The following is a 57,671-nucleotide window of genomic DNA, read 5'->3' as shown; positions in this document are numbered from 1 at the left end:
CACCCGCTTGACGGAGCTGTTCGAGGCCTCCTCCCCGATGAGCCGCACCGCCTCGACCACCGGCAGGCCGGCGCGGAGGAAGGCACCGAGCTGGCGGGAGAGGTGCATGACCTCCTCGCGCTTCACCCGGGGGGCGGTGAGCTCCATCTGGAGGAAGCTCTTGCTCTCCGCGACGCGGATGTTGCGGAGCTCCTGCTCGTACAGCGCGAGCTCGGCCGCCTCCTGGCTGGCGGCCTTGTACTTCCCGCGGGTCAGCTCGCCGGTGGGCGAGGTCGCCGAGTAGGTGAACGTGGGCACGTCAGCCTCCCACCACGTAGACGGAGCGCATGACCTCGGACGTCGTCGTGACGCCGGCGCGGACGAGCTGGGCGGCCTGCTCGACGAGGGTGTTCATGCCTTCGGCGCGAGCGGTCTTCCGGACGTCGTCGTGCGGTGACCGGTCGACCACCAGCTCCCGGATGCGGGACGTGATCGGCATCATCTCGTAGACGCCGACGCGGTCCAGGTAGCCGGTCTGCGCGCAGAAGGTGCAGCCCGTGCCGCGCACCCAGACCGCGTCCTCGCTGGCCCCCGGGGAGAGGGACTCGAGGAAGACGACCTCCTCCCGCGTCGGGGCGTGGGCCGCCTGGCAGTAGCCGCACACCCGGCGCACGAGCCGCTGGGCGAGCACGGTGGTCACCGAGGAGGCCACGAGGAACGTCTCGATGCCCATGTCGACCAGCCGGAACAGGGCCGAGACCGTGTCGGTGGCGTGCACCGACGAGAGCACGAAGTGACCGGTGAGGGCGGACTGGACGGCGATCCGGGCGGTCTCGGCGTCGCGGATCTCCCCGACGAGGATGACGTCCGGGTCCTGCCGCAGGATGGCCCGCAGGCCGTTGGCGAAGGTGACCCCGGCCTGCTCGTTGATCTGGATCTGGTTGATCGACGGGAAGGTGTACTCGACCGGGTCCTCGATCGTCATGATGTTGCGGTCGGGGCTGTTCAGCTCCCCGAGCGAGCCGTAGAGCGTGGTCGTCTTGCCGCTCCCGGTCGGGCCGGAGCAGACGACCATGCCGTACGGGGAGTGGATCTGGGCGCGGTAGCGCTCGACCATCTCCTCGGGCATGCCGAGCCGGCCGAGGTCGAACAGCGGGCGGCTCTTGTCGAGCACCCGCATGACGACCTTCTCGCCGCCGACCACGGACACCGTGGAGACGCGGATGTCGACGTCGCGGTCCTCGATCGAGGTGGTGATCTGGCCGTCCTGCGGCCGGCGCCGCTCGACGATGTTCATCCCGGCCATGATCTTGATGCGGCTGGTCAGCGCGGGGCCCATCGAGCCGGGCAGCTCGAGGACGTCGTGCAGCGCGCCGTCGATGCGGTAGCGCACGCGCACCCGCTCCTCCTGCGGCTCGACGTGCACGTCGGAGGCGCGGTCGCGCAGCGCCTGGGTGAGGATCTTGTCGACGACCTGGACGACCGGAGCGTCGTCGGCGACGGCCTCGGTCTCGGCCCGGACCGCGTCGCGGCGGACGGCGTCGCGGGCCTCGAACACCTTGACCTGGTCCTCGAGGTGGGCGAGGGCGCGGTAGCTGCTGTCGATCGCGCGGCGCAGCTCGGACTGGGCGGCCAGGCGGAGGGTCACCGGGCGCTGGAGGGCCTCCTCGACCGCGGCCGCGGTGGCCGCCGAGCCGTCCGCCACCGCGACCGTGACGGAGTCGCCGGAGAACCCGATCGGCAGCGCCTGCAGCCGGTGCGCCGTGCTGTCGGACATGAGCGCGAGGGCCTCGGGCGCCGGCGTCAGGTCCCGCAGGTCGACCACCTGCAGCGAGTTCTGCCGGGCGAGGGCGGCGGTGAGGTCCCGCTCGGAGAGCGCGCCGCTGTCGATGAGCAGCCGGCCCAGCCGCTGGGGGGCGCCCTTGCGCTTCTTGTCCAGCGCGGCGAGGACGTCGGCCCGGCTGACCAGCCCGCTCTCCACGAGGACCTCGCCGAGGCGGCGCCCGCCCTGGTGCACCGAGGACTCGACGGGGGCCGGCCGGTCCTCGACGGGGACGACGACCTCGTCCTCAGCGGTGGATGCGTGCCGTCCGAACCGCATCAGGCCACGCTCCCGTGCATCCGGGGCACGTCGATCTCCTTGGGGTAGAGGCTGCGCGGCACCGCGTCCTCGTACCGGACCGCACCGGTCCGGACGAGCTCGGACAGCGACTGCTCGAGCGTCACCATGCCCTCGCGCTGGCCGGTGACCAGGACGTTGCGCAGCTGGTGGGTCTTGCCCTCCTTGATGAGGTTGCGCGCCGCGGAGGTCGCGACGAGCACCTCGTAGGCGGCGACCATGCCGCCCGCGGTCCGCGGGACCAGCCGCTGGTACACGACCGCGGTGAGCGCGGCGGCGAGCTGGACGCGGATCTGCGCCTGCTGGTCGCCGGGGAAGACGTCGATCATCCGGGACAGCGACTGCGCGGTGTCGTTGGTGTGCAGGGTCGCGAGGACGAGGTGGCCGGTCTCGGCGATGGTGAGCGCGAAGCGGATGGAGTCCAGGTCGCGCATCTCGCCGACCAGCACGACGTCGGGGTCCTCGCGGAGCGCCGCGCGCAGCGCGTCGGGGAACGACGGGGTGTCGGTGCCGACCTCGCGCTGGCTGACCAGCGAGCGCTTGTGGTCGTGCACGTACTCGATCGGGTCCTCGATGGTGAGGATGTGACAGGCCCGCTGGCTGTTGATCCGGTCGACGAGGGCGGCCAGCGTCGTCGACTTGCCGGAGCCGGTGGGGCCGGTGACCAGGATGAGGCCCTGGTGCCTCGTCGCGAGGTCGCCCAGGACGGGCGGGAGGCCGAGCGCGTCGAGGCTCGGCACCTCGCGGGGGATCATCCGCAGGGCGAGCGCCACCTGGTCGCGCTGGGTGAAGGCGTTGCCACGGATGCGGGCGGCGTCGCGCCAGCTGAACGAGAAGTCGTGGTCCTGCTGGGCGGCGAAGGCCGCGGACTGGGCCGGGGTCAGGAGCTCCGCGACGAGCGCCTCGGTGTCGTCGGCGGTCAGCGGCCGGGCGCCGTGGACGGGGTGGAGGTCGCCGTGCACGCGGATCCGCGGCGGGCTGCCGGCGGTGAGCAGCAGGTCGGTGCCGCCGGCGTTCCAGAGCTCCTCGAGCAGGCCGTCGACGCGGCTGCCGGTGATGTGCGCGAGCACGGGTTCCCCTTGAGGCAGTGATCGGGTGGGCGATGAGGGCGGGGAGGGCCGTCGGACCGACGGCCCTCCCCGCTGACGAGCGCTCGGCTCAGAAGCTGATGCTGGCGCAGGGAGTGCCGGTGTCACCCGTCACGGCACCGGTGGCGTCCGTGGAGATGTTGGCCGGCGCGGAGCGCAGCAGTTCCGCCGTCACGAGGGCCGTAGTGCTCGCGGCGTAGGCGTCGTTCTGGGCGTAGTACGCCTCCTGGGCGGTGACGACCGTCCGGGCGTCGGCCTGGCAGGCGGCCGTCTCGCTGTCGTCGTTGATGCCCTGCACGGCGAAGACGACGATGCCGGCGAGGACGCCGAGGATGACGATGACCATCAGGAGCTCGATGAGGGTGAAGCCCTCGTCGTTCTTGCGGGCGTTGCGGATGTAGGCGAGCACTGGGTTCTCCTTGAGGAGGCGACGGCCGGTCGGCCGTCGGGTGGGTGACGCCGGCGCCCCCGTTGAGGCCGGCGGTGGTGCGGGTGGTGCTGGTTCCGAGTGCCTGCCGGGCCGCCGGGGAGCGGACCGGCGCGGCTCAGGCGCGCCTCACGTCACGGCGCCCCCGCCGGGAGTCGCGGCACGGCGCCCCGGGGGGCGAGCCGTGTCCGGGCGAGGTGCCGGACGGCCGAGCTGACCGGGTGGTCGGGGCTCGCGGCCGTCAACGGCCGGCAGGAGTTGATCGAGGCCGCGACGTCCCGGCTCGACGGCACGTGGGCCGCGATCGGCGCGCGGAGCATGCGCTCGGCGTCCGCGGCGGTGAGACCGACGCGCGAGTCCGAGCGGTTGAAGACCACCGACCGGACGTCGCGCCGGTGGCCCAGCAGGTCGAGGGTGTCGAGCGTCCGCCGCAGGCCCCGCAGCGCCGGGCGCTCCGGCGTCGTCACCAGGACGTGGTGCTCGGACCGGTCCAGGGCCGACATGACGAGCCGGGTCACGACCGGGGGCGTGTCGACGACGACGACGTCGTAGCGCGGGGTCAGCGCGTCGAGGACCGACTCGACCAGCCCGACGTCGAGGCGCTGGGCGTCCGCGGGCAGGGGCGGCGCGAGCACGCAGTCCAGGCCCGGCTCCAGCGGCGTGACCACGGCGTCCAGCAGGTCGCCCGCGGTCCGGGCCGAGGCCAGCGTCCGGTGCGGCTCGAGGCCCACCGTCACGCCGACGTCCCCGGAGCGGAGGTCGAGGTCGACGAGGCAGACCCGCTGCCCGGCGTCCCGGGCCAGCGCGACGGCGAGGTTGACCGCCACGGTCGTCGTCCCGCACCCGCCCTTGCCGGCGTGCACGGTGACCACGCGGCCGCTCCCCCACGCGGCGCGGGCCGCGAGGAACTCGAGGCAGCTGCGTGCCGCGGCGGCCATGTCGGTGGCGGGGAGGACGGCGTCGACGCCGGCGCTGCCGACGACGTGCCGCTCCAGCCGGTTCAGCGCCGTCCGCAGGAGGACGACGACCGCCCCGGGGCGGGCGGCGCGCACCTCGGCGGCGCAGCGCAGCACGTCCGCGGCGGCGAGCGACGGGCCGAGGACGACCAGGCGCAGGTCGCGGTCGTGGCGGGCTGCGCCCACGACGGCGGCGAGGTCGTCGAGCAGCAGCACCGGCAGGCGGAGGGCGGCGGAGAACGTCGCCACGTCGCGCTCGTCGAGTCCGAACGCCAGGGCCATCGCCGTCACCTCCTCGTCACCAGGACTGCGCTGTGCAGTCGTGCGGTTGCCGAGAGGAGAGTGCGGTGGTCAGCGCGCCGGCGTAACGGACGTTCGGCCCTCCTCCTGGCGACGACCGGAGGACAGCTGTCGGCCGATCGGCGGACACAGGGCCGCGTGACGGTGGTGTTGACTACACTGCGCATTGGAACCGATACCGTGCGAAGGCCCAGGTCGCGGCGCGGTTCCCGGGTCGCCGCCCGGGTCCACCGTCACGCTGCGGAACCGGGTGGTGGAGTTCTGCCCAATTCCACCCCCCCGAGTGGGTGACACGTGGCGTTGACCTGCCCGTCTCCGGCCGTTACACATTGTGCGCAACACGTCTCTCCCCGGAACCGGGGAGGGCGCGGAGCTGGTCAACGGGGGCAGAACGGGGAACGCGCGATGGGCGCACGGGTCGTGGTGGTCGAGAGTCACCCGGTCACGAGGTGGGGCATCCGCCATCTGATCGAGCAGCAGGACGGGCTGGAGGTCGTCGGCGAGACGGCGTCCGCCGAGCAGGCCGTGCGGTTCGCCGCCACCCTGCTGCCCGACGTCGTGGTCGTCGGCCTCGACGCGGGTGAGGACCACGGGATGGCCCTCGCCCGCGAGCTGCGCCAGCGGTTCGACGACCTCGGCATCGTCCTGCTCACCGCCACCACCGACGACGCCGTCCTGCTCGACGCCTTCGAGACCGGCGTCTCCGCCTACGTCCCCAAGACGGCGCCGGTGGTCGAGGTGGTCGCCGCCGTGCGCCACGCCGCGGTCGCCGCGACCTCCTTCACCGCCGCCGGCCTGGCCGCGGCGCTCCGCCGTCAGCGCGAGGCGGCCGTCCCGAGCGGCACCGACCTCAGCGCCCGCGAGCGCGAGGTGCTCGACCTCCTGGTCGCCGGCCGGTCGATCCCGGGGCTGGCCGCCGAGCTGTTCATCAGCCCGTCGACGGCGAAGACCTACGTGTCCCGCGTCTACGAGAAGCTCTGCGTCCGCTCGCGCGCCGAGGCCGTCATGGCCGCCGTCCGGCTCGGGTTGACGCAGCACCCGGCCGGCTCGGCCCGGCCGGTCGTGCCGGCGCCGCGGCGGTCGCCCGAGGTCCCGCAGCGGGTCTGACCCGGGTCACCTGCGCAGCAGCAGGTCCGCCACCGGGTCCGCGATCCACAGCCCGAGCAGCGCGCCCGCGATCATGAACGGCCCGAACGGGACGGCGGTCTGGCGTCCGTGCGGCCCGGCGGCCATGACGACGACGCCGACGACCGCGCCCAGGAAGAAGCCGGCGAACGCCCCGACGACCACCGCGGCCCACGAGAACCAGCCCAGCACCAGGCCGAGCACGCCGGCGAGCTTGACGTCGCCCATCCCCATCCCGCCCGGGTAGGCGAGCGCCATCAGCAGGAACGCGCCGAACAGCGCCACGGCGCCCAGCCCCGCCCGGAGCAGCGCCTCCCGGTCGCCCGAGACGGTGGCGGCGCCCGTGAGCAGGACGCCGAGCACCGGGTAGGCCGGGAGGACCAGCGCGTTGGGCAGCCGCCGGGTGTCCAGGTCGATGATCGCCAGCGCGACGCCGAGGGCGGTGAACACGAGCCAGGCGGGCAGCGCGGCCAGCTCGTCCAGCTCGGCCAGCCGCCAGGTCACCAGCACGAACAGGACGCCGGTGAGCAGCTCGACCAGGGGGTAGCGCGGCGGGATCGGCGTCCCGCAGTCCGCGCACCGCCCCCGCAGGACCAGCCAGCCGAGCACCGGGACGTTGTGCCGGGCCCGGATCGGGTTCTCGCACACCGGGCAGCGGGACGGCGGCGCGACGACGGACAGCCCGGCCGGCACCCGGTGCACGACGACGTTGAGGAACGACCCGATCGCCAGCCCGAACAGGCCGGCGAACACGAGCAGCAGAACCACGCTGGACCCCCGCGACGGCCGCCCGGCGCGATCCGGCGGCCACTGTCGACGAGCCGCGGACCCGGCTCGGACCTCGGACCCTAACCGCGCGGGCGCCAGGACTCGCGGGACCGGGCGGTGGGCACGCCGGACGGGCGGGCGCCCGACGGGGTCAGCCGTGCAGGGTGGGCCGGTAGACGAGCTCCTGGATGCGGCCGTCGAACGTCCGGCTCCCGAGCAGCTCGAGGTCGAAGTCGGCCGCGCCCCCGAAGACCGGCGCCGTCCCGGTCCTCCCGGTGATCACGGGGAAGACCGTCACCTGCACGCGGTCGACCAGGCCGGCGGCCATCAGGGCCCGGTTCATCGCCAGGCTGCCGTGCGAGCGCAGCGGCACGTCGGACTCCTCCTTGAGCCGGGCGACGACGTCGACGGCGTCCCCGTGCTCGAGGGTCGCGTCCGGCCAGTCGAGGGGGGCCTGCAGCGTCGTCGACACGACCGTCGTCGGCATGGTCCGCATCCGGGTGTTGAGCGGGTCGGTGACCCGAGCCGGGTCCAGGAACTGCACGAACTCCCGGAAGGTGGCGGCCCCGAGGACCAGCCGCTGCTCCGCGCGGTACTCCGCGAGGCGGTGGTCGAGGAACTCCGGGCCCTCCTTGCCCCAGTAGCCGCCCCAGTCGCCGTCCTCGCCGTAGGAGCCGAACCCGTCGAGGGTGGAGAAGACGTCGAAGGTGTAGGTGGCGGTCACGGTGCCCTCCTGGGGTGCGGTTGGCCGGCTGCCAGGGGAGACCGGCGACCACCCTGGGAGTCATCGCCCCCGGTCGCGCTCCCCCGCTCCCGGGCCGGCCGCCAGCCCGTGCGCCTGCGCCCTGACGGCGGCCAGGAAGGCACCGAGCGCCGGGGTCGGGGGCTGGTCCCGGGTGAGCACCGTCAGCCGGCGGCCGACGGTGGTCTCGGCGACGTCGCGCACGGCCAGGGCCGGGTCCGCCGGCGGGAGCGTGAGGGCCGGCATGAGCGTGACCGCTCCCGCGGTGCGCACGAGCTCGAGCAGGAGGTCGGCGTCGTTGGACCGGTGGCGCAGGTCGGGGTCGTAGCCGCCGAGGGAGCGGCAGGTGCCGACGACCAGGGCGTGGTGACCCGTGCCGGCCGCGGCTGCCACCCAGACGTCGTCCCGCAGCGCGGCCACCGCGACGGGCCCGCCGTGCGCGGCGGCCGGGTGCGCAGCCGGCAGCACCAGATGCAGCGGCTCCCGGTGCAGCAGCTCGTACCGGAGCCCGGCCGGCCGGGGCCGGGGATGGCCGTCGTACTCGTCGCTGACGACCATGTCGAGGGTGCCCAGCCGCAGCTCGGGCAGCGCCTGCTCCAGCTCGAGCTCGGAGAGCTCGACCCGCACCTGCGGGCGCTCGGCCAGCATCCGCGTCATCGAGGGGACGAGCAGGCGGCGGGTCGCCGACTGCAGCCCGCCGGCCCGCACCGTGCCCCGGACCTCGCCGGTCAGCGACGCCAGGTCCGCCCGGGCGGCCTCGGCCGCCGAGAGCAGGACGCCGGCGTGCCGGGCGAGCAGGCGCCCGGCGTCGGTCAGGCGCACCCCGCGCCCGACCCGCTCCAGCAGGCGGACCCCGGACTCCCTCTCCAGCACCGCGAGCTGCTGGGACACCGCGGACGGGGTGTAGCCCAGCGCCGTCGCGACCGCGGCGAGGGTGCCGCGCTCCTCCAGCTCGCGCAGCATCCGCAGGCGGTGGAGGTCGAGCTCGACCATGCAGGGACGCTAACCGGTCTTCTCCACGAATCGTCACTGGACCTGACCGGATCCGCCGTCGACGCTGCGGTGGTGGGTCTCGCTCTGTGCCTGGTGTCCGCGGCGTGCTTCGGGGCGATGGGCGTGTTCGGGAAGCTCGCCTACGAGGCGGGCGTCTCCCCCGACGCGCTGCTGCTGCTCCGGTTCACCCTGGCCGCGGTGCTGCTGGGCGTGGTCCTGGCGCTGCGGCCCGAGCTGCGGTCCGGCGGCCCCGACGCGGTGCCGCGACCGGGGGCCGGCGGACCCACCCGGCGGGTGGTGCTGACCGGTCTCGGGCTGGGCGCGGTCGGGTACGCCACCCAGGCGGGCCTCTACTTCTCCGCGCTCGAGCGGATCGACGCGTCCCTGGTGGCGCTGGTCCTCTACACCTACCCGGCCCTGGTCACCCTCGCCGCCGCCGCGCTCGGGCGGGAACGGCTGACACCGGCACGGGCGGCTGCGGTGCTCGTCGCGTCGGCCGGGACGCTGCTGGTCCTCCTCGGCGCCGGTGCGCTCCGGTTCGACCCGCTGGGCGCGGCCGCCGCCTTCGGCGCCGCGGTGACCTACACGGTCTACATCCTCGTCGCGGACACCGTGGTGCACCGCCTGCCCCCGGTGGTGCTCTCCGTGCTGGTGATGACCGGGGCCGCCGGCACGCTCGCCGTCCGCGCCGCGGTGACCGGCGGCGTCGACCTCGGCCTCGGGCCGGCCGGGTGGCTGTGGGTCGGGTGCATCGCGGTGGTCTCCACCGTCGTGGCGATGCTCGCCTTCTTCGCCGGCCTGCGGAGGACCGGACCGTCCACCGCGTCGATCCTCTCGACGTTCGAGCCCGTGGTCACCACCGCGCTGGCCGCGCTCGCCCTGGGCGAGTTCCTCACCCCCGTCCAGCTCGCCGGCGGCCTGCTGGTGCTGGTCTCCGTGGCCGTCGTCCAGCTCCGGCCCCGGTCGGGGCGGCGCGCACCGGCGGCACCCCGGACCGCCCCGGTCCCGGCCGACGACGACCGGGTCGACGTGGCGCCGGTACTGGTCGACCAGGTCCAGCCGGCGGACGCGGACCATCTCACCGGTCCCGCCGGATCCCGGGGATCCGGCGGCGTTCGCTAGGCAGGCACCTCCTGGAAGGCGCGCACCTCGATCCGTGCGCCGAGCGCCTTCGACGCCTTCGCGGCCCAGGAGACGGCCGCCTCCCGGTCCGGCGCCTCGACGACCCAGAAGCCGCCGAGGTACTCCGGTGCCTGCGTGAACGGCCCGTCGGCGAGGGCGAGATCGCTGCCGGTGTGGTCGACGGTGACCGCGGTCGACGGCGGGTGCAGCCCACCGGCGAAGACCAGTGCGCCGGACGCCGCGAGCTCCTCCAGGAAGGCGCCGGCCGCCGTCAGGGCGGCCTCCAGCTCGGCGGGGTCCATCGACGCCATCGTCGGCTCCTCGGCCGAGTCGTGCGGCATGGACAGCAGGTACTGCGTCACGGGTCCTCCCGGGTCGTCGCCGCGGCCCGTCCGGCCGCTTCCCACGGGAGGGGGACCCCGGCCGGCGCGACGACTCATCGGTCGCGTCCCGCCGGGAAGCGGCCCCGCCGCGCCCCGGAGGGCACCCCGGCTCGGAGGGGGACGACGGACGAGTCGGCCTGTACGCCGGGTTCTGTCCTCGGGCGCCTCGCGGCCTCCCGATGGGCGGTCATCCATCTAGGCCCGCCGTTGCCGGCGGGCTCGAGCGGTCCACCCGCAGGCTCGGGCGGGCAGCCCTCGAACGCCTGCGCAGGACGGCGTCCGGTCTCCCGTCCGCCGTCCCTTCTCGACCTTGCTCCGGGTGGGGTTTACCGAGCCGCACCGGTCACCCGGTGCGCTGGTGGTCTCTTACACCACCGTTTCACCCTCACCAGCCCTGTCTCCGGAGAGGCACTGCTGGCGGTCTGTTCTCTGTGGCACTGTCCCGCGGGTCACCCCGGGTCGCCGTTAGCGACCACCCTGCCCTGTGGAGCCCGGACGTTCCTCGGCGGCGGGGTCTCCCCCGCCGACGCGACCGCCCGGCCGACTCGTCCGTCGTGCCGACCAGTCTACGGATGCCCTCAGCGGAACTCCGGAGTCCGCGCTGCGGGCTCGGGCGGACGCTCCTACGGTGACTCCGTCCGGCCGTCCACCCTCCAGTCCCGGGGGGCCACACCGGACGCCGCCGAGTCGCGGTCACCACGGGTGGCCGCGAGCCGGGGACCCACCGCACCACCGGGGTGAGTCCCGCCTCCCGAGACCCGGGAGGGGGTAGGGCGCAGATCCCCGCCCGAACCCGTCAGCTGACCCGGTAGGCGGCCACGGGAGAACGGAGAACCACCGCGGGGTGCGCCGACGGCGCCTGCCCCGGCCTGCCCCCGCACACCCTGCGACGCGCGCCGCGACCCGTCCAGACCCACCGGTCGCCGCGCACGACGGACCCGGCCCCGGCCACCTCCGCGACGGCCTGCGCTCCAGCAGCCGCCCGTCGCCCGGCCGCGCGCCGGCCCGTCCCGCAGGTCCCCTCACGCGACGGGTGACCGTCCAGCCACGGACGGCGCCACGCGGAAACCGACGTCAGGAGCTCTCCTCGTCATGCCCTCGAACAGCAAGCGCACGATCCGCCGCACCCTCACGGCCGGCGCCCTCGCCGTCGCCTTCGGGCTCTCCGGGCAGTCGGCGGCCCAGGCCGACTGGGACGGTCCCCGCCGCGACTGGTCGGGCGGCTGGTCCCAGGACCGGGCCCCGGCCGCGGCCCCCGCGGCCGCACCGGCCGCCGCCCCCGCCGCCGCGGCGGCGGTGTCCACGAACCTCAGCGGGAAGCCGACCGCCACCTCGACCTCCTACAGCGCCTGGGCGGCGCACGTCCGTCCGGTCGTCGCCGAGGTCGCGCAGCGGTTCGGGGTGTCCACGGTGCTCACCCGGCCCGGGCACTCCCCCACCCAGCAGCTCGCCGCGGACTTCATGGTCTACGCCGACTCCGGCAAGGGGAACGCCGTCGCCCAGTACGTCATCGACAACGCCGCGCGCCTCCACGTCGACTACGTCATCTGGAAGCAGCGGATCTTCGTGATCGGGAGCTCCGGCTGGCGGGGCATGGCCGACCGCGGGTCGCCCACCGCCAACCACATGGACCACGTCCACGTGAGCTTCAACCCCTGACCGGCCCGGACGCGGCCCCGGGCATCCCCCGGGGCCGCGTCCCCGTCAGCCGGCGTACAGGACGAAGCCGCTCACCCGCCGGCCGTCGACGTCGGGGGTCACCACGTCGACCTGTCGCCGTGCCTGTTCCTCGACCGGCTCGGCCGACAGCGCCTCCAGGTAGCGGCGGTGCTCGGCCAGCGAGGCCACCGCCCGGTCGACGACGTCGGTCACGTCGACGGTGTGCGTGACCCCCACCGGCGTCGAGACGGCGGTCCAGCGCACGCCGCGCCAGGGCTCGGGGTCGGCGAGCTCGGCGAAGACCCACTCGTTGGCCGCGTCGCCGACGGCGTCCACCACCGCCCGGCCCAGCACCCGGTGGTCGGCGCTGTTCCAGGAGCCGAGCGCGGCGCCCGGCGGCGTCCACGTGTCGCCGAAGTGCAGCGTCACCACGAGGTCGGGACGGTGCCGCCGGATCGCCGCCGCGATCGCCCGCCGCAGGTCCAGCCCCTCGGTCAGCCGCCCGTCGGGGTGACCGAGGAACTCGACCACCGACACGCCGACCACCGCCGCCGCGGCCCGCTGCTCGCGCTCGCGCAGCGGCCCCGCGGCCTCCGGCGGCAGCCCGGCGATGCCGGCCTCGCCGCTGGTGGCCATCACGTACCGGACGTCGCGCCCGGCCGCGGTCCACGCCGCGACGGCGGCCGCGCAGCCGTACTCCACGTCGTCGGGGTGCGCGACGACGACCAGGGCGCGCTGCCAGTCCTCGGGGAACGCCTCCGCCATGCGGGCAGTCTGCCCGGGAGCCCGACGGCGTCCCCGCGCGCGGCCGCTGACGCCTCAGCGCCCCCGGGCCACCCGCAGCGCCGCGGCGATCATCGGCGCCTGCAGCGGCAGCCGGACCACCGCCGCGGCCAGCAGCGCCGGCCGCCCGCGCGCCACCCCGACGTGGTGGAGATGGGCCGGCACGAACGACGCCAGCAGCACGGCCGCGGCCCACCCGCCGGCCCGGCGGCTCGCGGGTGCGGCCAGCAGCGCCGCGGTGCCGACCTCGGCGACCCCGCTGCCGAGCACCCACCCCCGGGCGTCGCCGAGCTCGGGCGGCACCAGCCACTCGTAGGTCCGCGGCCGCACCAGGTGCAGCACGCCGGAGCCGCCGAGGGCGGCGGCCAGCCAGGTCGCCGGGGCGGGGAGTCGCATGCACCGACCGTAGGCTGGCGCCCCGTGACGGCCGCCGACCTCCTGATCGCGGCCGCGGTGGCGCTCGGCGCGGGGGCGGTCAACTCGATCGCCGGCGGCGGGTCGCTGATCCTCTTCCCCACCCTGGTCGGGCTGGGCCTGGGCACCGTGGCGGCCAACGTCACCAACTCGGTGGCGCAGTGGCCCGGCTACCTCGGCGGCATGGTCGGGTTCCGCCGCGAGTACGCCGGCCAGCGCAGCCGGCTGGTGCGCCTGGGTGCGGTCTCGGCGCTCGGCGGGGTCGCCGGCAGCGTGCTGCTGCTGACCACGCCGAGCGAGGCCTTCGACGTCGTCGTGCCGGTGCTCGTCCTGCTGGCCAGCCTGCTGCTCGCGGTGCAGCCGCTGCTCACCCGCCGGCTGCGCGACCGCGACGACGGCGCCGTCCGCGACCCGTGGTGGCTCTACCTCGCGCTGTTCCTCGCCACCGTCTACGGCGGCTACTTCGGCGGCGCGCTCGGCGTCATCCTCGTCGGGGTGCTCGGGACGGCGCTGCACCGGCTGCCGCTGGCCAACGCGCTGAAGTCGGCGCTCTCCGCGGTGACGGCGACGGTCACCCTGGTCGTGTTCGGCGTCTTCGGGCCGGTGGCCTGGCAGGTGGTCGCCGTCGCGGCGCCGGCCAGCCTGGTCGGCGGGTTCCTCGGCGCCCGGGTGGCCAGCCGCATCCCCGCGACGCCGCTGCGGGTGCTGATCGTCGTCTTCGGCGTCGCGGTGTCGGTCTACCTGTTCACCAGGTGACGTGATGGAACGGCCCCGCTGCAGGGTCCCGCCGCGAGCCCGCGAGCGGCGGGGGCAGCGGGATCCTTCTACTCCCCGCCGCGGCCGGGCTCGCCGATGGCGATCATCGCCTCGACGGCGCGGCGGGCGCGGGCGGCGGTCTCCGGGTCGACATCGACGACACCCTCGCCGGTCCGCAGCGTGTGCAGCAGCTTGGCCGGGGTGATCATCTTCATGTAGCGGCAGGCCGCGCGGCTGTTCATCGGGATGAACGCGGTCCCGCTGTTGAGCGCCCGCAGCTGGTGCAGGATGCCGACCTCGGTCGCGACGAGCACCTGGCCCGACGAGGTCCGCGCCGCGGCCTCGACCATGCCGCCGGTGGACAGCACGCGGGTGCGGTCGGCGGGCAGGTCGCCGTGGCTGACCAGGTCGAGCACCGAGGTGGTGCAGCCGCACTCGGGGTGCACGAGGATCTCGGCGTCCGGGTGCGCGGCCACCTGCGCGCGGACGTCGGCCGGGCTGATGCCGGCGTGCACGTGGCACTCCCCCGCCCACACGTGGATGTCCTGGCGCCCGGTCACGCGCTTGACGTGCGCGCCGAGGAACTGGTCGGGGCAGAACAGGATCTCGCGGTCCTCGGGGATGGACCGGATGACGTCGGCGGCGTTCGACGACGTGCAGCAGATGTCGGTCTCCGCCTTCACCGCCGCGGTGGTGTTCACGTAGCTGACGACGACGGCGCCGGGGTGCTGGGCCTTCCACTCGCGCAGTTGCTCGGCGGTGATCGAGTCGGCCAGCGAGCAGCCGGCGGCGTGGTCGGGCAGCAGCACCGTCTTGTCCGGCGAGAGGATCTTCGCCGTCTCGGCCATGAAGTGGACGCCGCAGAAGACGATCTCGCGGGCGTCGGTCTGCGCCGCGACCCGCGACAGGTAGAGGGAGTCGCCGGTGAAGTGGGCGACGTCCTGGATCTCGGGCACCTGGTAGTTGTGCGCGAGCACCACCGCCCCGCGCTCGTCGGCGAGCCGGCGGACCTCCGCCGCCCAGCTCTCGTACTCGGCGGGCGAGAGGGTGCGCTCGTCGCCGGCGACGGTGGGGGTGGCGGGCGCGATGGTCGCGGTCACGGGGCTCCTCGGAGTGCGGGGGGCTCATCGTCCCCGGAGCGCCGCGGCGGGCGGCGGCGGGGTGTCCGGTACAACACCGGGCCGCCCGGCCCGCTTCCCGTCCCGGCGCCGTCCCGACGACGTCAGCGGCGGACGTCGTAGACCAGGTGGGTCACCCGCCTGCCCTGCACGACCACCGGGTCCTCGAACTGGATCTCCGGTGGGCCGCCGGCGCCGAAGTACGGCCGGCCCGAGCCCAGGACCACCGGGACCAGCGCCAGCACCACCCGGTCGACCAGGCCCGCGCGCAGCGCCTGCCCGCCGACGTCCCCAGCGCTCACCGTGACGTCCCGGTCGCCGGCGAGCTCCCTCGCCCGCCCGATGGCGGTCGGCACGTCCGGCGCGAAGGTGAACGGCGCGGTGTCCCGGTGCGGCCAGTCGTCGGCCGGCCGGTGGGTGACCACGACGACGTGCTCGCCGTTCGGGGGCACGCCGCCCCAGCCGTCGGTGATGTCGAACAGCCGGCGCCCGCACACCATGACGCCCACCCGGGTGGCCATGCCGGTCAGGAACTCCGCCGTCTCCGCCGTCACGCGGAAGGGCCGGTCCGGGTCGCTGAAGGTCATCTCGACGTCGCCGTTGCCATACCAGTCGAACAGCGGCCCGGGCATGTCGTCGTCCCGCCCGACGTACCCGTCCAGCGACACCGCCGCGAACAGCACCACCTGCCCCACGGGGCACCTCCTCGCTCCGGCTCCGGGGTGGAGCCGCCTGCAGGAGGGACCGGCGGGCGCTCGTCAACTCATCGGTTGACGACCGCTTCAGCGGCCCGCCGGCGCTGCCTCCCCTGCCGAGATCCCGTGATCTCGGCGTCCAGAGGCCCCTGCGACGTCGAGATCACGGGATCTCGACGGGACGGCGCCTCAGCGCAGGTGGGCGGTGTCGTTCACCAGCCGGACCGAGGTGCGGCCGTCGGAGCTCCACGCGACCGTCGACAGCGACGCCGCCTCGAGGAACACCCGGTGCACCACCTCGTCGCCGGCGCCGAGACCCGCGGCCAGCAGCAGCTTGATCGGCGTCACGTGGCTGACCACGAGCACGGTCCTCCCGGCGTGCCGCTCGAGCAGCCGCTTCCGGGCGCGGGCCACGCGGCGGCTCACGTCGGCCACCGACTCGCCACCCGGCGCGGCCACCGTCACGTCGGCCGTGAACCGGCGGGCGGCCAGCGGGTGCCGCTGCTGCGCCTCGGTGGCGGTGAGCCCCTCGAGGTCGCCGAAGTCGAGCTCGACCAGGTCGTCGTCGAGCTCCACCGGCAGGCCGAGCACGCCGGCGACGGCCTCCGCGGTCTCCCGGGTGCGGCGCAGCGGCGAGGCGACCACGACCTCGATGCCCAGCTCCTTCGCCCGGACGGCGGCCGCCTCGGCCTCCGCCCGCCCGGTGGCCGACAGCGGCAGGTCGTTGCGGCCGCTGTACCGGCGCTCGGGGGTGTGCTCGGTGCGGCCGTGGCGCAGCAGGTGCGTGACCGTGGTGACGACGGGCGCGGGCTCGGCGGCCGGCTGGACGTCGTCCTCCACCACGGTGGGCTCGGCGGCGGCGTCGCGGTGCACCGGCCGGCCGTCCATCGCGCTGTTGGCGAGCGCGTCGGCGGCGCCGTTCTGCGCGCGCGGCACCCAGGTGTAGCGGACGCTGCCCAGCTGCCGGGCGATGTCCCGGGCCTGGACGGCGAGCTTCTGCATGTCCGGGTGCTTGATCTTCCAGCGCCCGGACATCTGCTCGACGACGAGCTTGGAGTCCATCCGCACCTCGACGTCGGCACCGGCGTCCAGGTCGAGCGCGGCCTGCAGCCCCGCGACCAGCCCGCCGTACTCGGCGACGTTGTTCGTCGCCCGTCCGACCGACGCCGCGCGCTCGGCGAGCACCCGCCCGGTGGCGGCGTCGCGGACCAGCGCGCCGTAGCCGGCGGGGCCCGGGTTGCCCCGCGAGCCGCCGTCGGCCTCGACGATGAACCGGGTCACAGGCCCGACTCGGCGGTGCGCACGAGGATCCGGCCGCAGTTCTCGCAGCGGACCACCTCGTGGGGGTCGGCGTTGCGGACGGCGGCGAGCTCCTTGCCGAACAGCTCGATCCGGCAGCCCTGGCACTGCCGGGCCTTGAGCATCGCCGCGCCGGTGGTGCCGGTCTGGGTGCGGATCCGGTCGTAGAGCGTCAGCAGCGGGGCGGAGATGCCGGCGGCGATCTCCGCGCGCTTCGCCTCGTGCCGGGCGGTGGAGTCGGCGATGTCGGCGAGGGCGTCGTCGCGCAGCTGCTCGGCCCGCTCCCGGTCGGCGACGGCGGAGGCGCGGCCGGACTGGGCGTCGGCGAGGGCGGCGTCGGCGGTCTCCCGGCGCTCCATGAGCTCGAGCACCTGGTCCTCGAGGTCGGACTGCCGCCGAGCGAGCGACTGCAGCTCCGACTGCAGCGAGGTGATCTCCTTCGGCGTCGCCGCCCCGGAGTCGATCCGCGACCGGTCCCGGTCGGCCCGCTGCCGGACGGTGTCGACGTCGGCCTCGAGCCGCTTCTGCTCGCGGTCGAGGTCGCGCACCTCGGTCTCCGCGCGGACCTCGGCCTCGGCGAAGGTGCGTTCGGACTCCGCGGCGGCCTCGACGGCGCCGACCTCCGGCAGCGTGCGCTTCCGGTGGGCGAGCTGGGTGAGCGCGACGTCCTCGTCGGCCAGGGCCAGCAGCTTCTGCTGCTCGAAGTGGTCGGCCTTCACCCGCTCAACCTACCGGGGCACCTCGCCTCACCCCGGCCCCGTCCGGAGGCTCGTCCCGAGCCTGCGAGGGAGGAGAGGGACGGGGTCCTTCACCTGCGGCGCGTCGCCTGCCCCGTCGCGCCGCGGGCCGTGCCGGGCGGCGCGGACTCCAGCGGGTCGGGCAGGTCGCGGAAGGTGGGGTCCTCCCGCTCGGCGGTGTAGTCGCTCTCCGCCGTCCCGTCGACGCCGTCGTCCACCTTGGCCGCGCGCAGCGCCATCGTCACCAGCACCGTGACGACGAGGTTGACCAGCAGCGCGAGGAAGCCCGCGTAGACGCTGGACTGCGTGTCCAGGCCGAGCTTGGACAGCGCGAACGACGACCCGCCGAAGTGCTCGCGCAGGACCGTCCCGTCCGGCGCGAGCCGCGGGACGTTGTAGAGCATGAGCAGGCCCGCGGCCATGCCGGCGACCCAGCCCGCGACGAGCGCGCCGCGGTGCAGCCACCGGGTGTAGAGGCCGAGCGCGACCGCCGGCAGCGTCTGCAGGATGATCACCCCGCCGATGAGCTGCAGGTCGATGGAGAACTGCGGGTCGATGAACAGGATCGCCGCGACCGCGCCGACCTTGACCACCAGCGAGGTCACCTTGGCGACCTGCGCCTCCTGCCGCGGCGTGGCGTCCTTCCGGAGGAACTCCTTGTAGATGTTGCGGGTGAACAGGTTCGCCGCGGCGATGGACATGATCGCCGCCGGCACCAGCGCGCCGATCCCGATCGCGGCGAAGGCGATCCCGGCGAACCAGCTCGGGAACATCTCCTGGAACAGCACCGGGACGATCGTGTTGCCGTCCTCGCCGATCGGCGTCACGCCGGCCGCGATGGCCATGAAGCCGAGCAGCGCGATGAGGCCGAGCGCCAGGCTGTAGACCGGCAGCGCGCTCATGTTGCGCTTGAGCACGTCGCGGTTGCTGGCCGCGAGGACGCCGGTGATCGAGTGCGGGTAGAGGAACAGTGCGAGCGCGGACCCCAGGGCCAGAGTGGCGTAGCCGAGCTGCCCGGAGGCCGGCAGCAGCACTCCGGCGCCGGTGCCGGCGGAGAACTTCTCCTCCGCGGCGCCGAAGATCACGTCCCAGCCGCCGAGCTTCGTCGGGATGACGATCACCGCGACGATGATCGTCAGGTAGATGAGGGTGTCCTTGACGAACGCGATGAGCGCCGGTGCCCGCAGCCCCGAGTTGTAGGTGTAGAGCGCGAGGATCACGAACGCGACGATCAGCGGGAGCTCGCCCTCCACGCCCATCGCCTTGAGGATCGCCTCGATGCCGACCAGCTGGAGGGCGATGTAGGGCATCGTCGCGACGATCCCGGTCAGGGCCACCAGCAGCGCCATCGTCGGGGAGTCGAACCGGGCGCGCACGAAGTCCGCCGGCGTCACGAACCCGCGCACGTGGCTGACCGACCACAGCCGGATGACGACCAGGAACACCAGCGGGTAGATCACGACCGTGTACGGGACGGCGAAGAACCCGGCCGCGCCCGCGCCGAACATCAGCGCGGGGACGGCGACGAACGTGTAGGCGGTGTAGAGGTCACCGCCGAGCAGGAACCAGGTGATCCAGGTGCCGAAGCTGCGCCCGCCCAGCCCCCACTCGTCCAGGTGCATGAGGCTCTCCGCCCGCCGCCAGCGCGACGCGACGAACCCCATGACCGTGACGACCAGGAACAGGACGATCACGATGGTCAGCTCGACGACGTTGACCCCGTCCACGGCTCAGCGCTCCCGGTCCCGCTCGATGGCGGCGCGGGCGGCGGCCTGCTCTGCGGGGCTGCGCCGGGTGGCCCGGTAGACGACCACGGTGGTCAGCACGCCCAGCCCCACGAACAGCAGCTGCACCCAGTAGAAGAACGGCCAGCCGAACAGGGTCGGCTCGACGCGGTTGTAGAACGGCACGATCAGCGGCACCACGATCGGCACCAGCAGCAGCCAGTTCCAGGGGCTGCGGTCGCTCCTCCGGGGGGCCGCACCTCCCGTCGGCGGTCGTTCGGCGGTGGCCACGGCGCCCTCCCGGTCTCAGCCGGCCGCGCGGGCCGGGTCCCCTCCAGCCGACAGGCCCCGGTGCACCGTCCACGGGTCGGTGCGGCGCCGGGAGGCGACCGCCTCGACCCTGCCGGACAGGTCCGTGGCCAGCACGTCGGCGACCACGGGGACCCAGGGCCACTCGGACGCGAAGTGTGCCACGTCACACACGGCGGGGCCCGGCCGCTCCCCGGACTCGGACACCGGGTGGTGCCGGAGGTCGCTGGTGAGCAGGACGTCGGCGCCGGCCGCGGTCGCCTCGGGCAGCAGCGAGCCGCCGCTGCCCCCGCAGACGGCGACGGTGCGCACCGGCCGGTCCGGGTCCCCGGCCGCACGCACCCCGCCGGCGGTCTCCGGCAGGACCGCCGCCGCGTGCGCGGCGAAGCCGGCCAGCGTCGTGGGCCGCGGCAGCTCCCCCACCCGGCCGAGCCCGGCGCGGGAGCCGGGCGCCACCGGCTGCAGCGGGCGGGTACCGGTCAGCCCGAGGGCGGCGGCCAGCGCGTCGTTGACGCCGGCGTCGGGGGCGCGGTCGGCGTTGGTGTGCGCGACGAACAGCCCGCAGCCGGCGCGGACCAGCCGGTGCACCAGCCGCCCTTTCGGGTCGTCGGCGGGGACGCCGTGCACGGGGGTGAGGAACAGCGGGTGGTGGGTGACCAGCAGCCCGGCCCGGAGCTCGAGCGCCTCGTCGACGACGGCGGCCACCGGGTCGACGGCGACCAGCACGCGCCCCACCGGCTCGGCGGGGTCCCCGCACACCAGGCCGACGGCGTCCCAGTCCTCCGCGAGCGCCGGGTCGTAGCGGGCCTCCAGCGCGGCGACGACCTCGCCCAGGGTGGCGGTCACGGGCGCCGACGCTAGCCGAGCGCCGTCCCGCCCGCGGCGACCGCGGGTGGCAGGCTCCCGACCGTGGCGGACAGGTCGCTGCGCGCACCCGCGTGGCTCGAGGAACTGCTCCGCACCACTCCCCCACCGGTGCCGTGGCGCGACGTCGTCCGGTTCGCCGTCGTCGTGCCCGCGCCGCTGGCCGTGGCGCTCGCCGTCGGCGGGGGGACGGCGCTCGGCGCCGGCGTCTTCGCCACCACCGGCGCGCTCGCGGCCACCCTCGCCCCGCAGGGCGGCCCGCTGCGCGACCGGCTGCGCCGCACCGCCGCCGCGGTGGGCCTCGGCGCGGTCGGCCTGGTCGCCGGGCAGTTCGCCGGCGGCGGCGGCGTGCTGCCGGTGGTGGTCGTGGCGGTGCTGTCGGTGGCCGCGGCGGTGATCAGCGCCGTCAACTCGGCGATGTCGCTGGGCGCGCTGCAGCTGCTGGTCTACACCGCGCTGGCGTCGGGGCTGGTGACGCCGCTGCCCGCGGCGGCCGAGGTGGCGTTCTTCGCCGCCGGCGCGGCCTGGGCGACGCTGGCCACCCTGGTGCAGGCCGCCACCGAGCCGAGCGACCCCGACCGCAGCGCCGTCGCCGCGGTGTTCACCCGGATCGCCGGGCTGCTCACCGCCGTGGGCACCGAGGGCACCGACGACGCCCGCCGCGAGCTGACCACCGCGCTCAACGCCGCCTACGACCGGGTGATCCGCACCCGCAGCCTCGCCGCCGGGCGCAACCGGCAGCTGTCGGAGCTGGCCGGGGTCCTCAACGCCGCCGCCCCGCTGGTGGAGGCCGCGGTCGCCGCCGCCCGCACCGGGGTGCACGCCGACCCGCACGACGTGACCGCGGTGCACGCCCTCGCCGCCGCCGTCTCCGGCAGCCGCGAGCTGCCCGCCGAGCGCCCGCCCGCCCTCGTCGACGGGCCCGCCGTCCGCCGGGCGGTGCGCCACGGGGTGCGGCTGGCCTGGGCCGTCGTCGGCGACCCCGAGGAGCGCGCCGGAGCCGCCGTCACCCCGCCCCGGCCGTCCTGGCGGGAGCGGCTGCGCGACCTCGCCGACCGCACCCTCGGCAGCACCGACACCCGCGAGTTCGCCCTCCGGCTCACGCTGTGCATGACCATCGCGGAGGTCGCCCGCCAGCTGCTGCCCATCGAGCGGCCCTACTGGGTGCTGCTGACCGTCGCGATCGTGCTCAAGCCCGACTACGGGTCGGTGTTCACCCGGGCGGTGCAGCGCGGCGCGGGCACGCTGCTCGGCGTCCTCATCGGCTCGCTGCTGCTGTCGGTGCTGCCCCGCGACGGCTGGGTGGTGGTCGCGATGGCCGTCGCCGCCGGGCTGCTGCCGTGGGCGCGCGGCGCCAACTTCGGCCTGTTCTCGGTGTTCCAGACGCCGGTGATCATCCTGCTGCTCGACCTCGCCGTCCCCGGCGGGCCGGAGCTGGTCGGCGCCCGGCTGGTGGACACCCTCATCGGCTGCGCGATCGTGCTGGTCGCGGGCTACCTGCTGTGGCCGCAGACCTGGCGGGCGCCGCTGGAGGACGCCCTGCGCGCGGCGACGCTGGCGCTGGACGCCTTCGTCGGCGCCGCGTTCGGCGCGGACCCGGTCGCGCGCCGCCGCGCCCGCCGCGCGACCTACCGGGCCCTCACCGAGCTGCACACGCAGCTGCAGCGCCGGCTGGCCGAGCCGCCGCCGATCAGCACCCGCGCCGCGGCCTGGTGGCCGGTCATCGTGCAGCTGGAGCGGACCGCCGACGCGGTCACCGAGGCGGTCATCGCCGTCAGCGGCGGGGAGCCGGACCCCGACCCGGCGCAGGTGGCGGTGCTGCGGCGGGCGCTGCGCGAGCTCGAGGACGACGTCCGCGCGCACCGGGTGCCCGACGACGCCGAGATCCACGCCGACGGCGTGCTCGCCCCGGTCGCCCGCGAGGTCGACGCCGCCCGCCGGCTGGTCCGCGACGCCGCTCCCGGCCGCCGCCCCGAGACCGCGGCGCCCGGGAGCTGAGTCCCCGTCGACCCCACGGGACCGCGGCGTCCGGCGGCTGAGTCGCCGGTCCGCGGCGGCTGCGCTGTCATGGACGGGTGCCGTTCCGCCGCTCCCGCCCCGCCCCCGTCCCGCCGCGCGTCCCCGTCGTCCCGGGGATCGACGGACCCCCGCCGCCGGGCTCCCGCACCGTCCGCACCGACGACGGCGTGGACCTGCACGTGGAGTTCGACGGACCCGAGGACGCGCCGGTCACCGTCGTCTTCTGCCACGGGTTCACCGCTCGCCTCGGCGAGTTCCAGCTGCAGGTCGAGGCGATCCGCGACCGCGCCCGCGTCGTGCTGTGGGACCAGCGCGGCCACGGCCGGTCCCGCTGGGTCGACCCGCGGACGGCGACCATCGACCGCACCGCCCGCGACCTCGGCCACGTGCTCGACGCCGTCGTCCCCGCGGGCCGGCCGGTGGTGCTCGCCGGGCACTCGATGGGCGGCATGACGGTCATGGCGCTGGCCCGGCAGCGGCCCGAGCTGTTCGGCACCCGCGTCGTCGGCGCGTTCCTGCTCGCCACCTCGGCCGGCGGCCTGGTCGCCCGCGGGGTCGTCGGCCTGGCGGTCAAGGCCATGCGGAAGCTGCACCTGCTGGGCCTGTACCTGTGGTGGCTGCGGCTGCTGGCCCCCGGGCTCGAGCGGCTGCGGCGCCGCGGCACGCGGCTGGGCCACCGGTTCACCCGCCGCTACCTGTTCGGCCGCGACGACGCCACGCGCGAGGCCGTCCGCGTCGTGCAGGCGATGCTCGAGGAGACGCCGCTGACGGTGACCATGGCCTTCTACGGCACGTTCCTCGACCACGACGAGACGGCGTCGCTGCCGGTGCTCGGGCGGGTCCCGTGCACCGTCGTCGCGGCCGAGTACGACCGGCTGACCCCCGCCGGCCACGGCCGCGAACTGGCCGCGGGGATCGGCGAGCAGGCCGAGCTGGTCGTCGTCCCGGGCGCCGGGCACAGCGTCAACCTCACCCGCACCGCCGTCGTCGACCGGGCGCTCACCGACCTGCTCGACAGGGTGGCAGCGGCTGGTCCCGGGACGGTCCGGCAGGCAGGCTGATCGAGGACCTGCCTACTGTGTCCGGCACCACACGACCGTGTTCCGACGGCCGGGTCGCCGGATACGGGACCGGCCGACACCGTCTCGACGAGTTGGGGAGCGACCGTGGACCGCCTGAGCGCGACCGATGCCGGCTTCTACTACGCGGAGACCGAGAACGCACCGCTGCACGTGGGCTCGGTCGCGGTCTTCGAGGGACCGGCGCCGTCCTACGGCGACCTGGTGCGCCTGCTGCTGAGCAAGCTGCCGCTGGTGCCGCGCTACCGGCAGCGGGTGCGCGAGGTGCCCTTCAACCTGGGCCGCCCGCTGTGGGTCGACGACCCGCACTTCCAGATCCTCTACCACGTGCGGCACACCGCGGTGCCCAGGCCCGGCGGTGAGGAGCAGCTGCGCAACCTCGCCGGCCGGGTCCTCGGCCAGCGCCTGGACATGGCCAAGCCGCTGTGGGAGGTGTGGCTGGTCGAGGGCCTGGAGGACGACCGCTGGGCGATCATCTCCAAGGTCCACCACTGCATGGTCGACGGCATCGCCGGCACCGACCTGATGCAGGTCATGTTCGACCTCGACCCGAACGCCGAGCACAAGGCGCCGCGCGACTGGTCGCCGCAGCGCAGCCCCTCGGGCGTCGAGATGGTCGCCGGCGCGATCACCGAGACCGTCACCGCGCCGCTGCGCTCGCTCGTGCACGGCCCGGAGGCCGTCAGCACCGGCGCGCGGGGCCTGTTCACCAGCGCCAAGGCGGCGGTGTCGTCGGTCCCGCAGCTGGCCCGCCAGGCGCTGACCCCGATGGCCCGCACGCTCACCGGCCCGATCGGCCCGCACCGGCGCTGGGCGTGGGCCGACGCCGAGTTCGAGGACCTCCGCACCGCCCGCACCGCGCTGGGCGGCACGGTCAACGACGTCGTCCTCACCGCCATCACCCGCGGCTTCCGCGACCTGCTCAAGGGCCGCGGGGCGCTCGGCGGCGACACCGTCGTCCGCACGATGGTGCCGATCTCGGTCCGCAAGGAGGGCGAGCGCGGCTCGCTGGACAACCGGGTGACCGCCGTCTTCGTCGACCTGCCGGTCGGCGAGGCCGACCCGCGGGCCCGGCTGGCCGCGATCAAGCAGCAGATGGACGAGTACAAGCGGACGATGCAGGCGGTCGACGCCCGCTCGATCATCGGCATGGGCGACTACGTCGCGCCGACGCTGCTGGCCCTCGGGGTCCGGTCGGCCATGCAGACCGGCCAGATGTGGTGCCAGGCGGTGACCACGAACGTGCCCGGCCCGCGGGTGCCGCTGTACGTGCTCGGCAAGCGCATGGTGTCCGCGCACCCCTACGTGCCGATCGCCGGCGGCACCCGGATCTCCATCGGGATCTTCAGCTACCTCAACTCGATGACCTTCGGCATCAACGCCGACTTCGACGCCTTCCCCGACGTCGACGTGCTCTCCGAGGGCATCTGCCGCGGCATCGCCGAGCTGGTCGGGCTCGCCGCCGAGCAGCAGCCGGCCGCGGCCGCGCCGTGACCCGGCGGCCGCCGGGCGTGACCCGGTTCACGCCCGGCAACGCCGGGTAGCGCGCCGTCGTGACCGTTTCCGAGACCGATCTGACCGTCGCCGTCACGGGCCCCACCGGCACCTTCGGGGAGGGCCTGGTCCCGCTGCTGCAGGCCGACGACCGGGTCCGCCGGGTGGTCGGCATCGCCCGCCGGCCCTTCGACCCGGCCGCCCGCGGCTGGACGAAGATGGAGTACCGGCGGGGCGACGTGCGCGACCCCGACGCGCTGCGGGAGGCCTTCGCCGGCGCCGACGTCGTCGTGCACCTGGCGTTCCTCATCACCGGCAACGCCTCGCGGCAGACCACCCGGGCGATCAACGTCGACGGCACGCTCAACGCGTTCCGGGCCGCGGCCGCCGCCGGTGCGCGCCGGTTCGTCTACGCCTCATCGCTCGCCGCGTACGGCTTCCACCGGGACAACCCGGTGGGCATGACCGAGGACTGGCCGGTGCGCCCGGCGTCCCGGCTGTTCTACGCGCAGGAGAAGGCCGAGCTCGAGCAGCTGCTGCAGCAGGAGGCGCAGGGCCACCCCGAGCTCGGCCTGTACCTGCTGCGCCCGCCGGTGGTGCTCGGCCCGCACACCGTCGGCGCGAAGGACCTGCTGCCCGGCCCGCTGGCGCCGCTGGGGCGGTGGCTGGCCGAGCAGAGCACCCGGCGGCTGCCGGTCCCGGTCCCGGTGGCGGTGCCGGCCCTGCCGCTGCAGTTCGTCCACGAGGACGACGTCGGCTCCGCGCTGCTGCAGTGCGTCGTCGCCGCCGGCCCGCCCGGGGCCTACAACATCGCCGGCGACGGCGTCCTGACCGCCGCCGACGTCGCCCGCGAGTACGGCGCGCTCCCGGTGCCGCTGCCCGCGGCGCCGGCGCAGTTCGCGGCCCGCGCGGTGTCCCGGCTGCCGTTCCTGCCGCCGGCCGCCGAGTGGGTGGAGGCGGTCAGCCACCCGGCGATCATGGACACCACCAAGGCGAAGCAGGAGCTGGGCTGGCAGCCGCGGTACACGGGCCTGGAGGCGCTGCGCGCCACCCTCGACCAGGGCTGAGACCGGCCCGCGCCGCGGCGGACGGGAGCAGGATCGGCCCGCCGGCGCCGGCCCCGTGACCGGCGGGGCGTCCCGCCCGTTGTACCCGGCGCCGGCGCGCCGCGACGAGCCCCGAGGAAGGAGTGCGCATGAGCCCCGGAGCGGACGACGACGTCCCCCGCATCGTGCTGGTCGACGCCGCGAGCGAGGTCGAGCGGCGGATGGTGACCGAGGCGCTGCCCCCGGGCGGGACGGTCCTGCCGCTGAGCGGCTCGGCGCTGGCCGGCCCGCTGGCCGACGCCGACCCCGGCACCGTGGTCTCCGCGACCCGGGTGGCGTGGGCGCCGCGCGGCGGTGCCGAGGTGACCCGCCGCGGCCCCGGCCGGCGCGGGCGGTGGTCGGCGGCCCGGCCCTCGCTGCTGCGCCGCCCGCCCGCCCCGCTGCAGGCGGCCGCGGTGCGCCGCGACCCGGACCGGGCGCGGGTCGTCGTCGCCGAGCCCGCCACCGTGGGCGAGCTGACCGGCCGGTGGGACGGCACCGGCAGCCTCGCCGCGTTCGTCGCCCACCAGGCGGCGCTGGCGCTGGACCGGGCCGAGCGGCAGGTGGTCGGCGACCGGGCCAAGGTGCCCCGGCACGTCGCCGAGGCGATCCGGCACAGCCCCGAGTGGCGCGCGGAGGTCGCCGCGCTGGCCGGGCGGCTGGAGCAGCCCGAGGAGGAGGTGGCCGCCGAGGCCGCCGCCGACCTCGACGAGCTCGTCGCGGCGATGGACCCGGCCGCCGTCGAGGTGTTCACCGGGCTGCTGCGGCCGGTGCACGCCCGCGCCTGGGACGTGCAGGCCGACACCGCGCGGCTCACCGACCTGCGCGAGCTGAACCGGACCCACCCGCTGGTGTTCCTGCCCAGCCACCGCTCCTACGTCGACCCGCTGGTCCTCGCCGACGTGCTGGCGCAGCACGACTTCCCGCGCAACCACGTGCTCGGCGGGGAGAACCTGCGGTTCTGGCCGGTCGGGTCGATCGCCAAGCGGGCCGGGCTCATCTTCATCCGGCGCAGCTTCGGCGACGACCAGGTCTACAAGACCGCCGTCCGCGAGTACCTGGCGTTCCTGCTGGCCAAGCGGTTCAACCTCGAGTGGTACATGGAGGGCGGCCGCTCCCGCACCGGCAAGCTGCGCCCGCCGCGGCACGGGCTGCTCGGCTTCGTCGCCGACGCCGTGGAGCGCAAGCGGGTGGAGGACGTCTACCTCGTCCCGGTGTCGATCACCTACGACCAGCTCCGCGAGGTGTCGGGGATGGCCGCCGAGCAGGGCGGCGCCGCCAAGCGCGGCGAGGGCCTGTCGTGGATGGCGTCCTACATCCGGGAGCAGGTGCGCACCCCGCTGGGCACGGTGCACGTGGGCTTCGCCGAGCCGCTGTCGCTGGCCGCGGCCCTGCGCGGCGCCGACCCGGCCGACCCCGGCTCGCGCCGGCTCAGCCTGCAGAAGGTGGCCTTCCAGGTCGCCGTCGGCATCAACTCGGTCACCCCGGCGACGGCGACGGCGCTGGTGACCCTCGCCCTGCTCGGCGTGCGGGACCGGGCGCTGACGCTGGCGCAGGTGCAGCGGGTGCTCGAGCCGCTGCTGCGCTACCTCACCGAGCGGGGCCTGCCGCACTCCGGCGCCGCGCTGCAGACCCCGCTGGGGGTGCGGCGGGTGCTCGGCGCGCTGGCCGGGCAGGGCGTGGTGACCGCCTACGAGGGCGGCGAGGAGCCGGTCTACGCGATCGGGCGCGGCCAGCACCTGGTGGCCGCCTTCTACCGCAACAACGCGATCCACCACTTCGTGGACCGGGCGATCGCCGAGCTGGTCATGCTGCACGACCCGGCCGACCGCTGGGACGAGGCCTACCGGCTGCGCGACCAGCTGAAGTTCGAGTTCTTCTTCGAGGAGCGCGACGCCTACCGCGACCGGCTGGCCACCGAGCTCGAGCGGCTGGACCCGCAGTGGGAGACCGCCGACGGCCGCGACGTCCTGTGCCGCGCCGACCTGCTGGTGGCCCACCGGGTGCTGCGGTCCTTCGTCGACGCGCAGCTCGTCGTCGCCGAGCGGCTGGCCGCCCGCGACCCGCGGACGCCGGTCGTCGAGCCGGAGTTCCTCGCCGAGTGCTCCGGCGTCGGCCAGCAGATGCTGCTGCAGGGCCGGCTGCACGGGCCCGAGTCGCTGTCCCGCGAGCTGTTCGCCGGGGCGCTGCGGCTGGCCGCCAACCTCGACCTGGTCGACCCCGGCCGGGACGACGTGGCCCGCCGGCGGCAGGAGTGGGCCGCTCAAGTCCGGGACGTCGTCGGCCGAGTAGTGGTGATCGACGAGTTGGACGCCGCGGCGCGGCGGGAGAACGTGGGGGTGGAACCGTGACGGCCGAGACGTCGACGGGGGGCGGGCTGCGCGAGCAGGCGGCCGCCATGGCCCGGACCAACGTCTGGACCGAGGAACAGCTGGTGGCCGACGTCGAGGCGGCGCCGCCCGGCCCGCGGGTCGGGGCGTTCTTCGACTTCGACGGGACGGTGATCGACGGCTACTCGCTGGCCGCCTTCGCCCGCCACCACCTGCGCTCGCTGCACGTCACCCCGACCGACCTCGGCCAGCTGCTGCTCACCGGCCTGCGCGGGGTCACCACCGAGGAGGACTTCGAGCGGTTCACCGTCGCCGGCATGCGCGCCTGGGCCGGCCGCAGGGAGGACGAGCTGGCCGAGCTCGGCGAGCGGCTGTTCGTCCAGGGCATCGCCGGCTCGCTGTACCCCGAGGCCTGGCGCCTGGTCACCGCCCACCTGCAGGCCGGGCACACCGTGGTCCTGGCCTCGTCGGCGACCCGGTTCCAGGTGGAGCCGGCCGCCCGCGCGCTGGGCGTGGAGCACGTGCTGGTCTCCCCCGTCGAGATCGTCGACGGCGTCTGCACCGGCCGCCCCGGCGGCCCGCTGCTGTGGCGGGCGGGCAAGGCCGCGGCCGTGCGCGCGTTCGCCGAGGAGCACGGCATCGACCTGCTGCAGAGCTACGCCTACTCCAACGGCGACGAGGACGTCCCCTTCCTGCGCACCGTCGGCCGCGCCCGCGCGCTCAACCCGGGCAAGGGGCTGACCGCCGCGGCCCGCCACTACTCGTGGCCGGTCGCCCGCTTCAAGCGCCGCGGGAGCACCTCCCCGGCCGACGTCGCCCGCACCCTGGCCGGCGTCGGCGGCTTGTTCGGCGGCTTCGCCACGGGCCTGGCGGTCGGCGCGCTCGGCGGCTCGCGGCGGGAGGCGGTCGACCTCGGCCTCACCCTCGCGGGTGAACTCGGCAGCGCGCTGGCCGGCGTCCGGCTCGACGTCCAGGGCGTCGAGCACCTGGCCGCCCGGCCCGCGGTCTTCCTGTTCAACCACCAGAGCCAGCTCGACGTCCTCATCCTCGCCAAGCTGCTGCGCGGCGGGTTCACCGGCGTGGCCAAGAAGGAGCTGGCGCGGACGCCGGGCTTCGGGCTGGCGTTCCGGCTGGCCGACGTCGCGTTCGTCGACCGCGGCGACCCCGCCCAGGCCCGCAGGGCGCTGGAGCCGGCCGTGCAGCGGCTCAAGGAGGGCATCTCGCTGGTCGTCGCCCCCGAGGGCACCCGCTCGGCCACCCCGACCCTCGGCCCCTTCAAGAAGGGCGCCTTCCACGTCGCCATGCAGGCCGGGGTGCCGATCGTCCCGGTGGTCATCCGCAACGCCGGCGAGCTCATGTGGCGCGGCGCGACGACGGTCTCCCCCGGCACCGTGCAGGTGCGGGTGCTGCCGCCGGTGGACACGAGCGACTGGTCGGTCGAGGACCTCGACCGGCACGTGACCGAGGTGCGCGACTCCTTCCTCGCCACGCTGGCCAACTGGTCCGGGCGCACGCGGCGCCCGGTGGTCGCCGAGTCGCCCACCGCCGAGGAGGCCGAGCCCGCCCCGGCGGTCCCGGCCGCGCCGCTGGACTGGGGCACCTCGCCGGAGATGAACCCCATCGAGACGGCGATGTGGCGCGCCGAGGCGGCCGACCCGCGGCTGCGCGCCAACGTCACGCTGCTCGAGGTGCTCGAGACCGCGCCGGACTGGGACCGCTTCCTCGGCGCCCACGAGTGGGCCTCGCGCATGGTGCCGCGGATGCGCCAGAAGGTGGTCGAGCCGGCCCTCGGCGTCGGCGCGCCCCGCTGGGCGACCGTGGACGACCTCGACCTGGACCGGCACGTGCGCCGGGTGCGGCTGGAGGAGCCGGGCTCGACGCGGCAGCTGCTCGACGTCGTCGGGGAGTTCGCCTCCGCGCCGCTGGACCGCGACCGGCCGCTGTGGGAGGTGCTGCTGGTCGAGGGCCTGGCCGAGGGCCGCGCGGGCTACGTCGTCAAGACCCACCACAGCACCACCGACGGGCTGGGCGCCGTCCAGCTCATGGGCCTGCTGCACCGCCGCAGCCCCGACCGCGACCCGGCCCGCCCGGAGCCGCCGGCCCCGGTGCCCGGCGAGGTCTCCCGGGTGGGCGCGCTGACCGAGCAGCTGGTCGGGACGGCGCGGTCCGTGCCGCTGGCCGCGCTGCGCCGCGGCGTGGAGGCGCTGGGCACCCTGCGCCACCCGCGGGAGGTGGCGACCCAGGCCCTCGACGCCGCCCGCGCCGCGACCAAGACCCTCGCGCCGCCGCGCGGCAGCTCCCCCGCGCTCGCCGCCCGCGGCGGCGACTGGCGGTTCGAGGTGCTCGAGGTGCCGCTCGCCGACCTCAAGCGGGGCGCGAAGGCGGCCGGCGGGAGCCTCAACGACGGCTTCCTCGCCGCGGTGGTCGGCGGCTTCCGCCGCTACCACGAGCGCACCGGCGCCCCCCTGGCCACGATGACCGTCGGGATCCCGATCAGCCTGCGCGCCCGCGACGACGCCCAGGGCGGCAACCGGTTCACCGGCGCCCGGTTCACCGCGTCGCTGGCCGAGGCCGACCCGGCCGCGCGGATCGCCACCATCCGCCAGTTCGTCCTCTCGGCGCGGGAGACCAGCGCCGGCGGCGTCACCGACGACCTGCTCGGCCCGGCGCTGCACTGGCTCCCCGCACCGGTCGTCGGCGCGGTCTCCGGGCGGCTGACCAGCGCGAACGACGTCCAGGTGAGCAACATGCCCGGCGTCGCGCACCCGGTGTACATCGCCGGCTCGCGGATCCTGCGGATGTACCCGTTCGGGCCGCTGCCGGGCTGCGCGGCGATGGTCACGCTGCTCTCGCACGAGGACCAGTGCTGCATCGGCGTCAACCTCGACTCCGCCGCGGTGACCGACCCGGCTGGCCTGGCGGCCGACCTGCAGGCGGGGCTGGACGAGGTGGTGGCGCTCGGTCAGGTGTGAGCCAGGTCTCCTGCGGTACAGCACCGGGCGGAAGCCGGTGTCCCAGCCCAGGAGAGGCCATGACCTTCAACCTCGCCACCATCCTGCGTGAGTCCGCCGACGCGCAGCCGGACAAGCCGTTGCTGCGGCTCGGCCCGCTCACCCTGACCTACGGCCAGGTCGACCAGCTCTCGGCCCAGGTCGCGGCCGGGCTGCGCGAGGCCGGGCTGCGGCGGGGCGACAGCGTGGCCCTGCAGCTGCCCAACGTGCCGCAGTTCCTGCTCGCCTACTTCGGCGCGCTCAAGGCCGGGATGACGGTGGTGCCGCTCAACCCGCTGCTCAAGGCCCCCGAGGTCAGCTACCACCTGTCCGACAGCGGCGCGAAGGTGCTGATCACCTTCGGCACCTTCGCCGAGGAGGCCGTCAAGGGCGCCGCCGGTGCCGGCCACGACGTCCGGGTGTACGTCGTGCCCGCGCCCGGCGGGCCGGACGCCCCGCCGGACACCACGCCGTTCGACGCGCTGGTCGCCGCCGGCGAGGGCGCGGACCTCTCCGACGTCGAGCAGATGTCCCCCGACGACACCGCGGTGGTCATCTACACCAGCGGCACCACCGGCAAGCCCAAGGGCGCCGAGCTCACCCACTTCGGGACCTACATGGCGGCCAGCGTCGCCGCCGAGACCTTCGCCTACCGCGACGACGACGTCGCCATGGCCGTGCTGCCGCTGTTCCACGTCTTCGGCCTGTCCAGCGTCATGAACTGCGCGATCCGCTCCGGCGCGACGCTGTCGCTGGTGCCGCGGTTCGACGTCGGCGCCGTGCTCGACGCGATGGAGCAGCACCGGGTCACGGTGTTCTGCGGCGTCCCGACGATGTACGTGGCGCTCATGCACGCCGACCTCACCGGCCGCGACGTCTCCGCGCTGCGGATCTGCGTCTCCGGCGGCGCGGCCATCCCCGGCGAGGTGATCAAGGGCTTCGAGGCGGCCTACGGCGGGGCGCCGATCCTCGAGGGCTACGGGCTGTCGGAGACCTGCGCGCTCGCGACGTTCAACCGCAGCGCCGAGGAGCGGCGGGTCCTGTCGATCGGCAAGCGCATGTGGGGCTGCGAGGTGCGGATCGTCGACAACGAGGACCGGCCGCTGCCTCCCGGCGCGGACAACGTCGGCGAGATCGTGCTGCGCGGGCACAACGTCATGAAGGGCTACCTCGGGCGCCCCGAGGCCACCGCCGAGGCGATGCGCGGCGGCTGGTTCCACACCGGTGACCTCGGCTACGTGGACGAGGACGGGTTCGTCTTCATCGTCGACCGCAAGAAGGACCTCGTCATCCGCGGCGGCTTCAACGTGTACCCGCGCGAGATCGAGGAGGTCCTGCACTCCCACCCGGCCGTCATGGAGGCCGCCGTCATCGGGCGGCCCGACGAGCGGCTCGGCGAGGAGGTCGTGGCCTACGTCAGCCTGCGCTCGGGCGCCTCGGCCGAGCCGGACGAGGTGATCGCGTTCTGCAAGGAGCGGCTGGCCGCCTACAAGTACCCGCGCGAGGTCGTCGTCATCGACGAGCTGCCCAAGGGCCCGAGCGGCAAGGTCCTCAAGACCGAACTGCGGGCCCGGTGAGGGTCTCGCCGACCCAGGAGAGCACCAGGCCGGCCAGGCGGTCGGGCACCTGCAGCTGCGGCACGTGCCCGACCCCGGCCAGCTCCTCGTACCGCCAGCCGGGGTGCGCCCGCGCCACCTCGCGGGCGGCGTCGACGGGCACCAGCCGGTCGCGGTCGCCGTGCACCAGCAGCACCGGCGCGGCCACCCGCGCCATGAGCGACCGGTAGCGGCGCGGGTCGGCCAGGATCCACAGCAGCGAGCGGGCCGCGGTGAGGAAGGCGCGGTCCATCCCGGCGACGTCCTCGCGCTGCTCGAGCTGCCTGACCGCGCGGTCCACGACCGGGGTGGGCAGCGCGTCGGGGTCGACGCCGACCAGCTGCAGCATCGACCGCACCCGGGTCAGCGGCGTCGAGCGGGCCCGCCGCAGCGCGAGGAACCGCTCGCCGACCCGGGGCAGGGCGTAGAGGGCGAAGGTGGCGGCCACGAGCGGGTCCGGCCGACGCCGGCCGCCGGGCAGCGCGGGGTCGAGCAGCACCAGGCCCCGCACCAGGTCCGGGGCGGCCGCGGCGGTGAACAGCGAGACCATCCCGCCCATCGAGTTGCCGACCAGCACCGCCGGCTCGCCCACGACCTCGCGCAGGAAGCGCTGCAGGACCGCGACGTTGGCCGGCACGGTCGCGCGGCGCTCCCCCGGCTCGCTGCGGCCGAAGCCGGGCAGGTCCAGCGCCCACACCCGGGCCGACGGCGTCAGCAGCGGCGCGAGCAGGTCCCAGTTGCCGTGCGACCCGCCCAGCCCGTGCACCAGCACCACCGCCGGTCCGTCGTCGGCCCCGCCGTAGTCCACGACGTGCACCGGGCCGCCCAGGTCGACGGTCCTGCTGGTCCCCGGTGCCTCGTCCACCCCGACGGTCCCCCTCTGGTGCGTGCCGGCGGCGCCCCCGCGGGTCGTCGTCCGGCAGTCATTCCGGCACGGGAAAGTGCCCTGGTCGAGCGCCTGAGACCCCTGCGACGGGTGTGATCAGGGCCACACTGGACACCGCGAGTCGTCGCAGTCAGGTGTGACCGGTGCTCCAGGGTGGGTACCGGCCCGGGCGAGGCGGTGAGGGCCGCCGGCGAGGAGGACGACGTGTCGCGACAGCCCAACGACGGGCCCGGCCTGCCGCTGTACCTGACCGAGGTCAGCCGTGCGATGGCCGATTACGGTCTCTACCTGGCGGCCCGCCCGCTGATGCCGCGACTACCCACCGGCGACGGTCATCCCGTCCTCGTGCTGCCCGGCCTCATGGCCGACGACATGTCGACGGCGACGCTGCGCCGCACCCTGCGGCGGCTGGGCTACCGCGTCCACGGCTGGCGGCTCGGGCGCAACATCGGCCCGACGCAGGAGTGCGTGGAGGGCATGAGCCGCCGCATCGAGGACCTCAGCGACCGCTACGGCCGCCCGGTCAGCCTCATCGGCCAGAGCCTGGGCGGCATCTTCGCCCGCGACCTCGCCCGCAAGACCCCGGACGCGGTACGCCAGGTGATCACCCTGGGCAGCCCGTTCGGTCTGCAGCGCGACAGCCAGACCCGCGCGCACAAGGTGTTCGAGCGCTACTCGCACCTGCACGTGGAGAAGCGGACACTGCCGCTGGAGAGCGAGTCGACGCCGCTGGCGGTGCCGTCGACGTCGATCTACTCGCACCAGGACGGCATCGTCGCCTGGAAGGCGTGCCTGGACCGGCTCTCGCCGCACGCGGAGAACGTCGCCGTGTACGCGAGCCACCTGGGCATGGGCCACAACCCGGCGGTCCTCTACGCCGTCGCCGACCGGCTCGCGCAGCGGGAGGGCACGTGGCGGCCGTTCCGCCCGCCGCTCACCCTGCGCCCGGCCTTCCCGCGGCCCGACGTCCCCGAGGTGCCCCACCGTCCGGCCGCCGCGGCCTGACGCCGTCGCGCCGTACCCCCGCACCCCGACACCGCCGCTCGTCGACCTGCGGCTGTCTCCGCACGCCCGGGACAGCCGCAGGTCGACGACGGGCGTCGGAGAGCGCCGGCGTGGGTGGTGCGGAGGTGGGCGCGGCCGGGATCGAACCGGCGACCGCTCGCTTGTAAGGCGAGAGCTCTCCCGCTGAGCTACGCGCCCCGCCCGCCCAGAGTAGGTGCCCCCGGGCGGCCGGTCGGGTGGCCCCGCTGCAGGGTCCCGCCGCGAGCGTGCGAGTGGCGGGGGCAGCGGGGTCCTTCGTCAGGCCGCGATCTTCTCGACGGCGTCCTTCCAGCCGGTCTGCTCGCGCGCGTCGCCGGGCTGGTTGACCTCGGCGAAGGCGATGGTGCCCTCGGCGTCGACGAGGAAGGTGCCGCGCAGGGCCATGCCGGCCTTCTCGTTGAAGACCCCGTAGGCCTGCGCGGTGGCGCCGTGCGGCCAGAAGTCCGACAGCAGGGGGAAGTCCAGGCCCTCCCGCGCCTTGAACGCCTTGAGGCTGAACACCGGGTCGGTGCTGATCGCCACGACGTGCACACCGGCGTCGGTGTAGGTGGTCAGCTCGTCGCGGAGCTGGCACAGCTCGCCGGTGCAGATCCCGGAGAAGGCGAAGGGGTAGAAGACGACGAGGACCGGTGTCCCGCGCAGCTCGGCGAGCGAGACGACCTGGCGGTCCTGGTCGGGGAGGCTGAACTCGGGCGCGACGTCACCGACGGAGAGGCTCATGCGCCCGATCGTGCCGCAACCCCGGTGACCCACTGGAACGGCCCCCTCGCAGGGGCCCGCGCCGAGCGGAGCGAGGCGTGGGGGGCGAGGGGGTCCTTCGTCTAGCGCCTGCTGCGCGCGGCCTTCGGGGTGACCAGCCGGATCCCCGACCAGTCCTTGGCGGCCGAGATGCTGCTGGTCTGCGCGAGCCCGGCGGTGGGCGCCACCTCGGTGACGTCGCCCGGCTCGACGTGGCCCGGCCGCCCGGACTTGGGCACCAGCAGCCACACGACGCCCTCGTCGGCGAGCGAGGTGAGCGCGTCGGTGAGGGCGTCGAACAGGTCGCCGTCGTCCTCCCGCCACCACAGGACCACGACGTCGGCGACCTCGTCGGTGTCCTCGTCGACCATCTCGCTGCCGGAGACCTCGACGATGGAGTCGCGCAGGTCCTCGTCGGCGTCCTCGTCCCAGCCGAGCTCCTGCACGACCATGCCCGGCTTGATGCCCAGCCGGGCCGCCATGCCGGCGCTGCCCGAGTCGACGCTCATCCCTGCTGTTCCTCCGAGAGATCACGAACCGCCGGTGTGGCACCGGCGGGCACGAGGCGCCGGCTGACGGGCGCGTGGGGTGGACGGGGGCCGACGGCGGACACGACCGGCGGGGAGGGCACCCGCTGCCTGGTCATGTCACCCCTCTCGTGCCCGGACGCGCGGCTGCCGACGGCGTCGGTCCGCGTGGGCAGGAGCGTAGGGCATGCCTGGTCACGCGCAAGCGGTCGACGACGACGCGCCCGGGACGCCGCGCGCACCGCTGGCCGGGAGGTCCTGCGTGACGCGGACCATCCCGGCGCGCGACGATGGGGGCATGAGCGCACCGCAGCAGGGTGGAGACCCCACCCGCGACGCCGGACAGCCCCGCGCGGTCATCACCGACGGGCTCCCGAGCCAGCTGGTCGACACCGACCCCGACGAGACCCAGGAGTGGGTGGAGTCGCTCGACAGCGTCGTCGAGCACGCAGGCCGCGGGCGCGCCCGCTACCTCATGCTCAAGTTGTTGCAGCGCAGCCGTGAGCAGCAGGTGGGCGTCCCGTCCCTCCGCAGCACCGACTACATCAACACGATCCCGCCCGAGCGGGAGCCCTACTTCCCCGGCGACGAGCACGTCGAGCGGCGGATCCGCGCCTACATCCGGTGGAACGCGGCGATCATGGTGCACCGCGCGCAGCGGCCGGGCATCGGCGTCGGCGGGCACATCTCCTCCTACGCGTCGTCGGCGTCGCTGTACGAGGTGGGCTTCAACCACTTCTTCCGCGGCAAGGACCACCCCGGCGGCGGCGACCAGATCTGGTTCCAGGGCCACGCCTCCCCCGGCATCTACGCCCGCGCCTTCCTCGAGGGCCGGCTCTCCGAGCAGCAGCTCGACGGGTTCCGGCAGGAGGTCAGCCATCCCGGCGGCGGCCTGTCCAGCTACCCGCACCCGCGGCTGATGCCGGACTTCTGGGAGTTCCCCAGCGTCTCCATGGGCCTGGGCCCGATGAACGCGATCTACCAGGCCCGGTTCAACCGGTACCTGCACGCCCGCGGCGTCAAGGACACCTCCGACCAGCACGTGTGGGCCTTCCTCGGCGACGGCGAGATGGACGAGCCGGAGTCGCTGGGCCTCATCGGCCTGGCCGCCCGCGAGGAGCTGGACAACCTCACCTTCGTCGTCAACTGCAACCTGCAGCGGCTCGACGGCCCGGTGCGCGGCAACGGCAAGGTCATCCAGGAGCTGGAGTCCTTCTTCCGCGGCGCCGGCTGGAACGTGATCAAGGTGATCTGGGGCCGGGAGTGGGACCCGCTGCTGGCCGCCGACCGCGACGGCGCGCTGGTCAACCTGATGAACCAGACGCCCGACGGGGACTACCAGACCTACAAGGCCGAGGACGGCGCGTTCGTCCGCGAGCACTTCTTCGGGCGGGACCCGCGCACCCGCAAGCTCGTCGAGGACATGAGCGACAAGGAGGTCTGGGACCTCTCCCGCGGCGGGCACGACTACCGCAAGGTCTACGCGGCGTTCAAGGCGGCGGTGGAGCACAAGGGCCAGCCGACGGTCATCCTCGCCAAGACCATCAAGGGCTGGACGCTGGGCAGCCACTTCGAGGGCCGCAACTCCACGCACCAGATGAAGAAGCTGACCGCCGAGGACCTCGCCGCCTTCCGCGACCGGCTCTACCTGCCCATCCCCGACGAGGCGCTCGACAAGACGCTGCCGCCCTACTACAAGCCGGCCCCGGACTCCGACGAGATGCAGTACATGCTCGAGCGGCGCCGGGCCCTGGGCGGGGCGGTCCCGCGGCGGCGCTCGGAGTTCAAGCCGCTCAAGGCGCCCGACGACAAGGCGCTCGACGTCCTGCGCCGCGGCTCGGGCAAGCAGGAGGTGGCGACGACGATGGCGTTCGTCCGCCTGCTCAAGGAGCTGCTCAAGGACAAGGAGCTCGGCCCGCGGTTCGTGCCGATCATCCCGGACGAGGCCCGCACCTTCGGGATGGACAGCCTCTTCCCGTCGCAGAAGATCTACAACCCGGGCGGCCAGCGCTACACCTCGGTCGACCGCGAGCTGATGCTGGCCTACAAGGAGTCCGAGCAGGGCCAGATCCTGCACGAGGGCATCAACGAGGCCGGCTCCACGGCGTCGTTCACCGCCGTCGGCACCTCGTACGCCACGCACGGCGAGCCGATGATCCCGATCTACATCTTCTACTCGATGTTCGGGTTCCAGCGGACCGGCGACTCGTTCTGGGCCGCCGCCGACCAGATGACCCGCGGCTTCGTCCTCGGCGCCACCGCCGGCCGGACGACGCTCAACGGCGAGGGCCTGCAGCACGAGGACGGCCACTCGCTGCTGCTGGCGCACACCAACCCGGCGGTCGTGTCCTACGACCCGGCGTTCTCCTACGAGGTCGGGCACATCACCCGGGACGCGCTGCTGCGCATGTACGGCGAGGACCCGGGCGCGCCGCTGGGCGGGCACCGCAGCCCCGACGTCATGTACTACCTGACCGTCTACAACGAGCCCTACAACCAGCCGGCCGAGCCCGAGGGCCTCGACGTGCAGGGCCTGCTCGCGGGCATGTACCTGTACGCGCCGGGCTCCGGTGAGGGGCCGCGGGCCCAGGTGCTGGCGTCGGGCGTCGCGGTGCCGTGGGCGCTGCGGGCGCAGGAGCTGCTGCGCGAGGACTGGGGCGTGGCGGCCGACGTGTGGTCGGTGACCTCGTGGACCGAGCTGCGCCGGCAGGCCGACGCGTGCAGCGAGCACAACCTGCTGCACCCCGAGGACGAGCCGCAGGTGCCCTACGTGACCCAGCGGCTGCAGGACACCACCGGCCCGGTCGTGGCGGTGTCGGACTGGATGCGGGCGGTCCCCGACCTGATCGCGCCCTTCGTCCCGGGCGGGATGGCGACGCTGGGCACCGACGGGTTCGGCCTGTCCGACACCCGCCCGGCGCTGCGCCGGCACTTCCACGTCGACGCCGAGTCGGTCGTCGTGCGGACGCTGGCGTCGCTGGCCGACCGGGGCCAGGTGGACCGGTCGACGGTCCGCGAGGCGGTGGAGAGGTACCGGATCCGCGACGTGCAGGCCGCGCCCGCCGAGGAGCGGACCGACCCGAGCCCGGCGACCTGAGGTAGCGCGCCCGTGCCCCCTGCTGCCGACGGCGGCCCGCGCGACGTGGCCGTCGTCGGCGGCGGGGTGGTCGGGCTGACCTGCGCGCTCGAGCTCGCGCGCGCCGGGCACCGGGTCCGGCTGCTCACCGCCGACCCGTGGGAGGCGACCACCTCCGCGGTGGCCGCCGCCATCTGGTCCCCCTACCGGGTGGCGCCCGCCGGCGCCGTCCTGCGGTGGGGCGCCACCTCGCTCGGGGTCCTCACCCGGCTCGCCGCCGATCCGGCGACCGGGGTGGCGCTCCGCCCGGGCACGTACGTGCACCGCACGCCCGAGCCCGACCCGTGGTGGGCGCCGGGGGTGCCCGGGGTCCGCCCGGCGGCTCCGGAGGAGCTCCCGCCCGGCGCCCCCGCCGGCACCCGCTGCACGCTGCCGGTGGTCGACACCGGCCGGTACCTGCCCTGGCTGGCCGCCGCGTGCGCCGCGGCCGGGGTGGTGACCGTGCCGGGCCGGGTCGGGTCCCTCGACGAGGTGGCCGGGGACGTCGTCGTGGTGGCCGCGGGGCTGGGGTCGGGGCCCCTGCTCGACGACGACACCTGCGTGCCCGTGCAGGGTCAGGTGGTCCGCCTCGCCGACCCGGGCCTGTCCGGGTGGGTGCTCGACGAGGACGGCCCGGCCGGGCTGACCTACGTCGTCCCCCGCGGGCGGGACGTCGTCGTCGGCGGGACGGCGGTGGAGGGCGCCACGGGCCGCGACCCCGACCCGGAGGTGGAGGCCGCGATCCTGCAGCGGGCGTGCGCGCTGGTGCCCGCGCTGCGGGGGCAGCCGGTGCTGTCGCGGGCGGTCGGGCTGCGGCCGGGCCGGCCCGGCGTCCGGCTGGAGCGGCTGGAGGTCGGCGGGCGGCCGGTCGTCGCCTGCTACGGGCACGGCGGCGCCGGGGTCACCCTCTCCTGGGGCTGCGCCGCCGACGTCGCCGCCCTGGTCTGAGCGTCGGCCAGCAGCAGCCAGGCCTGCGCCTCGGGTGAGTGCCCGGGGCGGTCGAACCGGGGCGCGGCCGCGGCGCCGGTGACCCGCCCCAGCCCGTCCACGCGCGCGACGGCCGTGACGAGCAGCGACCGCCCGGCCGCGGCGTAGGACGCGGGCAGCCAGCCCGCGGCGGTGCCGGTCGACGCGGCCCAGGACAGCATCGCGGCCACCGCGGTGTCCGCGGGCGAGCCGTCGTCGTCGAGGACGGAGCCGAGCGTCCCGTCGGGCCGGCGGTGCGCCAGGCAGGCGTCGAGGTGCGCGCGGGCCTCGCCGGCGAGTCCCGCCCCCGGCAGCCGGCCCACGGTGCGGGCGAGGGCGGCGGCCACCCAGCCGTTGCCGGTGCCCCAGGCGCGGTCGTCGGAGGGCCGCCCGGCGTCCTCGTCCCACCGCGCCCGCCACAGCCCGTCGGGCCGGCGCAGCCGCGCCCGGTGCCCGTCCAGCTGGGCCAGCGCGACGTCGGCGAACCCGGCCGCGGCCAGCGGCGGCACCACCGTGAACACCGTGTCCGCCCAGACCTCGCGGGTGCCGACCAGGTGGAACAGGGTGCCGTCGGCGGCGCGCGGCGCCCGGCGCAGCAGCCAGTCCCGCTGGCGGGCGGCCGCGGCGGCCAGCGCCCGGTCGCCCAGGCGCTGCGCCAGCAGGTCCGCGTACTCCCCGACGACGCCGCCGTTGACGCTGCACGCCGGGTCGAGCTCGGCCAGCCGGCCGTCGGGCAGCTGCCGGGCCACGGCGTCGTCGACCAGGGCACGCAGCGCCGCCGCCTCGCCGGCGCCGTCGAGCACCGCCGCCGTCAGGCCCTGGTCCCAGGAGTGCCGCTGGCAGACCAGCAGGGCGGCCAGCACCCGCCGGCGGTCGTCGTCGCTCAGCACGGGACGCCGCGGGGGGCCCGTGCGCATCCCCCTCGCACGGGCCCCCGCTCTCAGACCCCGTCGCGGTGCCGGCGCAGCAGCTCGGCGTAGGCCCGGCCGCTGTCCTTCACCGTGCGCCGCTGGGTGGCGTAGTCGACGTGCACCAGCCCGAACCGCTGGGCGTAGCCGCGGGCCCACTCGAAGTTGTCCAGCAGCGACCAGGCGAAGTAGCCGCGGACGTCGGCGCCGCGCTCCATCGCCGCCGCCATCGCGGTGAGGTGGCGGGCGAGGAAGTCGACCCGCTCGGGGTCGTGCACCGCGCCCTCGGCGTCCACCTCGTCGTCCCAGGCCGAGCCGTTCTCGGTGACCACCAGCGGCAGGCCCGGCGCGCGCTCGGTGAGCCACAGCAGCAGGTCGGTGAACGCCTGCGGGCTGATCCCCCACCCCATCGTCGTCGTCGGGCCCTCGGGGTCGAGCTCGACGACGTCCCCGCCGCCGATGAACGACGTCGGCGGCTCGTCCGCGGGACGGATGCCGGCCCGCACCGTCTGCTCGAAGTAGTAGTTGACGCCCAGCCAGTCCAGCGGCGCCGCGATCGTCTCCAGGTCGCCGTCGCGGACCGGCAGCGGGGCACCGGCGGCCTCGAGGTCGGCGACGACGTCGGCCGGGTAGGCGCCGTGCACGACCGGCTCGAGGAACATCCGGTTCTGCTGGCCGTCGAGCCGGCGGGCGGCGTCGACGTCGGCGGGGTCCTGGCTCGCCGGGTGCATCGGCGTGAAGTTCAGCGTGACGCCGAGGGAGCTCACGCCGGCCGCGCGCAGCCGGGCCGCGGCCAGGCCGTGCCCGAGCAGCAGGTGGTGGGTGGCGCGGGCGCCGGCGACCGGGTCCTGCAGGCCGGGGGCGTGCGCGCCGGACACGTGGCCGAGCAGCGCGCTGCACATCGGCTCGTTGAGCGTCGACCAGTGCCGCACCCGGTCGCCGAGGGCGTCGACGACGACCGCGGCGTAATCGGCGAACCGCTCGGCGGTGTCCCGGTCGGCCCAGCCGCCGCGGTCCTGCAGCGCCTGCGGCAGGTCCCAGTGGTAGAGGGTCAGCCAGGGCTGCACCCCGACGGCGAGCAGCTCGTCGACCAGCCGCCGGTAGAAGTCCAGCCCGCGCTGCTCGACCCGGCCCCCGCCCTCGGGCAGCACCCGCGGCCAGGCCACCGAGAACCGGTACGCCGACAGCCCCAGGCCCGCCATCAGCGCGACGTCGTCGCGGTACCGGTGGTAGTGGTCGACGGCGACGTCGCCGGTGTGGCCCTGGAACGTGCGGCCGGGCGTGTGGCTGTAGGTGTCCCAGATCGACGGTCCCCGCCCGTCCTCGGTCACGGCGCCCTCGATCTGGTACGAGGCGGTCGCGGCGCCGAAGACGAAGCCGGGCGGGAAGGTCAGGCCGGCGAGGGCGTCCTCGCGGGTGTCGGTGGTGGTCACGGCAGGGGTGCTCCTCAGGGCAGGGGTGAGCAGGCAGAGGTCAGGGGGCAGCCCGGCGGCTGCGGGGCCGCCGACGGGGAGGACGGTAGGGGTCAGCCGACGCGCTGCTGCGTCACGGGGTCGAAGACGTGCAGGCCGCCCTCGCGGACCCGCAGGTGCACCGTCTCCCCCACCGCCGGGGCCGAGCGCGGCTCGGTGCGGACGACGACGTCGGCGGTGTGCAGGACGTCGCCGTCGTCGGAGGCGCCGAGGGTGGCGTAGAGGTAGGCGTCCGAGCCCAGCTGCTCGACGACGTTGACCACCACGGGCACGCCCTCGCCGGGCCCTCCGTTCCCGGGCGCAGCGGTCTCCAGCGCCTCGGGGCGGAAGCCGACGGTGACCTTCCCGGTGCCGCCGGCGGCCCGGTCGAGCAGGTCCCGCGGCACCGGCAGCACCGCGCCGGCGAGCCGGACGCCGCCGTCGACCGCGGGCCCGGTGACGACGTTCATCGCCGGCGACCCGATGAACCCGGCGACGAAGGTGTTGGCCGGGCGGTCGTACAGGGCGCCGGGGGTGTCGCACTGCTGCAGGACGCCGTCGCGCAGCACCGCCACGCGGTCGCCCATCGTCATCGCCTCGACCTGGTCGTGGGTGACGTAGACGGTGGTGACGGCCAGCCGCCGCTGGAGGGCGGCGATCTGGGTGCGGGTCTGCACGCGCAGCTTGGCGTCGAGGTTGGACAGCGGCTCGTCCATGAGGAACACCTGCGGGTTGCGCACGATCGCCCGGCCCATGGCCACCCGCTGCCGCTGGCCGCCGGACAGCGCCTTCGGCCGCCGGCGCAGGTAGTCCTCCAGGTCGAGGATCCTCGCCGCCTCGGCCACCCGCCGGCCGATCTCGTCCCTCGGGACGCCGGCGATCTTCAGCGCGAAGCCCATGTTCTGCTCGACGGTCATGTGCGGGTAGAGCGCGTAGTTCTGGAAGACCATCGCGATGTCGCGGTCCTTGGGCGGGGCGTCGGTGACGTCGCGCTGGCCGATGCGGATGCTGCCGGCGTCGATCTCCTCCAGGCCGGCGAGCATGCGCAGCGAGGTGGACTTGCCGCAGCCCGAGGGGCCGACGAGGACGAGGAACTCGCCGTCGCCGATCTCCAGGTCCAGGCCGTCCACGGCGGGGCGGTCGGCCTTCGGGTAGATGCGGGTGGCGGAGTCGAAGGTGACGGTGGCCATGGCTCAGGCGCCTCTCGGGGAGGAGGGAACGGGGGTGGACGGGCGCCTCATCCCTTCACCGCGCCCTGCATGATGCCGCCGACGATCTGCTTGCCGAGGACGACGAAGACGACGAGCACCGGCAGGGTCCCGACGAGGGTGCCGGCCATGATCACCGCGGTGTCGGGGACGTAGCCGCCGCCGAGACCGGCCAGCGCGACCTGCACCGTCGGGTTCTCCGTGGTGAGGGCGATGATCGGCCAGAAGAAGTCGTTCCAGGCGGTGAGGAAGGTCAGCATCGCCAGCACCGCCATGGCGGGGCGGGCGACCGGGACGACGACGGACCAGAAGGTCCGCAGCGTCGAGGCGCCGTCGACGCGGGCGGCCTCGAGCAGCTCGTCGGGCAGCGCCTGGGACAGGAACTGCCGCATGAAGAAGACGCCGAACGCGCTGACCAGCGTGGGCAGCACGACCGCCTGCAGGTGGTCGACCCATTGCAACTGGGCGACGAGGATGAACAGCGGGATGATCGCCAGCTGGGTCGGCACCATCATCGTGCCGACGACCAGCGCCAGCAGCGTCTTGTTGCCGCGGAAGCGCAGCTTGGCGAAGGCGAAGCCGGCCAGCGTGCTGCACAGGACGGTGCCCACGGTGATGCAGCCGGCGACGATCACGGAGTTGACGATCGCCAGGCCGATCGGCGCCTCGTCCATGGCCCGGCCGATGTTGGTGAACAGGTCGGCGTCCGGGAGGAACGGCGGCGGGGTGCCGGCGAGCTCGGCGTTGGTCTTCGACGCCGCGACCGCCGTCCAGTACAGCGGGAAGACCGACAGCAGCGCGGTGAGCCCGAGCAGCACGTAGGTCACCGGCCCGGCGGAGGTCACCTTCCGGGCCCGGCGGCGGTGCCCGGTGGGGGCGGGAGCCGGGGCGGACACCGCCTGCTCCGGTGCGGAGGCGAGGGTGGTCATGACGGCTCCTACTGCTCGGCCCGGGCGCGCCGGCGGGCGAGGAGCCCGGAGAGGCCGACGACGACGAGGATGATCAGGAACATGGTCCAGGCGGTGGCCGCGGCCTGGCCGAGGCGGAAGTTGGTCCAGCCCTGGTCGTACATCAGCAGGCCGAGGGTCTGGTACTGGTTGGAGACCCCGCCGCTGGTCATGCCGTTGCCGCTGAACAGCAGCGGCTCGCCGAACAGCTGCACCGCGCCGATCGTCGAGACCACGATCGTGAACAGGATCGTCGGCCGCAGCGACGGGACGGTCACGTGGAGGAACTGCTTCCAGCGGCCGGCGCCGTCGATGGTGGCGGCCTCGTACAGGTCGTTCGGGATGGCCTGCATGGCGGCCAGGTAGATCAGCGCGTTGTAGCCGGTCCAGCGCCAGGTGACGATCACCGAGATGGCGATCTGGCTGGTCCAGGTCCCGCTCTCCCAGTCGACCCGGTCGAACCCGACCGCCTCGAGGCCGGCGTTGATCAGCCCGTAGTCGTGGCCGAACAGCTGGGCGAACACCAGCGTGGCCGCGGCGATGCTGGTGGCGTAGGGCATGAGCATCGCGACCCGGAAGAAGGTCCGGCCGCGCAGCCTGTAGTTCAGCAGGTGCGCCAGGCCCAGGGCCATGGCCAGCTGGGGCACCGTCGAGAGGATGCCGATGGTGAGGGTGTTCCGCGCGGCGTTCCAGAAGAACTCGTTCTGCAGCAGGTCGGTGTAGTTCCCCAGGCCGACGAACTCGGCGCCGTCGATGTCGGACAGCCGCACCTCGTGCAGCGAGATCCAGGCGGTGTAGAGGAACGGGTAGAGGCTGAAGGCGGCGAAGAGGACGAAGAACGGGGCGACGTAGGAGTAGCCCCAGCGGTTGCGGGTGAGCCGGGACCGGCGCCGGCCGGCCGCGGGGCGGACGGGCGGGCTCGGTGGGGCCGGTGCGGCGGCCGCCCCGACCCGGGGGTCGTCGCTGGCGATGGTCATGCCGGGCCTTCCGGGGGGTCACGAGCAGGGTCCCCACGAGGGGGTGGAGCCGGCCGGCGCCGGGGCGGGTGGACTCGCCCCGGCGCCGGCCGGGGTCTGTCAGCCGCCGACGACCTGTTCGATCTCGTCGAGGGCCGCCTGGAAGGCGTCGTCGGGGGAGGTCCCCTCGGCGACCGTGCTCAGGGCGTTGGTGAACGCCTCCTGGATCTGGGTGTCGTAGGGGCCGATCGGCGTGAACCGCAGTGCCGCGGCCGACTCCCCGAAGATCTGCCCGACCGGCGCCCCGCTGAAGTAGTCGTTGGTCGCGTCGGACACCTGCGGGTCCTCCGCCGCCTCCTGGCTGGACGGGAAGTGCGCCTCGCGGGTGAACATCTTGATCTGCTGCTCGGGCGCGGTCAGCCACTCGACGAGGGCGATCGCCTCCTCCTTGTGCTCGCTGGACTCGGTGACGCCGAGCCACGAGCCGCCCCAGTTGCCGGCACCGCCGGGCAGCGGCGCCACGTCCCAGGTGCCCGCGGCCTCCTCGCCGGCCTGCCCGCTGATGTAGCCGAGCATCCAGGCCGGGCAGGAGATGGTGGCGAACGCGCCGTTGGCGAAGGCGGAGTTCCACTCGTCCCCGAACTGGATGAGGTTGGCCGTCATCTGCTCGGCGGCCGCCACGCTGGCGTTCTGCCAGGCCGTGGTGACGCCGTCGCTGGAGTCGGGGATCGGGTTGCCGTCCGCGTCGTTGTACGCGGTCTCGCCCTGGTAGACGGCCGCGGAGAAGACGCTCGCCGGGCTGTCGACGAACGAGCTGCCCTCCGGCTTGGTCGGCGAGGCCTCGTACTGCCGGCCGAGCTCGAGGTAGCCCTCCCAGGTCGACCACAGCGCGGCGAGCTCGGCGCGGTCGGTGGGCAGGCCGGCCTGCTCGAACAGGTCGCGGCGGAAGCACATGGCCTCGGGGCCGGCGTCGGTGCCCAGGCCGATCACCCGGCCGTCGGAGGTGGTGGCCTCCTCGACCTTCCAGTCGTAGAAGTGGCCGAGGACCTCGTCGGCGTCGCCCTCCGCGGCGAAGTCGACGAACGCGTCCGCGTGGTTCTCCACGACGTCGGCGACGAAGCCGATCTCGATGCCCTGGATGTCGGCGAGACCGGAGCCCGCCGCGAGCCGGGTCTGCAGCGCCCGGTAGTAGTCGGCCGACCGCTCGACCGACTCCTCCTCGATCCGGATCTCCGGGTGCAGCTCCATGTACTCGTCGTAGAGCCCGGCCTCCTGGAACCCGAAGGTCCCGAACAGGCCCAGGTCGAGGGTGATCGTGCCGTCGTCGTCGGAGCCGGAGCCCCCACAGCCGGCGGCGAGCAGCGACGCGACCAGCGCGGCACCCAGCGCCGCCCTGCGTCTCGGGGGAACGGTCATCGGTCCTCCTGGATCGGTTCCCGAACGGCTGCGTCCGGGCTGCGGTGACGTCCGTGAAAGCGCTCTCACAAGCGGTGGGAGCAGAGTGGTGGGTGTCACACTCGTGTGTCAAGAGAGCGCTCTCACGAACTGTCGGGATCTCCGGGCGTGCACCATGGAGCCCTACGACGACGACGGAGGAGGTCACGTGACGACGGTCGCCGGCCGCGGGGCCTCACCCACCCTCGACGAGGTCGCGCAGCTCGCGGGGGTGTCCCGCGCGACGGTGTCGCGCGTGGTCAACGGCTCGCCGAAGGTGCGCCCGGAGGCCCGGCGCGCGGTCGAGGAGGCCGTCGCGCAGCTGCAGTACGTGCCCAACCCGGCGGCCCGCAGCCTGGTCACCCGGCGCACCGACACGATCGCGCTGGTGCTCTCGGAGTCCAACGTCCAGGTCTTCAGCGACCCGTTCTTCGCCCGGATCGTGCGGGAGCTGTCCGGGGCGCTGGCCGACACCGAGATGAACCTCGTCCTGCTGGCCGCCCGGGGCGGGCGCGAGCAGGAGAAGGTCGGCCGGTACGTGCGCCAGGGGCACGTCGACGGCGTCATCCTCGTGTCCCCGCACCGCGACGACACGCTGCCCGGCGTGCTCGCCGAGGCCGGGGTGCCGCTGGTGCTCTCCGGCCGCCCGCCGGACGGCCGCGAGGTCTGCTACGTCGACGCCGACAACGCCGGGGGCGCGCGCAGCGCCACCGAGCACCTGCTCGCCTCGGGGCGGCGGCGGGTGGCCACCGTGGCCGGTCCGCAGGACATGATCGCCGGCCTCGACCGCTACGCCGGCTACCGCGCCGCACTGGACGCCGCGGGCGTCGCCTTCGACCCCGCGCTGGTCGCCGAGGGGGACTTCACCGAGCCCGGCGGCCACCGCGCGATGGCCGCGCTGCTCGAGCGGGTCCCCGACCTCGACGGCGTGTTCGTCGCCTCCGACCCGATGGCGGTGGGGGCGCTGCGGGCGCTGCGGGAGGCCGGCCGCTCGGTGCCCGGCGACGTCGCCGTCGTCGGCTTCGACGACGCCCCGGCGGCCGCCACCACCGACCCGCCGCTGACCACGGTCGCCCAGCCGCTGGGCGAGATGACCCGGCACATGACCGACCTGCTGCTGCGCCAGGTCGAGGGACACGCCGAGGTGGAGGCGCGGGTCTGCGCCACCCGGCTCGTGGTGCGCGACTCCGCCTGAGGTCGCCCCCGGTCCGCGACGGAGGTCGGAGCCGGGAGCACGACCGGGGTATGAGGTCACGGCCGCCTCAGTCGTGTCGCCGGACTCTTCCGTCACATCGTCCCCATGGTCGTGGCACGCGCCGGGTCCCCGAGCGCGAGTCGCGACCAGGAGGACACATGCAGCACTCCAGACCAGCGGGGCGTCCCCGACCGTCGGGCCCGGCCCGCGGGCTCACGGTCACCGCGTCCGCCGTCCTCGTCCTCGCCGCCCTCCCGGCCGGCGCGGCGGCGGCCGACGGCGGCGGCTCGTCGGGAGGGGCCGACACCTGGGTGGTGCACCCGGGCGAGTCCATCCAGGCCGCCGTCGACCGGGCCGCGTCGGGCGACACGATCCGCATCGAGGCGGGCACCTGGGAGGAGGCCGTCTGCGTCGACGGCAAGGGCCTGACGATCGTCGGGGCCGGCCGCGGCGACGACGGCACGCGGATCGTCTGGCCGGAGTGGACCACCCCGGACCAGCTGCCCGAAGTCGCGTCCACGCCGTGCTGGGAGGCGCAGAACGCGGCCGACCCCGAGAGCGACCCCGCCACGCTGCGGGACGACGTCTCGGGGCTGTTCTTCCTCGACCCCGACGGCCCGGTCCGGGTCGGCCACCTGTCCACCCACGACCACCCGGCCAACGGCATCGCCGCGTGGGGCGCCGACGGCTTCCGGGTCGCCAAGACCCGGGCGCACGGGCACGAGCGCTACGGCATCCTCGCCGCGGACTCGACCCACACCCGGATCACCCGGAACATCCTGGAGGGCGTCGACCGCGGGACACCCGCGGCGCCGAACAGCGGCACCGCCGGGATCGGGGTGACCGACTCCGACGAGTCCTACGCCGACGTCGTCGCCAACGACGTGCAGGGCTACAACATCGGCGTCTTCGCCCGGGAGTCGCGCGGCGGTGCCATCCGGCACAACTACGTGTCCGGCAACTGCGTCGGCGTGCTGGTCTTCGACGACGCGGCCACGGAGATCCCCGAGGCCGGCCGCCAGGTCGAGGGCGGGGACTGGCAGCTGCGGTGGAACGAGGTGTCCGGCAACGACCGGTTCTGCCTCGCCGGCGTGGGCGAGGTGCAGGCGTCGCTGCGGGTGTCCGGCACCGGGATCGGGATCGTGAACGCCGACTCGGTGGGCGTGCGGAACAACGAGGTGCACGGCAACGCGCCCTCGGTCGACGCCGCCTCGCTGCAGTTCCCCGCCGGCGGGCTCGTGCTGGTGACGCTGCCGCCGTTCAACAACGCGGCGGGCACCGACCCGGGCCCCGCGGAGGGGATCGTCGTCGAGGAGAACGGGATCACCGGGAACGCCCCGGTCGACGTGCTGCTGAGCTCCCCGGAGGTCAGCCCGTTCCTGCTCGACGTCGGGGCGGTGGACTTCGCGGGCAACACCTGCGGGTCCAGCGTCCCGCCGGGGATCTGCTGACCTGACCGGCGGCCGGGGGCCCTCCTCCGCGCGGGGAGGGTCCCCGGGTCAGGTCGCCCAGGCGGGGCGGGCGGGGTCGACCCGCCACACGACGGCGACCCCGCCGCCGGGGCGCAGCACGACACCGTCGGGGACGTCCGGGCCGTCGGGCCCCAGCCACAGCCGGGCGTCGGTCCGGCCGAGGTCGACCCAGCCCGCGGGGGCGCGCACGACCTCGTGGGCCGGGGCCGCGCCCGGGTCGGCCGCGCGCAGGTGGGCCTGCAGCACCCGGGCGCCGTCGGGTCCGGCGACCTCGTCGTGGTCCAGCCCGGTGCCCGCCCGCAGCACGCCGACGTCGCCGGCGGCCAGCGGGGCGTCCCCGCCCCACCGGTGGGTGAGCGAGCCGGCCAGCACCACCGCGACGACGTCGAGGGCGCGGTGCGCGTGCACGCCGTAGCCGGCGCCGGGCGGCAGCCGGTCGTCGGTGACCCGCAGCAGCGGGCCGAGCGAGCCGTCGCCCGGCTCGAGCAGCACCGCGCCCTCGACGCCGGTCACCGCGCCGCGTCCCGCCCGCGCAGCGCCGCCGGACCGCCGGGCAGCCCGCCGGCGACCAGGGCGACCAGCAGCGACCACGCCGTCCCCAGGCACAGCCCACCGACGACGTCGGACGGGTAGTGGACGCCCAGCCACACGCGGGTCAGCCCGACCAGCCCCGCGAGCGCGACCCCCGCGGCGACGGCGGCGCGGCGGCCGGGCGCGGTCAACCGCGGCCAGGCCAGCACCAGCGCGACGGTGACCAGCGTGGCGACGCCCGAGGAGTGCCCGCTCGGGTAGCTCAGCCCCTCGTACACCAGGCCGCCGTTCTCGAACGCCGGGCGGGCGCGCCCGACCAGGTCCTTGAGGCCGGTGGTGAGCGGCCCGACCGCGGTGACCGCGACGACGACCCACAGCACGGTGCGCCACGCGCCGCGCCGGACCAGCCAGACCAGCACCGGCAGGAACACCACCACGCGGAACCAGGTGACGCCCGGGGTGGTGAGGGTCTCCAGCAGCGCGCTCACCGGCGCCGAGCGGTCGTCGCCGGCGTACAGCCCGCGGCTCACCGCGTCGTCGAGGCGCACCTGCGGGCCGAAGCGGGCCGCCACCCCGGTCCCGAGCACGGCGAGGACGGCGAGACCGCCCCCGATCGTCCGGAGCACCCGGCGGCGGGCCCGCGCGGGCGCGGTGGTCGGGGCGGTCACTCCCCCACTCTCCCCGACGCGACGGACCGTGACACGCTGGCCGCGTGGCCCACCGGGTGATCGACCGCCCGCCGACGGCGGCGACGCTGCGGCGGCTGGAGCGCGCCTCCGGGGCCATCGCCACCCGCGCCGTCGCACGCATGGACGAGGACCTGCCCTGGTTCCGCACCATGCCGGCGGACCAGCGCTCGTGGGTCATGCTCGTCGCGCAGGCCGGCATCGCCTCCCTGGTCGAGTGGTGCCGCTCCCCCGACCGGCCGCCCCGGCTCACCGGCGAGGTGTTCGGCGCCGCGCCGCGCGACCTGGTCCGCGCCGTGCCGCTCAAGCAGACCGTCGACCTGGTGGAGCTCACCGTCCAGGTGATGGACGACCACGTCGAGTCGGTGGCCGAGCCCGGCGACGCCGACGCGCTGCGCATGGCCGTGCTGCTGTTCAGCCGCGAGGTCGCCTTCGCCACCGCGCACGTCTACGCGAGCTTCGCCGAGAACCGCGGCGCCTGGGACGCCCGGCTGGAGGCGCTGGTCGTCGACGCGCTGGTCCGCGGCGAGCGCTCCGAGGAGCTGCCCGGCCGCGCCTCCGCGCTGGGCTGGGACGGCACCGGCCCGGTGGCCGTGCTGGTCGGGGTCGCCCCCGCCGAGGGCGACACGCACGCCGACGTCCGCCGCGCCGCCCGCTCGCACCGCTGCGAGGTGCTCGTCGGCGTGCACGCCGAGCATCTGGTGGTGGTGCTGGGCGGCGCCGAGGACCTGCGGTCGGCGGCCGAGCGGGTCGCCGAGGAGTTCGGGCCGGGCCCGGTGGTCCTCGGCCCGGTCGTCGACCGGCTCAGCGCGGCCGGCGGGTCGGCCGCGGCGGCGCTGGCCGGGCTCCGGGCCGCACGGGCCTGGCCCGGGGCGCCGCGGCCGGTGACCGCCGACGCGCTGCTGCCCGAGCGGGCCCTCGACGGCGACCCGCTGGCCCGCGCGGCGCTCACCGAGCGGGTGGTGCTGCCGCTGCGCACCGCCGGCGGCGACCTGCTGGAGACGGTGCGCGCGGTGCTGGCCGGCGGTGGCAACCTGGAGGCCACCGCCCGGGCGCTGTTCGTGCACCCGAACACCGTCCGGTACCGGCTCAAGCGGGCCGCCGAGGTGACCGGGCAGGTGGCCACCGACCCGCGCGGCGCCTGGACGCTGCAGGTCGCGCTCGCGCTGGCCGACCTGGGCGGCGAGCGCTCCCTCTGGCACTGACACGACCCCTGGCCGCAAGGGGGTCCTGCAGTGTTGTCCACCACGGATCGGCGTCGCGACGGCCCGTCCAGGCTCCGCCGTTGTGGGAACCCTCCAAACAGCAGCGGTGACCTTTCGTGCCGGCCGAGCGCGCGGGAGACCGTGACCAATGAGACGGTGAGGAGGTGCTGGCCGTCCTCGCACCCGGGCAGGGTGCGCAGAAGCCCGGGATGCTCACCCCCTGGTTGGAGCTCCCCGGCGCCGAGTCCTTCTTCCGCTGGGCCGGGGCGATCGCCGACGCCGACCTGCTGACCCTCGGCACCACCGGCGACGCCGAGGCCATCCGCGACACCGCGGTCACCCAGCCGCTCGTCGTCGCGATGAGCCTGTTCGTCGCCCGCGAGCTCGGCGGCCTGCCCGGCCCGGTCGCGCACTCGCCGCAGACCGGCCGCGACGTCGTCATCGCCGGGCACAGCGTCGGCGAGCTCACCGCGGCGGCGCTGGCCGGCGTGCTGTCGGTCGAGGCGGCGATCGCGCTGACCGCCGTCCGCGGCCGCGCGATGGCCCGCGCCTGCGGGCTCACCCCGACCGGCATGTCCGCCGTCCTGGGCGCCGACCCCGACGAGCTGGAGAAGGCGCTCGAGCGGCACGGGCTGGTCGCGGCCAACCTCAACGGCGGCGGCCAGGTCGTCGTCGCCGGTCCGCTCGACGGGCTGGCCGCGCTGAAGGCCGAGCCGCCGGCGAAGGCGCGGGTGATGCCGCTGTCGGTGGCCGGCGCCTTCCACACCTCGTACATGGGCCCGGCCCGTGAGGAGCTCGAGGGCCTGGTCGGCGGCCTGCGCCCGGCCGACCCGAGCCGGCTGCTGCTGTCCAACGCCGACGGCGCCGCCGTCGACTCCGGCGCCGAGGCGCTGTCCCGCCTGGTCAGCCAGGTCACCAGCCCCGTGCGCTTCGACGCGTGCCTGGCCACCCTGCGCGAGCTCGGCGTCACCGCGGCCATCGAGCTTCCGCCGGCGGGCGCCCTGGCGGGCCTGGCCAAGCGCGAGTGGAAGGGCGCCGACGTCGAGGTGCTGGCCCTGGCCGGCCCCGGCGACCTGGACCGCGCCCGCGCGCTCATCGACGCCGCCCGCGGCCGGCCCGAGGCCGAGCACCAGCCCGACTGGCGGGTCGTCGTCTCCCCCGTCCGCGGCACGGTCAGTCCCGCCGACGTCCCCGAGGGCACCCACCTGCCCGCCGGCACCCCGCTCGGCTGCGTGCGCAGCCGCCGCGAGGAGGTCAAGGTCTCGGCCGCGTACGACGGCGTCCTCGCCGAGTGGCTCGTCCACGACGGCGACCTCGTCGACGCCGGCGACCCGCTCGCCCGTCTCTACCCGGAGGTCCCCGCGTGAGCATCCGACTGCCGAAGGGCGCCCCCGGGGCGCGCATCCTGGGCCTCGGCGGCTACCGGCCCCGCCGGCGCGTCACCAACGACGAGCTCGCCCAGGTGATGGACACCAACGACGAGTGGATCCAGACCCGCGTCGGCATCGCCGAGCGCCGCTGGGCCTCGGAGGACGAGACCCTGCAGGAGATGGCCGTCGCCGCCGGCGGCAAGGCGCTGGCCGCCAGCGGCCTGGCGCCCGACGAGGTCGACCTAGTGATCCTCGCCAGCGCCAGCCTCAAGGAGCCGATCCCCGGCATCGGCCCGCAGGTCGCCCACCGCCTCGGCATCCCCCGCCCCGGCGCGTTCGACCTCAACGCCGGGTGCGCCGGCTTCTGCTACGCGCTCGAGATGGCCTCCGCGGCCATCCGCGCGGGCTCGGCGCGCAACGCGCTGGTGGTCGGCGTCGAGCGGCTCACCGACGTCGTCGACCAGACCGACCGCTCCACCGCGGTGATCTTCGCCGACGGCGCCGGCGCGGCCGTGGTCGGCGCCTCCGACGAGCCGGGCATCGGCCCGGTGGCGTGGGGCAGCGACGGCGACCAGTTCTCCGCGATCGAGATCGTCGCGGGCTCCAAGGGCATCTCCATGGCCGGCCAGGCGGTCTACCGCTGGGCCACCACCCGGCTCACCGACACCCTCATCCAGGCGATGGAGTCCGCCGGCGTCGGGCCCGAGGACATCGACGTGTTCGCCCCGCACCAGGCCAACCTGCGCATCGTCGAGTCGATGACCCGGCGGCTCGGGTTCGGCAAGGAGACCGTGGTCGCCCGCGACATCGTCCAGGCCGGCAACACCTCCGCGGCGTCGATCCCGCTCGCCCTCACCGCGCTCATGGAGTCCGGGGAGGCCAGGAGCGGTGACCTCGCGCTCGTCCTCGGGTACGGCGCCGGCCTCACCTTCGCCGGCCAGGTGCTCGTCCTGCCCTGAGCGGCACCCCAGACACCCGGGACGTCCGGGCCCGACGGCGGGCAGTGCCCGCCCCCACCGAGAGAGAGGACCCCCGCGTGAGCGAGGACATCCAGGCAGGTCTGGCCGAGATCCTGGAGGAGGTCGCCGGGGTCGCCCCCGCCGACGCCACCCCGGAGAAGTCGTTCACCGAGGACCTCGACGTCGACTCCCTGTCGATGGTCGAGATCGCCACCGCCGTCGAGGACAAGTTCGGCGTGGCCATCCCCGACGACGAGCTCGGCAACATCAAGACCGTCGGCGACGCCATCAGCTACATCCAGAAGAACCAGGGCTGAGCCGGGTCCCCGGCCGCCCGCGCCCGCACGCCCCCAGGAGAGGACCCGTCATGAGCACGTACGACGACGTCGTCGTCACCGGCCTCGGAGCCACCACGCCGCTCGGTGGCGACGTCGCCAGCACCTGGGACGCGCTGCTGGCCGGACGGTCGGGGGTCCGCCGCCTCGACGACGACTGGGTCAAGGAGTTCCCCGCCCAGCTCGCCGCGACCCTGGCCACCGACCCCGTCCAGCAGCTCGACCGGGTCCGGGCACGCCGGCTCGACCGCAGCCAGCAGGTCGCCGTCATCGCCGCCGAGCAGGCCTGGGCCGAGTCCGGCGCCGCCGACGCCGGGGTCGCGTCCGAGCGCATCGCCGTCGTCTTCGGCACCGGCATCGGCGGGGCGCTGACCCTGCTCGGCCAGGACGACGTCCTGGAGGAGAAGGGCCCCAAGCGGGTCTCCCCCTTCACCATCCCGATGCTCATGCCCAACGGCCCGGCCGCGGCCGTGGGGCTGGCCATCGGCGCCCGCGGCGGCGTGCACGCCCCGGTCAGCGCATGCGCCTCCGGCGCCGAGGCGATCCGCTGGGGCCTGGACCTGCTGCGCTTCGACCGCGCCGACGTCGTTCTCGTCGGCGGCGCCGAGGCCGTCGTCCACCCGCTGCCGATGGCCGGGTTCGCCGCGATGCGGGCGATGAGCACCCGCAACGACGAGCCCGAGCGCGCCTCGCGGCCGTTCGACAAGGGCCGCGACGGGTTCGTGCTCGGCGAGGGCGCGGCCGCGCTGGTCCTCGAGCGCGCGGGCTCGGCGAAGGCCCGCGGCGCCCGGGTGCACGCCCGGCTGGCCGGCGCCGGCGCCACCGCCGACGGCTACGACCTGGTCGCCCCGCACCCGGAGGGCGAGGGCGCCGCCCGCGCGATCGGCGCCGCGCTGCGCGACGCCGGCATCGACCCCGCCGACGTCGGCCACGTCAACGCGCACGCCACCTCGACGCCGGTCGGTGACACCGCCGAGGCCGCCGCGATCCGCAGCGCCGTCGGCGACCACGCCCTGGTCACCGCGACCAAGAGCCAGACCGGCCACCTGCTCGGCGCCGCCGGCGCCCTGGAGTCGGTGTTCACCGTCCTCGCGCTGCGCGAGCAGGTCGTCCCCGCGACGGCCAACCTCGACGACCCCGACGACGACGCCGCCGTGCAGGCCCTCGACATCGTCCGCCGCGAGCCGCGCCAGGCGTCCCTCACCGCCGCGGTCAACGACTCGTTCGGCTTCGGCGGCCACAACATCGCGCTGGTCTTCACGACCGCGTAACCCGCCCCGCCCGGCCCCCGGGCCGGCCCCGCACTCAAGGCCCGCCCCTGGAGGTCCGGTGACCACCGTCCACGCCGTCCCGACGCTGCCCAGCCCCGACCCGCGCGACCCCGAGGACCGCCTCGCCCGCTTCTTCGACGCCGGGTCGGTGGCCCTGCTCGCCCCCCGCGACACCTCCGGCGTCATGGCCGCGCGCGGGACGGTGGCCGGCAGCCCCGCCGTCGCCTTCTGCACCGACGCCACGGTGATGGGCGGCGCGATGGGGATCGACGGCTGCCGGCACATCGTCGACGCCATCGACACCGCGCTGCGCGAGCGCGTGCCGGTGGTCGGCATCTGGCACTCCGGCGGCGCCCGCCTGGCCGAGGGCGTGACCGCGCTGCACGCCGTCGGCGAGGTGTTCGCCGCGATGGTGCGCGCCTCGGGCCGGGTGCCGCAGATCTCGGTCGTGCTCGGCCCGGCCGCCGGCGGCGCCGCGTACGGGCCGGCGCTCACCGACCTGGTGATCATGGGGCCGGCCGGGCGGGTGTTCGTCACCGGTCCCGACGTCGTCCGCTCGGTCACCGGCGAGGACGTCGACATGGAGCGCCTCGGCGGCCCGGACACCCACGGCCGGCGCAGCGGGGTCGTGCACGTGGTCACCGAGTCCGAGGCGGCGGCGCTGGAGACCGCCCGGCAGGCGGTCGACCTGTTCGCCGCGCAGGGCACCTTCGCGCCGGCGGCGGACGCCCCCGACGTCGACCTGCGCGCCCTGCTGCCCGAGCAGCCGCAGCGGGCCTACGACGTCAAGCCGCTCGTGGCCGCCGTGCTCGACGGGCCGGGGCTGGAGCTGCACCCGCGCTGGGCGCCGAACATCGTCACCACCCTGGGCCGGCTCAACGGGCGGACGGTCGGCGTGATCGCCAACAACCCGCTGCGCCTGGGTGGCTGCCTGGACTCGGCGTCGGCGGAGAAGGCCGCCCGCTTCGTGCGGATGTGCGACGCCTTCGGCGTGCCGCTGGTGGTGCTGGTCGACGTCCCCGGCTACCTGCCCGGCGTGGGCCAGGAGTGGGACGGCGTGGTGCGGCGCGGCGCGAAGCTGCTGCACGCCTTCGCCGAGGCGGTCGTGCCGCGGGTGACGCTGGTGACCCGCAAGTCCTACGGCGGGGCCTACATCGCGATGAACTCCCGCTCGCTGGGCGCCACCGCGGTGTTCGCCTGGCCCGGCGCCGAGGTGGCGGTCATGGGCGCCAAGGCCGCCGTCGGCATCCTGCACCGCAAGAAGCTGGCCGCGGTGCCGCCGGCCGAGCGGGAGGCGCTGCACGCGCAGCTGGCCGCCGAGCACGAGCGGATCGCCGGCGGGGTGAACCGGGCGCTGGAGATCGGCGTCGTCGACGAGGTGGTGGAGCCCTCGCGCACCCGGCGCCGCCTGGTGGAGGCCCTCGCCGCCGCCCCGGCCGGCCGCGGGGCGCACGGCAACATCCCCCTGTAGGACAGGCACGCACGAGGGGCCCGCCACCGCTGCAGCGGTGGCGG

51 protein-coding genes, 1 tRNA gene, 1 other RNA gene and 1 riboswitch (1 of these 54 running past the window's edge) are annotated in these 57,671 nt (G+C 75.3%); of the genes, 22 read left to right on the top strand and 31 right to left on the bottom strand.

The window, feature by feature from the left end; all coding sequences use genetic code 11:
• The 5 genes from ACI79L_RS09095 to ACI79L_RS09075 all read right to left on the bottom strand — a co-directional run.
• Positions 1–297, bottom strand: the start of a protein-coding gene (locus ACI79L_RS09095; RefSeq protein WP_456936472.1) for a type II secretion system F family protein. It extends 909 nt beyond the left edge of the window; only the first 297 of its 1,206 coding nucleotides appear in the window; it begins with the start codon at positions 295–297; its stop codon lies off the left edge, out of view.
• Position 298: 1 nt separating this feature from the next.
• A complete protein-coding gene (locus ACI79L_RS09090; protein WP_456936471.1) occupies positions 299–2,080 on the bottom strand; it encodes a GspE/PulE family protein in 1,782 nt (593 codons plus the stop codon).
• Positions 2,080–3,168, bottom strand: coding sequence for a type IV pilus twitching motility protein PilT (locus ACI79L_RS09085; RefSeq protein ID WP_456936470.1), 1,089 nt, complete (start codon positions 3,166–3,168; stop codon positions 2,080–2,082). The genes ACI79L_RS09090 and ACI79L_RS09085 overlap by 1 nt, the downstream gene beginning before the upstream one ends.
• An 88-nt stretch (positions 3,169–3,256) precedes the next feature.
• Positions 3,257–3,595 carry a type II secretion system protein gene (locus tag ACI79L_RS09080; protein ID WP_456936469.1) on the bottom strand — a complete coding sequence of 113 codons (339 nt, stop codon included), beginning with the start codon at positions 3,593–3,595 and terminating at the stop codon, positions 3,257–3,259.
• A 152-nt stretch (positions 3,596–3,747) separates the two neighbouring features.
• On the bottom strand, positions 3,748–4,851 hold the full coding sequence (locus ACI79L_RS09075; protein ID WP_456936468.1) for an AAA family ATPase: 1,104 nt from the start codon (positions 4,849–4,851) through the stop codon (positions 3,748–3,750).
• Between the two features lie 423 nt (positions 4,852–5,274).
• Between ACI79L_RS09075 and ACI79L_RS09070 the strand changes: the two genes are divergently transcribed.
• Entirely contained in the window at positions 5,275–5,976 is a 702-nt protein-coding gene (locus ACI79L_RS09070) for a response regulator transcription factor (RefSeq protein ID WP_456936467.1), read from the top strand.
• Between the two features lie 6 nt (positions 5,977–5,982).
• Here ACI79L_RS09070 and ACI79L_RS09065 read toward each other — a convergent pair whose 3' ends face one another.
• From ACI79L_RS09065 to ACI79L_RS09055, 3 genes are all read right to left on the bottom strand, one after another.
• Positions 5,983–6,762, bottom strand: coding sequence for a prepilin peptidase (locus ACI79L_RS09065; RefSeq protein ID WP_456936466.1), 780 nt, complete (start codon positions 6,760–6,762; stop codon positions 5,983–5,985).
• 151 nt (positions 6,763–6,913) lie between these two features.
• Positions 6,914–7,486, bottom strand: a complete 573-nt coding sequence (locus ACI79L_RS09060; protein WP_456936465.1) for a dihydrofolate reductase family protein — start codon at positions 7,484–7,486, stop codon at positions 6,914–6,916.
• 60 nt (positions 7,487–7,546) lie between these two features.
• The gene (locus ACI79L_RS09055; protein WP_456936464.1) at positions 7,547–8,497 is read right to left on the bottom strand and encodes a LysR family transcriptional regulator; all 951 of its coding nucleotides are present in this window, start codon (positions 8,495–8,497) and stop codon (positions 7,547–7,549) included.
• A 72-nt stretch (positions 8,498–8,569) separates the two neighbouring features.
• Here ACI79L_RS09055 and ACI79L_RS09050 point away from each other — a divergent pair, with 72 nt between their 5' ends.
• On the top strand, positions 8,570–9,619 hold the full coding sequence (locus ACI79L_RS09050; RefSeq protein WP_456936463.1) for a DMT family transporter: 1,050 nt from the start codon (positions 8,570–8,572) through the stop codon (positions 9,617–9,619).
• On the opposite strand, the gene ACI79L_RS09045 is transcribed toward ACI79L_RS09050, so the two are convergent.
• Both ACI79L_RS09045 and rnpB read right to left on the bottom strand, forming a co-directional pair.
• Entirely contained in the window at positions 9,616–9,981 is a 366-nt protein-coding gene (locus ACI79L_RS09045; RefSeq protein ID WP_456936462.1) for a YciI family protein, read from the bottom strand. The two genes, ACI79L_RS09050 and ACI79L_RS09045, sit on opposite strands and share 4 nt — an antisense overlap.
• A gap of 145 nt (positions 9,982–10,126) precedes the next feature.
• Positions 10,127–10,550, bottom strand: an RNA gene (rnpB, locus tag ACI79L_RS09040) — RNase P RNA component class A.
• 122 nt (positions 10,551–10,672) lie between these two features.
• Positions 10,673–10,832, top strand: a riboswitch (cyclic di-AMP (ydaO/yuaA leader).
• Between the two features lie 262 nt (positions 10,833–11,094).
• Between rnpB and ACI79L_RS09035 the strand changes: the two genes are divergently transcribed.
• Positions 11,095–11,661 (top strand): hypothetical protein, encoded by a 567-nt coding sequence (locus ACI79L_RS09035; RefSeq protein ID WP_456936461.1) that lies wholly within the window; start codon positions 11,095–11,097, stop codon positions 11,659–11,661.
• 45 nt (positions 11,662–11,706) lie between these two features.
• On the opposite strand, the gene ACI79L_RS09030 is transcribed toward ACI79L_RS09035, so the two are convergent.
• Together ACI79L_RS09030 and ACI79L_RS09025 are read right to left on the bottom strand one after the other, a co-directional pair.
• Entirely contained in the window at positions 11,707–12,426 is a 720-nt protein-coding gene (locus ACI79L_RS09030) for a PIG-L deacetylase family protein (RefSeq protein ID WP_456936460.1), read from the bottom strand.
• Positions 12,427–12,480: 54 nt separating this feature from the next.
• Positions 12,481–12,840: a DoxX family protein gene (locus ACI79L_RS09025; RefSeq protein ID WP_456936459.1), complete on the bottom strand. Its 360-nt coding sequence runs from the start codon at positions 12,838–12,840 to the stop codon at positions 12,481–12,483.
• A gap of 24 nt (positions 12,841–12,864) precedes the next feature.
• Between ACI79L_RS09025 and ACI79L_RS09020 the strand changes: the two genes are divergently transcribed.
• Positions 12,865–13,614 (top strand): sulfite exporter TauE/SafE family protein, encoded by a 750-nt coding sequence (locus ACI79L_RS09020; protein WP_456936458.1) that lies wholly within the window; start codon positions 12,865–12,867, stop codon positions 13,612–13,614.
• 68 nt (positions 13,615–13,682) lie between these two features.
• Here the strand turns inward: ACI79L_RS09020 and nadA are convergent, their stop codons facing one another.
• From nadA to ACI79L_RS08985, 7 genes are all read right to left on the bottom strand, one after another.
• Positions 13,683–14,714, bottom strand: a complete 1,032-nt coding sequence (nadA, locus tag ACI79L_RS09015; protein ID WP_456936457.1) for a quinolinate synthase NadA — start codon at positions 14,712–14,714, stop codon at positions 13,683–13,685.
• A gap of 122 nt (positions 14,715–14,836) precedes the next feature.
• A complete protein-coding gene (locus ACI79L_RS09010) occupies positions 14,837–15,427 on the bottom strand; it encodes a dihydrofolate reductase family protein (protein ID WP_456936456.1) in 591 nt (196 codons plus the stop codon).
• A gap of 189 nt (positions 15,428–15,616) precedes the next feature.
• A complete protein-coding gene (locus ACI79L_RS09005; protein WP_456936455.1) occupies positions 15,617–16,708 on the bottom strand; it encodes a bifunctional RNase H/acid phosphatase in 1,092 nt (363 codons plus the stop codon).
• The gene (locus ACI79L_RS09000; RefSeq protein WP_456936454.1) at positions 16,705–17,445 is read right to left on the bottom strand and encodes a zinc ribbon domain-containing protein; all 741 of its coding nucleotides are present in this window, start codon (positions 17,443–17,445) and stop codon (positions 16,705–16,707) included. The genes ACI79L_RS09005 and ACI79L_RS09000 overlap by 4 nt, the downstream gene beginning before the upstream one ends.
• 89 nt (positions 17,446–17,534) lie before the next feature.
• The gene (gene mctP / locus ACI79L_RS08995; protein WP_456936453.1) at positions 17,535–19,190 is read right to left on the bottom strand and encodes a monocarboxylate uptake permease MctP; all 1,656 of its coding nucleotides are present in this window, start codon (positions 19,188–19,190) and stop codon (positions 17,535–17,537) included.
• 3 nt (positions 19,191–19,193) lie between these two features.
• Positions 19,194–19,478: a DUF3311 domain-containing protein gene (locus tag ACI79L_RS08990; RefSeq protein WP_456929568.1), complete on the bottom strand. Its 285-nt coding sequence runs from the start codon at positions 19,476–19,478 to the stop codon at positions 19,194–19,196.
• Between the two features lie 15 nt (positions 19,479–19,493).
• On the bottom strand, positions 19,494–20,342 hold the full coding sequence (locus ACI79L_RS08985) for a Nif3-like dinuclear metal center hexameric protein (protein ID WP_456936452.1): 849 nt from the start codon (positions 20,340–20,342) through the stop codon (positions 19,494–19,496).
• A gap of 63 nt (positions 20,343–20,405) precedes the next feature.
• Here ACI79L_RS08985 and ACI79L_RS08980 point away from each other — a divergent pair, with 63 nt between their 5' ends.
• From ACI79L_RS08980 to ACI79L_RS08950, 7 genes are all read left to right on the top strand, one after another.
• Positions 20,406–22,358, top strand: coding sequence for an FUSC family protein (locus ACI79L_RS08980; RefSeq protein WP_456936451.1), 1,953 nt, complete (start codon positions 20,406–20,408; stop codon positions 22,356–22,358).
• Between the two features lie 77 nt (positions 22,359–22,435).
• Entirely contained in the window at positions 22,436–23,440 is a 1,005-nt protein-coding gene (locus ACI79L_RS08975; protein WP_456936450.1) for an alpha/beta fold hydrolase, read from the top strand.
• A 105-nt stretch (positions 23,441–23,545) separates the two neighbouring features.
• Positions 23,546–24,952: a WS/DGAT/MGAT family O-acyltransferase gene (locus ACI79L_RS08970; protein ID WP_456936449.1), complete on the top strand. Its 1,407-nt coding sequence runs from the start codon at positions 23,546–23,548 to the stop codon at positions 24,950–24,952.
• A gap of 59 nt (positions 24,953–25,011) precedes the next feature.
• Positions 25,012–26,019: an NAD-dependent epimerase/dehydratase family protein gene (locus ACI79L_RS08965; protein ID WP_456936448.1), complete on the top strand. Its 1,008-nt coding sequence runs from the start codon at positions 25,012–25,014 to the stop codon at positions 26,017–26,019.
• A 128-nt stretch (positions 26,020–26,147) separates the two neighbouring features.
• Positions 26,148–28,388: a glycerol-3-phosphate 1-O-acyltransferase gene (locus ACI79L_RS08960; protein WP_456936447.1), complete on the top strand. Its 2,241-nt coding sequence runs from the start codon at positions 26,148–26,150 to the stop codon at positions 28,386–28,388.
• A complete protein-coding gene (locus ACI79L_RS08955) occupies positions 28,385–31,339 on the top strand; it encodes a wax ester/triacylglycerol synthase family O-acyltransferase (protein ID WP_456936446.1) in 2,955 nt (984 codons plus the stop codon). The genes ACI79L_RS08960 and ACI79L_RS08955 overlap by 4 nt, the downstream gene beginning before the upstream one ends.
• 59 nt (positions 31,340–31,398) lie before the next feature.
• Positions 31,399–32,934, top strand: a complete 1,536-nt coding sequence (locus ACI79L_RS08950) for a long-chain-fatty-acid--CoA ligase (RefSeq protein ID WP_456936445.1) — start codon at positions 31,399–31,401, stop codon at positions 32,932–32,934.
• On the opposite strand, the gene ACI79L_RS08945 is transcribed toward ACI79L_RS08950, so the two are convergent.
• The gene (locus ACI79L_RS08945) at positions 32,909–33,817 is read right to left on the bottom strand and encodes an alpha/beta fold hydrolase (protein WP_456936444.1); all 909 of its coding nucleotides are present in this window, start codon (positions 33,815–33,817) and stop codon (positions 32,909–32,911) included. The genes ACI79L_RS08950 and ACI79L_RS08945 overlap by 26 nt on opposite strands.
• Before the next feature lie 225 nt (positions 33,818–34,042).
• Here ACI79L_RS08945 and ACI79L_RS08940 point away from each other — a divergent pair, with 225 nt between their 5' ends.
• Positions 34,043–34,843, top strand: coding sequence for an esterase/lipase family protein (locus ACI79L_RS08940; RefSeq protein ID WP_456936443.1), 801 nt, complete (start codon positions 34,043–34,045; stop codon positions 34,841–34,843).
• Between the two features lie 126 nt (positions 34,844–34,969).
• Here the strand turns inward: ACI79L_RS08940 and ACI79L_RS08935 are convergent.
• The 3 genes from ACI79L_RS08935 to ACI79L_RS08925 form a co-directional block, all read right to left on the bottom strand.
• A tRNA-Val gene (locus ACI79L_RS08935) sits at positions 34,970–35,041 on the bottom strand.
• 99 nt (positions 35,042–35,140) lie between these two features.
• Positions 35,141–35,602 (bottom strand): peroxiredoxin, encoded by a 462-nt coding sequence (locus tag ACI79L_RS08930; protein WP_456936442.1) that lies wholly within the window; start codon positions 35,600–35,602, stop codon positions 35,141–35,143.
• Between the two features lie 101 nt (positions 35,603–35,703).
• Positions 35,704–36,129 carry a DUF3052 domain-containing protein gene (locus ACI79L_RS08925; protein WP_387984824.1) on the bottom strand — a complete coding sequence of 142 codons (426 nt, stop codon included), beginning with the start codon at positions 36,127–36,129 and terminating at the stop codon, positions 35,704–35,706.
• 316 nt (positions 36,130–36,445) lie between these two features.
• On the opposite strand from ACI79L_RS08925, the gene aceE reads away from it, so the two are divergent.
• Complete coding sequence (gene aceE / locus ACI79L_RS08920) at positions 36,446–39,244, top strand: pyruvate dehydrogenase (acetyl-transferring), homodimeric type (protein WP_456936441.1); 2,799 nt, start codon at positions 36,446–36,448, stop codon at positions 39,242–39,244.
• A 12-nt stretch (positions 39,245–39,256) separates the two neighbouring features.
• The gene (locus tag ACI79L_RS08915) at positions 39,257–40,210 is read left to right on the top strand and encodes an FAD-dependent oxidoreductase (RefSeq protein WP_456936440.1); all 954 of its coding nucleotides are present in this window, start codon (positions 39,257–39,259) and stop codon (positions 40,208–40,210) included.
• On the opposite strand, the gene ACI79L_RS08910 is transcribed toward ACI79L_RS08915, so the two are convergent.
• The 6 genes from ACI79L_RS08910 to ACI79L_RS08885 form a co-directional block, all read right to left on the bottom strand.
• Positions 40,141–41,118: a glycoside hydrolase family 88 protein gene (locus tag ACI79L_RS08910; RefSeq protein WP_456936439.1), complete on the bottom strand. Its 978-nt coding sequence runs from the start codon at positions 41,116–41,118 to the stop codon at positions 40,141–40,143. The two genes, ACI79L_RS08915 and ACI79L_RS08910, sit on opposite strands and share 70 nt — an antisense overlap.
• Positions 41,119–41,168: 50 nt before the next feature.
• Positions 41,169–42,569 carry a GH1 family beta-glucosidase gene (locus ACI79L_RS08905; protein ID WP_456936438.1) on the bottom strand — a complete coding sequence of 467 codons (1,401 nt, stop codon included), beginning with the start codon at positions 42,567–42,569 and terminating at the stop codon, positions 41,169–41,171.
• A 92-nt stretch (positions 42,570–42,661) separates the two neighbouring features.
• A complete protein-coding gene (locus ACI79L_RS08900) occupies positions 42,662–43,777 on the bottom strand; it encodes an ABC transporter ATP-binding protein (protein WP_456936437.1) in 1,116 nt (371 codons plus the stop codon).
• Between the two features lie 47 nt (positions 43,778–43,824).
• Positions 43,825–44,724, bottom strand: coding sequence for a carbohydrate ABC transporter permease (locus ACI79L_RS08895; protein ID WP_456936436.1), 900 nt, complete (start codon positions 44,722–44,724; stop codon positions 43,825–43,827).
• Between the two features lie 8 nt (positions 44,725–44,732).
• A complete protein-coding gene (locus ACI79L_RS08890) occupies positions 44,733–45,719 on the bottom strand; it encodes a carbohydrate ABC transporter permease (protein ID WP_456936435.1) in 987 nt (328 codons plus the stop codon).
• 99 nt (positions 45,720–45,818) lie between these two features.
• Positions 45,819–47,114 carry an extracellular solute-binding protein gene (locus ACI79L_RS08885; protein ID WP_456936434.1) on the bottom strand — a complete coding sequence of 432 codons (1,296 nt, stop codon included), beginning with the start codon at positions 47,112–47,114 and terminating at the stop codon, positions 45,819–45,821.
• Positions 47,115–47,301: 187 nt separating this feature from the next.
• Between ACI79L_RS08885 and ACI79L_RS08880 the strand changes: the two genes are divergently transcribed.
• Both ACI79L_RS08880 and ACI79L_RS08875 read left to right on the top strand, forming a co-directional pair.
• Complete coding sequence (locus ACI79L_RS08880; RefSeq protein ID WP_456936433.1) at positions 47,302–48,327, top strand: LacI family DNA-binding transcriptional regulator; 1,026 nt, start codon at positions 47,302–47,304, stop codon at positions 48,325–48,327.
• 158 nt (positions 48,328–48,485) lie between these two features.
• On the top strand, positions 48,486–49,778 hold the full coding sequence (locus tag ACI79L_RS08875; RefSeq protein ID WP_456936432.1) for a right-handed parallel beta-helix repeat-containing protein: 1,293 nt from the start codon (positions 48,486–48,488) through the stop codon (positions 49,776–49,778).
• 48 nt (positions 49,779–49,826) lie between these two features.
• On the opposite strand, the gene ACI79L_RS08870 is transcribed toward ACI79L_RS08875, so the two are convergent.
• Entirely contained in the window at positions 49,827–50,312 is a 486-nt protein-coding gene (locus ACI79L_RS08870; protein WP_456936431.1) for a pirin family protein, read from the bottom strand.
• Positions 50,309–50,998 carry a phosphatase PAP2 family protein gene (locus ACI79L_RS08865; protein ID WP_456936430.1) on the bottom strand — a complete coding sequence of 230 codons (690 nt, stop codon included), beginning with the start codon at positions 50,996–50,998 and terminating at the stop codon, positions 50,309–50,311. Before ACI79L_RS08865 ends, ACI79L_RS08870 begins: the two co-directional genes overlap by 4 nt.
• Positions 50,999–51,042: 44 nt before the next feature.
• Here ACI79L_RS08865 and ACI79L_RS08860 point away from each other — a divergent pair, with 44 nt between their 5' ends.
• The 6 genes from ACI79L_RS08860 to ACI79L_RS08835 all read left to right on the top strand — a co-directional run bounded on the left by ACI79L_RS08860 (position 51,043) and on the right by ACI79L_RS08835 (position 57,627).
• The gene (locus ACI79L_RS08860) at positions 51,043–52,221 is read left to right on the top strand and encodes a PucR family transcriptional regulator (RefSeq protein WP_456936429.1); all 1,179 of its coding nucleotides are present in this window, start codon (positions 51,043–51,045) and stop codon (positions 52,219–52,221) included.
• 164 nt (positions 52,222–52,385) lie between these two features.
• Positions 52,386–53,588, top strand: a complete 1,203-nt coding sequence (locus ACI79L_RS08855; RefSeq protein WP_456936428.1) for an acyltransferase domain-containing protein — start codon at positions 52,386–52,388, stop codon at positions 53,586–53,588.
• Positions 53,585–54,550 (top strand): beta-ketoacyl-ACP synthase III, encoded by a 966-nt coding sequence (locus ACI79L_RS08850; RefSeq protein WP_456936427.1) that lies wholly within the window; start codon positions 53,585–53,587, stop codon positions 54,548–54,550. Before ACI79L_RS08855 ends, ACI79L_RS08850 begins: the two co-directional genes overlap by 4 nt.
• 77 nt (positions 54,551–54,627) lie before the next feature.
• Positions 54,628–54,867, top strand: coding sequence for an acyl carrier protein (locus ACI79L_RS08845; protein ID WP_387984847.1), 240 nt, complete (start codon positions 54,628–54,630; stop codon positions 54,865–54,867).
• A gap of 50 nt (positions 54,868–54,917) precedes the next feature.
• Positions 54,918–56,156, top strand: coding sequence for a beta-ketoacyl-[acyl-carrier-protein] synthase family protein (locus tag ACI79L_RS08840; protein ID WP_456936426.1), 1,239 nt, complete (start codon positions 54,918–54,920; stop codon positions 56,154–56,156).
• A 58-nt stretch (positions 56,157–56,214) separates the two neighbouring features.
• Positions 56,215–57,627 carry an acyl-CoA carboxylase subunit beta gene (locus ACI79L_RS08835; protein WP_456936425.1) on the top strand — a complete coding sequence of 471 codons (1,413 nt, stop codon included), beginning with the start codon at positions 56,215–56,217 and terminating at the stop codon, positions 57,625–57,627.
• Positions 57,628–57,671 lie beyond the last annotated feature (44 nt).

The sequence above is a fragment of the Geodermatophilus sp. SYSU D00684 genome, from assembly GCF_054050455.1.
Note: the sequence above shows the minus strand (reverse complement) of the source record. Positions and strands in the feature narration are given on the sequence as shown.

What these genes read in the sequence shown, in the direction of transcription:
- ACI79L_RS09090 (WP_456936471.1), bottom strand. Translation starts at nt 2,080, where the DNA reads ATGCGGTTCGGACGGCACGCATCCACCGCTGAGGACGAGGTCGTCGTC.
- ACI79L_RS09075 (WP_456936468.1), bottom strand. Translation starts at nt 4,851, where the DNA reads ATGGCCCTGGCGTTCGGACTCGACGAGCGCGACGTGGCGACGTTCTCC.
- ACI79L_RS09070 (WP_456936467.1), top strand. Translation starts at nt 5,275, where the DNA reads ATGGGCGCACGGGTCGTGGTGGTCGAGAGTCACCCGGTCACGAGGTGG.
- ACI79L_RS09055 (WP_456936464.1), bottom strand. Translation starts at nt 8,497, where the DNA reads ATGGTCGAGCTCGACCTCCACCGCCTGCGGATGCTGCGCGAGCTGGAG.
- ACI79L_RS09035 (WP_456936461.1), top strand. Translation starts at nt 11,095, where the DNA reads ATGCCCTCGAACAGCAAGCGCACGATCCGCCGCACCCTCACGGCCGGC.
- ACI79L_RS09030 (WP_456936460.1), bottom strand. Translation starts at nt 12,426, where the DNA reads ATGGCGGAGGCGTTCCCCGAGGACTGGCAGCGCGCCCTGGTCGTCGTC.
- ACI79L_RS09025 (WP_456936459.1), bottom strand. Translation starts at nt 12,840, where the DNA reads ATGCGACTCCCCGCCCCGGCGACCTGGCTGGCCGCCGCCCTCGGCGGC.
- ACI79L_RS08960 (WP_456936447.1), top strand. Translation starts at nt 26,148, where the DNA reads ATGAGCCCCGGAGCGGACGACGACGTCCCCCGCATCGTGCTGGTCGAC.
- ACI79L_RS08950 (WP_456936445.1), top strand. Translation starts at nt 31,399, where the DNA reads ATGACCTTCAACCTCGCCACCATCCTGCGTGAGTCCGCCGACGCGCAG.
- ACI79L_RS08930 (WP_456936442.1), bottom strand. Translation starts at nt 35,602, where the DNA reads ATGAGCCTCTCCGTCGGTGACGTCGCGCCCGAGTTCAGCCTCCCCGAC.
- ACI79L_RS08925 (WP_387984824.1), bottom strand. Translation starts at nt 36,129, where the DNA reads ATGAGCGTCGACTCGGGCAGCGCCGGCATGGCGGCCCGGCTGGGCATC.
- aceE (WP_456936441.1), top strand. Translation starts at nt 36,446, where the DNA reads ATGAGCGCACCGCAGCAGGGTGGAGACCCCACCCGCGACGCCGGACAG.
- ACI79L_RS08900 (WP_456936437.1), bottom strand. Translation starts at nt 43,777, where the DNA reads ATGGCCACCGTCACCTTCGACTCCGCCACCCGCATCTACCCGAAGGCC.
- ACI79L_RS08895 (WP_456936436.1), bottom strand. Translation starts at nt 44,724, where the DNA reads ATGACCACCCTCGCCTCCGCACCGGAGCAGGCGGTGTCCGCCCCGGCT.
- ACI79L_RS08890 (WP_456936435.1), bottom strand. Translation starts at nt 45,719, where the DNA reads ATGACCATCGCCAGCGACGACCCCCGGGTCGGGGCGGCCGCCGCACCG.
- ACI79L_RS08885 (WP_456936434.1), bottom strand. Translation starts at nt 47,114, where the DNA reads ATGACCGTTCCCCCGAGACGCAGGGCGGCGCTGGGTGCCGCGCTGGTC.
- ACI79L_RS08875 (WP_456936432.1), top strand. Translation starts at nt 48,486, where the DNA reads ATGCAGCACTCCAGACCAGCGGGGCGTCCCCGACCGTCGGGCCCGGCC.
- ACI79L_RS08840 (WP_456936426.1), top strand. Translation starts at nt 54,918, where the DNA reads ATGAGCACGTACGACGACGTCGTCGTCACCGGCCTCGGAGCCACCACG.